Origin of the sequence: Pseudomonas sp. PS01300 (assembly GCF_029960155.1) — a bacterium.
Classification (GTDB): Bacteria; Pseudomonadota; Gammaproteobacteria; order Pseudomonadales; family Pseudomonadaceae; genus Aquipseudomonas; species Aquipseudomonas palmensis.
Genome location: NZ_JASCPN010000025.1, coordinates 1 through 57671, shown reverse-complemented (window position 1 = coordinate 57671; position 57671 = coordinate 1). Strand labels below are relative to the sequence as shown.

General features: G+C 65.7%; 44 protein-coding genes (1 of these 44 running past the window's edge). 16 read left to right on the top strand and 28 right to left on the bottom strand.

Features of this window, described 5'->3' with window-relative positions; genetic code table 11:
* The 5 genes from QMX96_RS14215 to QMX96_RS14195 all read left to right on the top strand — a co-directional run.
* Positions 1 to 702 carry the 3' portion of a FecR family protein gene (locus QMX96_RS14215; RefSeq protein WP_282361940.1) on the top strand. Its footprint begins 267 nt before the window's first position, so only the last 702 of its 969 coding nucleotides appear in the window; its start codon lies beyond the left edge, outside the window; its stop codon occupies positions 700 to 702.
* A gap of 144 nt (positions 703 to 846) precedes the next feature.
* Positions 847 to 3282 carry a TonB-dependent siderophore receptor gene (locus QMX96_RS14210; protein WP_282361939.1) on the top strand — a complete coding sequence of 812 codons (2436 nt, stop codon included), beginning with the start codon at positions 847 to 849 and terminating at the stop codon, positions 3280 to 3282.
* 8 nt (positions 3283 to 3290) lie between these two features.
* Complete coding sequence (locus QMX96_RS14205) at positions 3291 to 4394, top strand: PepSY-associated TM helix domain-containing protein (protein ID WP_282361938.1); 1104 nt, start codon at positions 3291 to 3293, stop codon at positions 4392 to 4394.
* Positions 4381 to 4563 carry a hypothetical protein gene (locus QMX96_RS14200; RefSeq protein ID WP_282361937.1) on the top strand — a complete coding sequence of 61 codons (183 nt, stop codon included), beginning with the start codon at positions 4381 to 4383 and terminating at the stop codon, positions 4561 to 4563. The genes QMX96_RS14205 and QMX96_RS14200 overlap by 14 nt, the downstream gene beginning before the upstream one ends.
* Positions 4564 to 4668: 105 nt before the next feature.
* Positions 4669 to 7431 (top strand): DUF6543 domain-containing protein, encoded by a 2763-nt coding sequence (locus tag QMX96_RS14195; RefSeq protein WP_282361936.1) that lies wholly within the window; start codon positions 4669 to 4671, stop codon positions 7429 to 7431.
* Here QMX96_RS14195 and QMX96_RS14190 read toward each other — a convergent pair.
* From QMX96_RS14190 to glnE, 8 genes are all read right to left on the bottom strand, one after another.
* Positions 7404 to 8846: a lipopolysaccharide kinase InaA family protein gene (locus QMX96_RS14190; protein ID WP_282361935.1), complete on the bottom strand. Its 1443-nt coding sequence runs from the start codon at positions 8844 to 8846 to the stop codon at positions 7404 to 7406. The two genes, QMX96_RS14195 and QMX96_RS14190, sit on opposite strands and share 28 nt — an antisense overlap.
* Positions 8846 to 9598 (bottom strand): lipopolysaccharide kinase InaA family protein, encoded by a 753-nt coding sequence (locus tag QMX96_RS14185; RefSeq protein ID WP_054915989.1) that lies wholly within the window; start codon positions 9596 to 9598, stop codon positions 8846 to 8848. Before QMX96_RS14185 ends, QMX96_RS14190 begins: the two co-directional genes overlap by 1 nt.
* Positions 9595 to 10329: a lipopolysaccharide kinase InaA family protein gene (locus tag QMX96_RS14180; protein ID WP_043863661.1), complete on the bottom strand. Its 735-nt coding sequence runs from the start codon at positions 10327 to 10329 to the stop codon at positions 9595 to 9597. Before QMX96_RS14180 ends, QMX96_RS14185 begins: the two co-directional genes overlap by 4 nt.
* A complete protein-coding gene (rfaP, locus tag QMX96_RS14175; RefSeq protein ID WP_058541815.1) occupies positions 10329 to 11135 on the bottom strand; it encodes a lipopolysaccharide core heptose(I) kinase RfaP in 807 nt (268 codons plus the stop codon). The genes QMX96_RS14180 and rfaP overlap by 1 nt, the downstream gene beginning before the upstream one ends.
* On the bottom strand, positions 11132 to 12256 hold the full coding sequence (locus QMX96_RS14170; protein WP_088514278.1) for a glycosyltransferase family 4 protein: 1125 nt from the start codon (positions 12254 to 12256) through the stop codon (positions 11132 to 11134). The genes rfaP and QMX96_RS14170 overlap by 4 nt, the downstream gene beginning before the upstream one ends.
* On the bottom strand, positions 12256 to 13314 hold the full coding sequence (gene waaC / locus QMX96_RS14165) for a lipopolysaccharide heptosyltransferase I (RefSeq protein ID WP_054915991.1): 1059 nt from the start codon (positions 13312 to 13314) through the stop codon (positions 12256 to 12258). The genes QMX96_RS14170 and waaC overlap by 1 nt, the downstream gene beginning before the upstream one ends.
* 1 nt (position 13315) lies before the next feature.
* Positions 13316 to 14365, bottom strand: a complete 1050-nt coding sequence (waaF, locus tag QMX96_RS14160) for a lipopolysaccharide heptosyltransferase II (RefSeq protein ID WP_043863657.1) — start codon at positions 14363 to 14365, stop codon at positions 13316 to 13318.
* A gap of 163 nt (positions 14366 to 14528) precedes the next feature.
* Positions 14529 to 17465: a bifunctional [glutamate--ammonia ligase]-adenylyl-L-tyrosine phosphorylase/[glutamate--ammonia-ligase] adenylyltransferase gene (glnE, locus tag QMX96_RS14155; protein WP_282361933.1), complete on the bottom strand. Its 2937-nt coding sequence runs from the start codon at positions 17463 to 17465 to the stop codon at positions 14529 to 14531.
* A 383-nt stretch (positions 17466 to 17848) separates the two neighbouring features.
* Here glnE and aceE point away from each other — a divergent pair, with 383 nt between their 5' ends.
* The 5 genes from aceE to QMX96_RS14130 all read left to right on the top strand — a co-directional run bounded on the left by aceE (position 17849) and on the right by QMX96_RS14130 (position 26533).
* Positions 17849 to 20494 carry a pyruvate dehydrogenase (acetyl-transferring), homodimeric type gene (gene aceE / locus QMX96_RS14150; protein ID WP_043863655.1) on the top strand — a complete coding sequence of 882 codons (2646 nt, stop codon included), beginning with the start codon at positions 17849 to 17851 and terminating at the stop codon, positions 20492 to 20494.
* Positions 20495 to 20507: 13 nt separating this feature from the next.
* Positions 20508 to 22145 carry a dihydrolipoyllysine-residue acetyltransferase gene (gene aceF, locus QMX96_RS14145; RefSeq protein WP_058541811.1) on the top strand — a complete coding sequence of 546 codons (1638 nt, stop codon included), beginning with the start codon at positions 20508 to 20510 and terminating at the stop codon, positions 22143 to 22145.
* Positions 22146 to 22462: 317 nt separating this feature from the next.
* On the top strand, positions 22463 to 25156 hold the full coding sequence (locus QMX96_RS14140; RefSeq protein WP_043863653.1) for a GGDEF and EAL domain-containing protein: 2694 nt from the start codon (positions 22463 to 22465) through the stop codon (positions 25154 to 25156).
* A gap of 69 nt (positions 25157 to 25225) precedes the next feature.
* Complete coding sequence (msrA, locus tag QMX96_RS14135; protein WP_043863652.1) at positions 25226 to 25891, top strand: peptide-methionine (S)-S-oxide reductase MsrA; 666 nt, start codon at positions 25226 to 25228, stop codon at positions 25889 to 25891.
* 9 nt (positions 25892 to 25900) lie between these two features.
* Positions 25901 to 26533: a glutathione S-transferase gene (locus QMX96_RS14130; RefSeq protein WP_054915994.1), complete on the top strand. Its 633-nt coding sequence runs from the start codon at positions 25901 to 25903 to the stop codon at positions 26531 to 26533.
* 179 nt (positions 26534 to 26712) lie between these two features.
* Here QMX96_RS14130 and creD read toward each other — a convergent pair whose 3' ends face one another.
* The 4 genes from creD to QMX96_RS14110 form a co-directional block, all read right to left on the bottom strand.
* Positions 26713 to 28047: a cell envelope integrity protein CreD gene (gene creD / locus QMX96_RS14125; protein ID WP_043863650.1), complete on the bottom strand. Its 1335-nt coding sequence runs from the start codon at positions 28045 to 28047 to the stop codon at positions 26713 to 26715.
* 94 nt (positions 28048 to 28141) lie between these two features.
* A complete protein-coding gene (gene creC / locus QMX96_RS14120) occupies positions 28142 to 29575 on the bottom strand; it encodes a two-component system sensor histidine kinase CreC (RefSeq protein ID WP_043863649.1) in 1434 nt (477 codons plus the stop codon).
* Positions 29575 to 30255 carry a two-component system response regulator CreB gene (gene creB / locus QMX96_RS14115; protein ID WP_123753443.1) on the bottom strand — a complete coding sequence of 227 codons (681 nt, stop codon included), beginning with the start codon at positions 30253 to 30255 and terminating at the stop codon, positions 29575 to 29577. Before creB ends, creC begins: the two co-directional genes overlap by 1 nt.
* Before the next feature lie 141 nt (positions 30256 to 30396).
* Positions 30397 to 30897 (bottom strand): ATP-dependent zinc protease, encoded by a 501-nt coding sequence (locus QMX96_RS14110; protein WP_043863647.1) that lies wholly within the window; start codon positions 30895 to 30897, stop codon positions 30397 to 30399.
* 180 nt (positions 30898 to 31077) lie between these two features.
* Between QMX96_RS14110 and QMX96_RS14105 the strand changes: the two genes are divergently transcribed.
* Positions 31078 to 31968: an acyltransferase gene (locus QMX96_RS14105; RefSeq protein WP_043863646.1), complete on the top strand. Its 891-nt coding sequence runs from the start codon at positions 31078 to 31080 to the stop codon at positions 31966 to 31968.
* Here the strand turns inward: QMX96_RS14105 and QMX96_RS14100 are convergent.
* The 12 genes from QMX96_RS14100 to glyA all read right to left on the bottom strand — a co-directional run bounded on the left by QMX96_RS14100 (position 31965) and on the right by glyA (position 46450).
* The gene (locus tag QMX96_RS14100; RefSeq protein WP_043863645.1) at positions 31965 to 33122 is read right to left on the bottom strand and encodes a glutathionylspermidine synthase family protein; all 1158 of its coding nucleotides are present in this window, start codon (positions 33120 to 33122) and stop codon (positions 31965 to 31967) included. The two genes, QMX96_RS14105 and QMX96_RS14100, sit on opposite strands and share 4 nt — an antisense overlap.
* A 9-nt stretch (positions 33123 to 33131) precedes the next feature.
* Entirely contained in the window at positions 33132 to 33827 is a 696-nt protein-coding gene (locus tag QMX96_RS14095) for a DUF1190 domain-containing protein (RefSeq protein ID WP_058541810.1), read from the bottom strand.
* Between the two features lie 15 nt (positions 33828 to 33842).
* A complete protein-coding gene (locus tag QMX96_RS14090) occupies positions 33843 to 34271 on the bottom strand; it encodes a DUF350 domain-containing protein (RefSeq protein ID WP_043863643.1) in 429 nt (142 codons plus the stop codon).
* A 71-nt stretch (positions 34272 to 34342) separates the two neighbouring features.
* On the bottom strand, positions 34343 to 34909 hold the full coding sequence (locus QMX96_RS14085) for a DUF2780 domain-containing protein (RefSeq protein WP_043863642.1): 567 nt from the start codon (positions 34907 to 34909) through the stop codon (positions 34343 to 34345).
* A gap of 173 nt (positions 34910 to 35082) precedes the next feature.
* Positions 35083 to 37437 (bottom strand): glucose/quinate/shikimate family membrane-bound PQQ-dependent dehydrogenase, encoded by a 2355-nt coding sequence (locus QMX96_RS14080; protein ID WP_116052362.1) that lies wholly within the window; start codon positions 37435 to 37437, stop codon positions 35083 to 35085.
* A 195-nt stretch (positions 37438 to 37632) separates the two neighbouring features.
* The gene (gene fdhA / locus QMX96_RS14075; RefSeq protein WP_043863640.1) at positions 37633 to 38832 is read right to left on the bottom strand and encodes a formaldehyde dehydrogenase, glutathione-independent; all 1200 of its coding nucleotides are present in this window, start codon (positions 38830 to 38832) and stop codon (positions 37633 to 37635) included.
* A 124-nt stretch (positions 38833 to 38956) separates the two neighbouring features.
* Entirely contained in the window at positions 38957 to 39814 is an 858-nt protein-coding gene (purU, locus tag QMX96_RS14070; RefSeq protein ID WP_282361932.1) for a formyltetrahydrofolate deformylase, read from the bottom strand.
* The gene (soxG, locus tag QMX96_RS14065) at positions 39811 to 40443 is read right to left on the bottom strand and encodes a sarcosine oxidase subunit gamma family protein (RefSeq protein ID WP_058541808.1); all 633 of its coding nucleotides are present in this window, start codon (positions 40441 to 40443) and stop codon (positions 39811 to 39813) included. Before soxG ends, purU begins: the two co-directional genes overlap by 4 nt.
* A gap of 130 nt (positions 40444 to 40573) precedes the next feature.
* Positions 40574 to 43591, bottom strand: a complete 3018-nt coding sequence (locus tag QMX96_RS14060; RefSeq protein WP_282361931.1) for a sarcosine oxidase subunit alpha — start codon at positions 43589 to 43591, stop codon at positions 40574 to 40576.
* Complete coding sequence (locus QMX96_RS14055; protein ID WP_196931988.1) at positions 43588 to 43917, bottom strand: sarcosine oxidase subunit delta; 330 nt, start codon at positions 43915 to 43917, stop codon at positions 43588 to 43590. The genes QMX96_RS14060 and QMX96_RS14055 overlap by 4 nt, the downstream gene beginning before the upstream one ends.
* 13 nt (positions 43918 to 43930) lie before the next feature.
* On the bottom strand, positions 43931 to 45181 hold the full coding sequence (locus QMX96_RS14050; protein ID WP_043863635.1) for a sarcosine oxidase subunit beta family protein: 1251 nt from the start codon (positions 45179 to 45181) through the stop codon (positions 43931 to 43933).
* Positions 45182 to 45196: 15 nt separating this feature from the next.
* Positions 45197 to 46450 (bottom strand): serine hydroxymethyltransferase, encoded by a 1254-nt coding sequence (gene glyA, locus QMX96_RS14045; protein ID WP_282361929.1) that lies wholly within the window; start codon positions 46448 to 46450, stop codon positions 45197 to 45199.
* 177 nt (positions 46451 to 46627) lie between these two features.
* Here glyA and QMX96_RS14040 point away from each other — a divergent pair, with 177 nt between their 5' ends.
* Positions 46628 to 47671 carry a low specificity L-threonine aldolase gene (locus tag QMX96_RS14040; RefSeq protein WP_282361928.1) on the top strand — a complete coding sequence of 348 codons (1044 nt, stop codon included), beginning with the start codon at positions 46628 to 46630 and terminating at the stop codon, positions 47669 to 47671.
* 84 nt (positions 47672 to 47755) lie between these two features.
* Here QMX96_RS14040 and QMX96_RS14035 read toward each other — a convergent pair whose 3' ends face one another.
* The 3 genes from QMX96_RS14035 to QMX96_RS14025 all read right to left on the bottom strand — a co-directional run bounded on the left by QMX96_RS14035 (position 47756) and on the right by QMX96_RS14025 (position 50382).
* Complete coding sequence (locus QMX96_RS14035; protein WP_275729329.1) at positions 47756 to 49693, bottom strand: methyl-accepting chemotaxis protein; 1938 nt, start codon at positions 49691 to 49693, stop codon at positions 47756 to 47758.
* Between the two features lie 159 nt (positions 49694 to 49852).
* Positions 49853 to 50155: a cell division protein ZapA gene (locus QMX96_RS14030; RefSeq protein ID WP_043863631.1), complete on the bottom strand. Its 303-nt coding sequence runs from the start codon at positions 50153 to 50155 to the stop codon at positions 49853 to 49855.
* Positions 50152 to 50382, bottom strand: coding sequence for a hypothetical protein (locus QMX96_RS14025; protein ID WP_043863630.1), 231 nt, complete (start codon positions 50380 to 50382; stop codon positions 50152 to 50154). Before QMX96_RS14025 ends, QMX96_RS14030 begins: the two co-directional genes overlap by 4 nt.
* 278 nt (positions 50383 to 50660) lie before the next feature.
* Between QMX96_RS14025 and QMX96_RS14020 the strand changes: the two genes are divergently transcribed.
* The 3 genes from QMX96_RS14020 to QMX96_RS14010 all read left to right on the top strand — a co-directional run bounded on the left by QMX96_RS14020 (position 50661) and on the right by QMX96_RS14010 (position 54932).
* Positions 50661 to 52286 (top strand): methyl-accepting chemotaxis protein, encoded by a 1626-nt coding sequence (locus QMX96_RS14020; protein WP_043863629.1) that lies wholly within the window; start codon positions 50661 to 50663, stop codon positions 52284 to 52286.
* A gap of 382 nt (positions 52287 to 52668) precedes the next feature.
* Complete coding sequence (locus QMX96_RS14015) at positions 52669 to 54090, top strand: cytosine permease (protein ID WP_282361926.1); 1422 nt, start codon at positions 52669 to 52671, stop codon at positions 54088 to 54090.
* The gene (locus QMX96_RS14010; protein WP_078480831.1) at positions 54087 to 54932 is read left to right on the top strand and encodes a nitrilase-related carbon-nitrogen hydrolase; all 846 of its coding nucleotides are present in this window, start codon (positions 54087 to 54089) and stop codon (positions 54930 to 54932) included. The genes QMX96_RS14015 and QMX96_RS14010 overlap by 4 nt, the downstream gene beginning before the upstream one ends.
* On the opposite strand, the gene gbcB is transcribed toward QMX96_RS14010, so the two are convergent.
* Positions 54929 to 56029, bottom strand: a complete 1101-nt coding sequence (gene gbcB / locus QMX96_RS14005; RefSeq protein ID WP_043863626.1) for a glycine-betaine demethylase subunit GbcB — start codon at positions 56027 to 56029, stop codon at positions 54929 to 54931. The genes QMX96_RS14010 and gbcB overlap by 4 nt on opposite strands.
* A gap of 282 nt (positions 56030 to 56311) precedes the next feature.
* Here gbcB and gbcA point away from each other — a divergent pair, with 282 nt between their 5' ends.
* A complete protein-coding gene (gene gbcA, locus QMX96_RS14000; RefSeq protein ID WP_043863625.1) occupies positions 56312 to 57604 on the top strand; it encodes a glycine-betaine demethylase subunit GbcA in 1293 nt (430 codons plus the stop codon).
* Positions 57605 to 57671: the final 67 nt, after the last annotated feature.

Below are 57671 nucleotides of genomic sequence, written 5' to 3'. Positions count from 1 at the left end.
AGCATCCTGCTGGTGGGCGGCCTGCTCGGCTGGCTGAGTACCCACCAGAGCCTGGACTACTGGCTGGCCGACCAGCGCACGGCCACCGGCGAGCAGCGCAGCCTGCGCCTGGAGGACGGCACCCTGCTCAGCCTCAACACCCATTCGGCGGTGGATGTTCGCTTCGATGGCCAGCAGCGCCTGATCGTGCTGCGCGAAGGCGAGATTTCCATCGAGACCGGGCACAAGGATGACCGTCCGTTCATCGTCGCCACGGCCGACGGGCGCCTGCGTGCACTGGGCACACGCTTCCTGGTGCGCCTGGAAGACCAGGGCACGCGCCTGAGCGTGTTGCAGTCGGCGGTGGCAGCCAAGCCGCAGGACAGCGGCGACGAGCAGATCGTGCGCGAAGGCCAGCAGGTGATGATGAGTCACGACCAGCTGGGCAGCATCGATCCGCTGGCCCTGGGCGCCGACGCCTGGACCCACGGCATGCTGGTGGTCGACAACGTGCGCCTGGATGCGCTGGTGCAGGAGCTGGGGCGTTACCGCAGCGGCTACCTGGGGGTGTCGCCGGAGGTGGCCGGGTTGCGCATTACCGGCAGCTTCCCGCTGCACGATACCGACCTTGCGCTGCAGTCGCTGCTGCCGACCTTGCCGGTGCAGGTGCAAAAGCGCACGCCATGGTGGGTGACGATCGTGGCCAAGGGCGAGACCCCGTAAAACGCCTTCGCCTGCAACGCCCTCCTGCAGGAGCGGGCGTTGCCGGCGAAGGCCTCAACATTATTTTTTACCCACCCCCTGACACTTTTCCCTTTTCACTCGGCATGGAAGCTAGTTAGCACTATTGCGCCGAGGAACCGCTGCATGTCCCGTCCCCTTGAAAAGCTGTTGCGTCATTGCCTGCTGACCCTGGCCCTGACCAGCACCGCCGCCATCGCCGCCGAATCGAGCGCCGCGCGCAGCTACAGCCTGCCCGCCGGGCCGTTGTCGACCACCCTCAACCTGATCGCCAGCCAGGCCGGCATTGCCCTGACCCTGGACCCGAGCCTGGCCAGCGGACGCACCTCGGCGCCGGTCAGCGGCCAGTACGACGGCCTCGGCGCCCTGCAGGCCGCCCTGCGCGGCACCGGCCTGCAACTGCAGCAGAGCAGCGCCGGCACCTACAGCCTGATCGCCGCCCCCGAAGGCAGCCTGGCCCTGCCGGAAACCAGCATCAACGCCGCCGGCGACTACGAGAGCGCCTGGGGCCCGGCCACCGGCTACGTCGCCACCCGCACCGCCGCCGGCACCAAGACCGACACTCCGATCGTCGAGGCGCCACGCTCGATGTCGGTGATCACCCGCGAACAGCTCGACCAGCGCCAGGTGCTCAACCTCAACGACGCGCTGCGTTACACCGCGGGCGTGCAAAGCAGCGGCTATGGCTCGGACTCGCGCGCCGACTGGCTGCGCGTGCGCGGCTTCGACCCCACCCAGTTTCTCGACGGCCTGCCGCTGCCCAAGGGTTCGTTCGCCAACCCCAAGGTCGAACCCTGGAACCTGGAACGCATCACCGTACTGCGCGGCCCGGCCTCTTCGGTGTATGGCCAGACCCCGCCCGGCGGCATGCTCGACATGCTCAGCCGACGCCCGCAGGCCGAAAGCGCGCACCAGATCGAAGCCCAGGTCGGCAGCAACGAACACCGGCAGATCAACTTCGACAGCACCGGCAAGATCGACGACGCCGGCCAGTTTCTGTACCGCGTCAGCGGCGTGGTACGCGACAGCAACGCACCGGTCGACCATATTCCCGACAAGCGCTACAACCTCGCCCCCAGCCTGACCTGGAACGTCGACGACGACACCAGCCTGACCTTCATCTCGCAGTTCACCCGCGACGATACCGGCATCACCGGGCAGTTCCTGCCCTTGCAGGGCACCCGGCTGGCCTCGCCTGCCGGGGCGAAGATTTCCCATCACAAGAACCTCGGTGAGCCGGGCTGGGACTTCTACGACCGCACCTACTACGCCCTGGGCTACGCCTTCGAGCACCGCCTCGACGACGTATGGCAGCTGCGCCAGAACCTGCGCTACACCAAGAGCGACCTGTCGTTCCGCGCGGTCAACGTGGCCACCTTCAATACCGTAGAACCCGACGGCACGGTCAACCGCGAGGCCGGGATCGTCAACGAAGACATCAGCCAGTTCGCCGTCGACAACAACCTGCAGGCCAACTTCAGCACCGGCGCGCTGGAGCACACCCTGCTGCTGGGCCTGGACCATCAGCGCTCCAACACCAACTACCAGTGGCTGTATGGCGGCTCGTACAACTACGACGCCAACGGCAACATCAGCGGTATCAACGTGCCGCCAATCAGCGTGATCCGGCCGGTGTATGGCGCCGACATGTCCAACGTGAACTATTTCGCGCTGCAGGACTACGGCCAGAAAACCCGCCAGACCGGCGTCTACGTGCAGGACCAGATCGCCCTGGACAACTGGCGCCTGACCCTGGGCGGGCGTGAGGACTGGATTCACACCGGCACCACCTTCCACAACAAGGGCGACGCCACCAGCACCCAGCGCGACAAGGCCTTCACCGGCAACGTGGGCCTGAGCTACGTGTTCGACAACGGCCTCACCCCGTACCTGTCCTACACCGAGTCGTTCCAGCCGACCACCGGCGCCAACGTGGATGCAGCACAGTCGTTCAAGCCCACCGAAGGCCGCCAGTACGAAGTGGGCGTCAAGTTCCAGCCGGTGGGCAGCAACACCCTGCTGACCGCAGCCGCCTACGACCTGCGCCAGAGCAACGTGAAGGTCACCGAAGGCAGCATCTCTCGCAGTGTCGGTGAATTGCAGGTGCGCGGCATCGAGCTGGAAGCCACCAGCGCCATCACCGACAACCTCAAACTGGTCGGCTCCTACACCTACACCGATACCGAGATCCGCAAGGGCGTGCCTGGCGAAGTCGGCAACCGCATGGCGCTGATCCCGCGCAACCAGGCCACCCTGTGGGCCGACTACACCTGGCACGCCGGCCCGCTGGACGGCTTCGGCATGGGCGCCGGGGTTCGCTATGTCGGCGATACCTACGGCAACACCGCCAACACCGAGGTGGCGCATGTAGGCTCCTACACCGTGTACGACGCTGCCGTGCACTACGACCTGGGTCGCCTGGACAGCAGCATGAAGGGGCTGAGCGTGGCGGTGGAAGCCAAGAACCTGTTCAACAAGGACTACCTGGCCAACTGCGACGGGTTCTGGTGCTACTACGGCGACCAGCGCAACGTGGTCGCCAGCGTGAACTACACGTTCTAGGGCCAACGATGAAGAGCCAAACCATACGTCGCTGGTCGTGGGTGCATACCTGGAGCAGCCTGGTGTGCACGCTGTTTCTGCTGTTGCTGGCGCTGACCGGGCTGCCGCTGATCTTCCACCACGAGATCGACCACCTGCTGGGCGATGCGCCCGAGCTCAAGGTAATGCCGGCCGACACACCCAGACTCGACCTGCAGGCCCTGGTGCTCAAGGCCCAGGCCCATCGCCCGGGGGAGGTGATGCAGTACTTCGGCTGGGACGAGGACGACAGCAACGGCGTGATCGCAATCATGGCCGCCACCGCCGGTACCGAGCCCAACTCGTCGCACACCTTCATGCTCGACGGGCGTACTGGCGAGGTGGTGGAGATGCCCTCGGCCAACGGCGGCTTCATGCTGACCATGCTGCGCCTGCATGTGGACATGTTCGCCGGCTTGCCGGGCAAGCTGCTGCTGGCCTTCATGGGCCTGCTGTTCGTGGTGGCGATCATCTCCGGGGTGGTGCTGTACGCGCCATTCATGCGCAGGCTGAAGTTCGCCACGGTACGCCACGACAAATCGCGGCGCCTGCGCTGGCTCGACCTGCACAACCTGATCGGCATCGTGACCCTGACCTGGGCGCTGGTGGTGGGCGTGACCGGGGTGATCAGCGCGCTGTCCGACCTGGTCATCGCCGCCTGGCGCAACGACAGCCTCAGCGCGATGATCGCACCGTACCGCGATGCACCGCCGCTGACCGCACTGGCCCCGGCCAGCCGTCTGCTGGACATTGCCGCCGAGGCGGCGCCGGGCATGCAGCCGGACTTCATCGCCTTCCCCGGCACGCGCTTTTCCAGCGAGCACCACTATGCGGTGTTCATGAAGGGCAGCACCCACCTGACCGCTCACCTGCTGACCCCGGTACTGATCGATGCCAGCACCCTGCAGGTGACGGCGATTGGCGAGCGGCCGTGGTACATGGACGCGATGGGCCTGTCGCAGCCGCTGCACTTTGGCGACTACGGCGGCCGGCCGATGCAGATTCTATGGGCGCTGCTGGATGTGCTGACGATCATCGTGCTCGGCAGCGGCGTGTATTTGTGGTGTGTACGCAGGCGACGTGATGAAGCGTGAATCGAGGTTCTGGAAGGTGTTCGGCATGCCGGGCCTGATTGCCCTGCTGGGCGCAGTGGGGCTGTTCGCGGCGCTGCTGGGGGATGGCCCGTGGGATGTGCTGGCGTGGGTGGGGCTGGCGCTGCCGGCGGGTTACAGCCTGTGGGGCTTGTGGCCGGCCTCGAAATAGCCTCGCTGGCAAGCCGGCAAATGGGCAATGCCACTCTAAAAGACTACCGCACACCGGCACTGTGTACCTCCTAGCATGGCCCGCTCCTCTTTCAGGAGCCGTGCCATGAAACCGCTAGAACGCCTCGAATCCCTGAATCTGCAGATCAAGGCCCTGCTCCAGGGCCTTCCCGACAGCCCGAACCGCACGCAGCTGCACGGCGACCTCGCCGCCTGGTGGGCCCAGACCGATACCGCCGGGGCCACCCGGCAACAGCGTCTGGTGCAGTTGCATCGCGAGCAGTTGCGGGCAGAACTGATACTGCGCCAGACCGACGAAACCCTCACGCCGACGCACGTCTCGCTGCTGCAAAACCTGCTGGATCTGCCGTACAGCTGGCAACGCCTGCACCTGCCGCTGGATACACGCCCACAGGTCTACCGTCCGTTGCTCAGCACCAGCCGACCCAATTGGCGGGCACACCTGGCCGGTGTACTGGTACTGACGCAAAACGGCCCGCAAGGTCGCGTCATCGAGGCCCACGAGCAGGTCGGGCGCGTGCTGCTGTGCAGCCTGGCCCACGGCATCGAAGCCTTCGACAGCCTGGCCGACCTGCATGTAGAACTGAGCGAACGGCTGGACGACCCGTTGCAGGCGCTGCCACTGCTGCGTCTGCTCACGCGCCCTGATGATCCGCAACAGGCCACGCAGGCCGAACGCCTGCGCTATGACTGGTTTGCCGACGACGCCGTGGAGCACCAGATCGAACGCCTGTACGACGCGCAACGTGCACGCCTGGCGAACGTCTGGCGTGCAGACCCGCCACATCAAGCCCTGCGGGCGCAGGCACTGAACGTTGAACAGCACATCCTGGGTCAGGGCGCGTTGGCCACTCGCTACGCCCTGCTGCTGGAAAAGAACCTGCCCGCCTGGATCGGCAACACCTCCCAGCAAGGCCTCAGCGAGATCACGCAGAGTCTGCAAGAACTGGCCATCGCCTTCGAACAGGCTGGCGCACCGGGAATTCCCACCCTCGAGCAGTTCCGCCAGCACAACAGCCTGCTGGCCTGGGCCGATAGGCAGATCAGGCAGCGCCTGCACCATGACCTGGGCCTGGACCTGGACCCGACACGCCTGCGCATCAGTGTCACCCAGGCACGCCAGATCGGCCCGCTGCTCAACCCACTGCTGCCCAGCAGCTATATCCCGGCAGCTAGCCGGCCTCAGGTGGGCGACACCATCGAGCTGGTAAGCACTACCTACAGCCTGCAGGAACTGGCCCTGCTCAATGTCGCCTGGCTGGATGTGGACTACTGGCTGACGGCCCGGGTGCATGACACCGGCGGCAAGCCCGTGCCGGGCGTGGACGCTGGGTACCTGAAACAGCTGGTGCGCAGCCTGAATGTGGGCAGCAGCTATGCCGACTTCCTGCGCAGCCAGTTGCTCGATTCAGCCGACGGTCGTTGGCGACAGGCCGCCTACATACGTATCAGCCACGCCCGCATGCGCGCCGAAGTGATCAAGGCGCGCTATGCCGGGCATTTCGCACCCGACCGTCGCGAGCGCGGCTACCAGTGGGCCAATACCGTTTTGCAGCATGCCGACAGCAGCCTGCGCCCCAGCGTGGAAGGCCACCGCCTGCAAGTACGCCAACTGCTTGTAAAGGGCAGCACGGTCGAGGGTGTATTGCTGATAGGTGTCGAGGATCAGAGCGTGCCGTCGTTTGTGTTATACGCGCCGGATGTGCCAGACCGACGCCCCTGGCGCGAATACCGCAATACCCGCGAACTGCTGCGCAGCTTGAGGGACACCCCGGAATTGCGCAGCTATGTGCTCAAGCGGCTGCCCCACGCCCTGGCGGACAGTGTGGGCAAAATGCTGCTCAAGGGCCGGCTCGGCCCGCACGTGCAGCGCCCGCCCATCGAGGGCCACCTGTTCAAGGCAATGTACAACGCCGAAGTACAGGCCCTGCTGGCCGAGGCCGACGCAGGCAGCCGCACCACCGGTCAGGTCGATGCAGAGCTGGCCATCGAAGGCGCCTGGCTACTGGTGGATCTGATCTGCCTGGTCCTGCCCAACCGCGTCCTGACCCCACTGGCGTTCGGTCGTATGGCACTCGCCATCTGGGAAGGGGCTCAAGCCCTGGCACAGGAAGACCGCGAGGGTGTATGGCGGCACACGTACCAGGCGCTGGGCCAGTTCGGCGATGCACTCACCAGCAGCATGGGCGGCTCTACCCGCGTACGCCGCCTGTTGCGCAACCTCCCGCATAGGCCCCCGCTGCCACTGCCCAAGCGTCTTTCGGTCAAGGTCGACAGCGCTAAACTGCGCTACCGCATCGATGACATCCACGAAGAAGGGATCTACGAAAAATCGTCTCCCTATCCCGGCGTGCCGCAGTACTACGTGGGAGACAAGGAGGGACTTTTCTACCAGGTCACTTTCGACGGCAGGCGCTGGCGAGTGATCGACCCGGACCAGCCCAATGCTTACCTGCAGTTGCCACTCAAACGCCTGGAGAACGGGGACTGGTGTATAGATTCGCCGGTGTTCTGGCACGACGGCCTGCCCGACCTGCACCAGCTGTTCGACGACTGCCGCAGCACCACGGCCCTGCATGGCACTGCCGTGCAGGGCCTGGCAGGGCTGTTCGAAGACGAGGGTCAGTTGTACCTTCACACCCAAGCCGGGCAACTGCTGCTGCGTGGCCACCTGGTGCAGGCCCACTATCACCTGCTGATCCCGCCATCACGACAGGCCGCCGTGCCGGCATGGGCCACCGTGCGCCGGGAAGCCTCGGCCTGGCAGGTACGGGTGCGACAGACGGGCCTCAGCAGCGACTGGATGGCGCTGCCGGGCGATTACTCGGTAATGCGCGGCAACAGCTGATCGAGGCGCTGGTGCAACGCACTGTCCGCCGGCCAGTTGCGCAACAACCGCGCCCGGTCACGGGCGAAGGCCTTGGCGAAACTGAGTTGGGTGGCGTGCTGGCACATCGCATCAAGGTCGATCAGCGACCATTGACCGTCCTGCCAGAACAGGTTGTGACCCTTCAGGTCGCCGTGGCTGATGCGTTCGCCCATCAGCTGCTGCAACAGGGTCTGCAGCGCTTGCAGCTGCTCCTCTGGCACCTCGGCGCTGTCGACGTAGGGCGCAAAGCTCTCGATCAGGTCCGGCCCGTCGGCATACTCGGTCACCAGGTACGCACGGCTGCGCAGCCCCAGCACACGCTGCTCCAGCACCGCCAGCGGCCTGGGCGTGGCGATGCCGAGGAACTCCAGGCGATGCCCTTCGATCCACGAATGCCAGGCCCGGCTGGGGCGCCAGAAGCGCTTGAACCAGTGGGCGGTGTTCTTGATGTTGTAGCGCTTGAGCACCAGGCTGCGACCGCCCGCCTCGACCCGTGCCACGCTCGCCGCGCCGCCAGTCTTGTACAGGTGGCCCTGGTCGATTAGCGCGTCGGCCTGCTCCAGCACCGGCAGCATGGCCGCCACCTCCGATCGACGGATCGCGCGCAGGCCCGAGGCCCCGCGCTGCACGCTGAACAGCGTGCACTCGCGACCGGCCTTGTCTAGGTAGTCCTTCAGACGCCAGCTGCGCACCTTGTCGATCTGCTTCTGCAAGGCTTCCAGCGGCAGCGCATGCTCGCCGTTGACCAGCACGTAGTGCACCAGCAGTTCCTCGACGAAGGGCTCCAGGCGCTTGGGCAACTGCGCAAAGAATACCCCCAGGTTCTGCAGCACCTGCTGACGCGACAGCGGCTGGCCCGGGGTTTCGGCCTTCACCCCCGCGCCATCGATCAGGTACAGCTCCCCGCCATGGCGCAGCAGGTTGTCCAGGTGCAGGTCGGCCTGCCACAGGCCCTTGGCATGCATCTGCGCCACGGCGCGCAGGGCTTCGCCCAGCACTTCCTGCTGGGCATCGGCAAGCACCGGCAGGCCCTCGACCGCCGCCCAGGCATCCGCCAGGCTGTGGGCGTGCTCAAGAAATTCGAACAGCAGCCAGCCGCCCTCGCCTTCACGCAGGCCGTCGGCCAGCAGCAACGGCGTGGTCAGCCCCTGGCTGGCCAGCAGGCGCGCACCGTCCAGTTCGCGCTGGAAGTGGCGGGCGGCGCTGCTGCCCACCAGCAGCTTGGCCAGCACCGGCTTGCCACGCCAGATCCCGGCACCGACATACCGCTGCCCCGGCAGCACCCGCAGCAGGCTGAGCAGTTGCAGCTCGGCCGGCCCGGCGGCGTCGGCCAGGGCAATGCTCAATGGCAGTTGCGGGCTGCGCCCGGCGTCCTTGAGTTCAGACAAACGCATCAGCGGGCCTCTTTTTCACGACGGCGATGCAGCAGGCGCTGCAGCCAGGTATCCACCAGCGTACTGTCGGCCGGTTGCTCCAGGTAGGCGGCCAGCATCAGCCGTACATCGCTCTCGCTCCATGCGCCGGCACGACGCAGCAGCGGCTCCAGGTCCTTGAGGCGATCACGCTGGCCCAGCAGCAGCGGCCGGGTTTTCTCCAGATCGATCAACTGCGCCTGCCAGCCTTCGCTGCGCTCGCGCAAAAAGATGTGCTTGGGGTAGAAGCAGCCATGCACCTGCCCCGCCGCGTGCACCGTGCGGGCCAGTTCGCCACAGGCGCGCAGGATGCCCTGGCGTTGCTCCAGGGCCAGTTGCGGCCACTGCCCGAGCAGGTGGTCAAGATCGCTCCAGTCATCCAGCGCACGGGTCATCAGGATCGCGCGGCGCTCGCCGTCGACCCTGCGCTCGGCGTAGAACACCGCCTGCAAGGCCGGGATCTGCAGCTTCTGGTAGCGCTTGATGTTGCGAAACTCGCGGGCGAAAGTCGGCTCGCCGAAGGGGCTGTGCAGGGTGCGCGTGAGGTAGTCGCTCTGGCGCTTGAGGTAGAACCCCTTGCCCTCCAGCTCCAGGCGGTACACGCGGCTCCAGCCGCCGCGCCCGGTGTTGGGCTCGTCCACGGCGTCCAGCTGCAGCGCCCACAGTGCCTCGAAGCTGTTCAGGCCGTGGCGTTCAAGCAGTGCAGCTTCGGCACTGGCCAGGAAATCACTCATTCGCGCCCCTCGAAAAACGTCACGACGTGCCGCACGCGGCGCTTGTCCGACGCGTTCAGGCGATCGCGACGGCGATATTGCAGGTAGAACCGCAGGCGCTGGGTGGCCGACAGGTGATACTTGGCCACCTTGTCCAGGCAGGCCAGGTCCTTGGTGATGCGATAGCGCAGCATGAAGCCGACCCAGAACGCACCGGTCGGGCAGTCGATGAAGAACAGCATGCCCTTGTCATCGACCAGCAGGTTGCGCCACTTGAGGTCGTTGTGGGTGAAGTGATGATCGTGCATCACCCGCGTGTGGCGGGCCAGCTGTCGGCTGACATGGTCGACCCAGCCGGCATCTGCCAGACGCGGGTCGTTGCGCTTGGCCAGCGCCGAGAGGTCCTCGGTGCGCGGCAGCTCGCGGGTGATCATGGCGCCCCGGTGGAAGGCGAAGCCTCGCCGTTCCAGGCCGCAGGCCACCACCTCGGCGGTGGGGATGTCCCACTTGGCGAACTGCTTGAGGTTCTGCCACTCGGCCTTGATCCGCGGGCGCCCCAGGTAGCGGCGCAGGCCCTTGCCGGCGCCGGTGTAGCGCTTGACGTAGTAGTTCACCCCGCCGCGCTCGACGCGAATCACTTCGCTGAGCGGGTCGTGGGTGAGGCGTTCGCCCTTGAGCGCGAACACCGCGTCGATGCTGCCGAAATCCTGTGCCAGGGCCGCGTAGGCCGGCTCCAGTGTCCAACCCGCCATCAGAGCGCGTCCCCATACCGTTGTTTACGCTCGTAGAGCTTGTTTGCCTTGCCCTCCAGCCAGCGCAGCAAGGTGGCGTGCTCGGCCAGGATCTGGCGCAGCGGCTGCTGGAAGTAGCCGCGCAGAAAGCGCAGCTTGTCGCGTCGGGTCAGGCCGATGTCCAGCGCCGAGAAGTACAGCGCGGCCAGGTCCTTGTCGCGCCAGCGTCGGGAAATGCTGGCGCGGGTCTGGGCCCGGTGCAGGTCGATCACCGACAGCCTGAAGTCGTCCGGGGTTACCGGGCGGTCGGTGTGCAGCAGAAAGTGGCAGATGTAGCAGTCGCGGTGGTTGACCCCGGCGCGGTGCATCATGCCGGTCATGCGCGCCACCTCGGCGATCAGCGCACGCTTGAGACGCGGCGCCGGCGGCGTCCTGACCCAGTCGAGGCTGAAGTCCTCGAGGCTGACGGTGGGCGCCAGCTCCTCGGTGACGATGAACGAATGCTGGGTCGCCGGGTTGCTGCCGCGTTCGCCGTAGGCCACCGCGGTCATGGTCGGCACGCCGACTTCGTGCAGGCGCTGGATGGCCTGCCATTCCTGTCCGGCACCGAGCACCGGCAGCTTGGCGGTGAACAGGTTCTTGAAGATCTCGCCCCAGCCGATGCCGCGGTGGATCTTGACGAAATAACCGTTGCCCTCGACCTCGGTGCGCAGCGTGCGCCGGCCTTCCAGCTCGCGGTACACCTCGCCTTGCAGGGCCTCGACGGCGTCGAAGGCATCGCGCCCGGCCCACAGGCGCTTGAAGGGTTCAGCCAGTATCAGTTTCATGCGCGCTCCTGCGCCAGGATCACGTCGGCCGCATGCTGCGGCATGCTGTACAGGTCGGCGGTGTCGGCGAATGCCAGGCCGTTGCGGCCCCAATCGGCACGCGCCGCATCGTCTTCGAGCATACGTTGCAGGTAGCGGTTGAGTTGCTCCTGCTCGAACGGCTCGTCGAGCACCAGGCCGGCATCGGCCTCAGCGATGTAATGGGCATAGCCGCACACTGCCGAAACCAGCACCGGCAACCCGGCCACCACGGCTTCGAGCAGCACGGTGCCGGTGTTCTCGTTGTAGGCCGGGTGGATCAGTGCGTCGGCCCCGAGCAGAAAGCGCGGGATATCGCTGCGGCCCTTGAGGAACTGCACCTGCTCGGTCAGCCCCAGCGTCGCGCTCTGCAGCTGGAACACCTTGGGGTCGTCCTGGCCGATGACCATCAGCCGGGTGCGCTTGCGCAGGCTGTTGGGCAAGGCGGCCAGCGCCTTGAGGCTGCGGTCCACGCCCTTGGTCTTGAAGCCCGAGCCGATCTGCACCAGCAGGCGCTCGTCGTCCGCCAGGTTGAACTCGCGGCGAAACTCGGCGCGGATCTCGGCGGCATTGGCCGGCGCCCGGCGGTCCTGGCTGATGCCCGGAGGCAGCAGGTGGAAGCGCTCGGCGGGGGTGTCGTAGTGCTTGACGAACAGCGGCTGCTGGACCTCGGAGATCATCAGGATCTGGGTCTTGGCGTCCTTGCCGAACACCGCACGCTCGTACTCGGCAAAGTGGCGGTAGCGGCCCCAGCGGCGGTACAGCGAGTGGCGCAGGTTCTGCGCCTTGTCCTCGAAGCAGCCGTCGGCGGCGTAGTACACGTCCAGCCCCGGCATCTTGTTGAAGCCGATCAGGCGGTCGACCGGGCGCCTGGCCAGGTCGGCCTGCATCCAGTCGGTGAGCTTCTCGTTGCGCCGATGGTTGAACAGCGCCTTGACCGGCGCCACCAGCACTTCGAAGCCCTCGGGCACGTCGCCCTCCCAGATCAGGGTATACACCCGGATCTGGTGGCCACGGCGCTGGCACTCCAGGGCGATGCGCATGAAGTCACGCTGCAGGCCGCCGAAGGGGAAATACTTGTAGAGCACAAAGGCCAGTTGCATCAACGCACATCCTCTGCCCGCAGCAACGCGCTCAACTGGCTCGCCACACGCTCGGGGTTCAGGCGAGTGAAGCACAGCGGCCACTCGCGTTTGAGATCGAACCGGCGCCGGTCGTCGGCGCTCGGCTTGTAGGTGCACTTCTTCTGCAGGCACGGGGCGCAGGGGAAGTCACTGCCCAGGTGCACCTGGGCCTTGCCGTAGGCCCCGGTCAGGCCCGGGTTGGTAGGGCCGAACAGCGACAGGGTAGGCACATCGAGTGCCGCCGCCAGGTGCCCCAGGCCGGTGTCGACGGCCACGCAGGCCTTGGCGGCAGCCAGCACCCGGGCGACCCCGGCCAGGTTCAGCCTGGGCAGCACCTGGGCGTTCTTCAGGCCTTGGGCGATGCGCTCGGCGCGGGCCTTTTCGGCCGGGTTGCCCCATGGCAGGCAGATATGCAGGCCGGCACGCCCCAGGCGTTCGGCCAACTGGCGCCAGTACAGTTCGGGCCAGTGCTTGGTGTCCCAGGTGGTGCCATGCAGGAACACCACGTAGGGCTTGGTGGGTATCTCTTCCAGGCGCGAGCGATCCAGGCCGTAGTCACCCAGCCCCGAGGGCAGGTCGTAGCCCAGCGCCAGGGCGAACAGCTGGCGCACCCGCTCCACCGCATGCTGCCCGCGGGCCACCGACAGGCGCCGGTCGTAGAAGCGGCTGGCCAGCCCCTCGCGTGCCGAGTAGCGGTCCAGCCCGGCCACCGGCGCCTTGACGTAGCGGGTCAGCCAGGCGCTTTTCACCAGGCCCTGGGCGTCGATCACCAGGTCGTACTTGCGCTCGCGCAGGCGCTTCTTGAACTGGCGCCATTCGCCGTTCTTCAAGGTTTGCCAGAGGTTCTTGCGCCAGCGACGGATGGCCACCGGGATCACGTGATCGACCGCAGGGTGCCAGGTGGGGATTTCGGCGAAGCCTTCCTCGACCACCCAGTCGAAGCGGATGCCGGGAATGGCGTGCGCCGCGTCGGTCAGTGCCGGCAGCGCGTGGATGACATCCCCCAGCGAGGAGGTCTTGATCAACAGTACCCGCAACTTAATCGACCTCGACCGTGACGTCGACCAGCGACGGACCGTTGAGCCGCTGCAACGCCGAGGCCACCGCCTCCGGTTCCAGCAGACGCAGGCAATTGTAGTGGCCGAAGCGGCAGGTGCGATCGAAGCACGGGCTGCATTCCAGCCCCAGGCGCACCACCTCGACCTGGTCGGCCAACGGTGGGGTGAAGCCCGGCGAGGTCGACCCGTACACCGCCACCAGCGGGCGATTGAGCGCTGCGGCCACGTGCATCAGCCCCGAATCGTTGGACACCACCGCATCGCTGCACGACAGCAGGTCGATCGCCTCGGCGAGCGAGGTCTCGCCGCTGAGGTTCACCGACTCTTCACGCAGGCCCGGGATCAGCCACTCGCGGATCGATTCACCTACCGCATGGTCGTTTTTGGAGCCGAACAGCCACACCTGCCAGCCTTCGCGAATCTTGATTTCCGCGACCTTGGCGTAATGCTCCGAGGGCCAGCGCTTGGCCTCGCCGAACTCGGCGCCGGGGCACAGCGCCAGCACCGGGCGGTCCAGGCTCAGGCCGAACTTGGCCAGCGCCGCATCGCGGCTGGCGGTCTCGATCTGCAGGCTGGGGCGCGGATAGGGTTTGGGCAGCTCGGCACCGGCGGGGTAGCCCAGGGCCATGAAGCGCTCGATCATCAGCGGGTAGCGCGCCTTGTCGAGGGTGCGCACATCGTTGAGCAGGCCGTAGCGCAGCTCGCCACGCCAGCCGGTGCGCTGCGCGATACCGGCAAAGAACGGCACCAGCGCAGACTTGAGCGAATTGGGCAGCAGGATCGCCTGGTCGTACTGACCGGCCAGCGACTTGCCGATGCGCCGGCGCGTGGCCAGTTCCAGCGCGCCGTGGCCGAGCGGGAAGCTCAAGGCCTGGCGCACTTCGGGCATGCGCTCGAGGATCGGGCGGCTCCATTCGGGTGCCAGCACATCGATCACGCACGCGGGGTGACGCTGCTTCAGCACATGGAACAGCGTCTGCGCCATTACCATGTCGCCCACCCAACTGGGCCCAATGATCAAAATTCTCATGCTTTATCCAGAAACGATCAGGGAGGCTACAGCCTGTTTTCCAACAGCCTGGCCTCCCCTCTTTATAATCAGGCGTGGTGCGACCAGTGTACGCCACTCAGTGTAGGACGTGGTCGCCGCCGCTTCATTGCGCCGTATCGCCTGGTGGCTGTTCAGCCCGTGTTCAGGTCAACCCCAGCTCGCCCCAGATGCGCCGTACCTGCCGGCGCTCGTCGACGAACTGCCCGGCGTCGATCACCCCGGCCTGCTTCTGCAAGGCCTGGCGGTGCGCGGCGGAGCGGAAGGCCTTGTACACTTCACGCAACAAAATTGCATCGCTGGCCGGCATCAGCCCGACCTCCTCCAGCCCTTCGAGAATGCGGATGTTGTCGGTGTAGCGCAGCAGTGCCGGGTGCGTGTGGGACCAGGCCAGGGCCGCGTATTGCACCATAAATTCAATATCGACGATACCACCGGCATCCTGCTTGATATCGAAGGCAACCCCGCTGTCGAAGGCGTTGGGCCCAAGCCCGGCCTGGGTCGCCCGGGTGCCGAGGTTGTCGCGCATCTTGGCGCGCATGTCGCTGACTTCGGCCCGCAGCTTGTCCAGGTCGCGGGCCTGTCCCAGCACTTGCGCCCGCACCCCCTCGAAGGCCGCCCCCACCTGCGGGCAGCCCACCAGCACCCGCGCACGCACCAGTGCCTGGTGTTCCCAGGTCCAGGCCTCGTTGCGCTGGTAGCGCTCGAAGGCGCCCAGCGAACTCACCAGCAAACCCGAAGCGCCGGACGGGCGCAGGCGCATGTCCACGTCATACAGCTGGCCGGAGTTGGTCTGGGTGGTCAGCAGGTGAATGATGCGCTGACCCAGGCGGGTGAAGAACTGCGCACTGTCGATGGGCTTGGCGCCATCGGTCTCGGCCTGGGGGTCACCGTCGTGGATGAACACCAGGTCCAGGTCCGAGCCGTGGCCCAGCTCGATGCCGCCGACCTTGCCATAGCCGACGATGATGAAGCCGGGGTCGCACAGGCTGCCATCGCTGCGCTTTGGCTGGCCATGACGCGCCACGGTCTGGCGCCAGGCCAGGGCCAGCACCTGGTTGAGAATGGCTTCGGCCAGCCAGGTCAGGTAGTCGCTGACCTTCATCAGCGGCAGGTTGCCGGCGATTTCCGAGGCGGCCACGCGCAAGCTGTGGGCCAGCTTGAAGTGACGCAGCGCTTCCATCTGCTGTTCAAGGTCATCCTCGGGGATGCGCGTGAGACGCTCGCGCAGCTCGGCGGCCAGCTCCGGTGCTTGGGGCGGGCTGAACAGGCGGCCTTCGTTGAGCAGTTCATCGAGCAGCAGCGGGAAGCGCGTGATCTGCTCGGCGATCCACGGGCTGGCGGCGCACAGGGTCAGCAGGCGGCGCAACGCACCGGGGTTTTCGGTCAGCAGCACCAGGTAGGCCGAGCGCCGCGCCACGGCCTCCACCAGCGGCAGCACGCGTTCGAGCACCAGGTCCGGGTCGGCATGCTCCACCGCCTGCGCCAGCAGGCGCGGTATAAAGGCATCGAGGCGTTCGCGGCCCAGGCGCTGCATGGCGCGCAACTGCGGGCTGGCGCGCAGGCTGGCCAGCTGCTTGAGCGCCCTGGCCGCATCGGCGAAGCCGGCGTCGGTCAACTGGCGGCAGGCGGCCTCTTCGTCCTGGGCTTCTTCCCACAGGGGCAGCCACTCGCCACCGACCACCACTTCGCCCTCTTCGCCTTCCTCTTCATCGGGGTCGGCGATCACCTGGCGGAAGTGCCAGTCGATGCGCCCGCGCCAGTGCATCAGTTGCGCGTGGAAGCTCGCCCAGTCGGCAAAACCGAGCATGAAGGCGATACGTGCGCGGTCCAGTTCGTCGTCGGGCAGCATCTGGGTCTGGCGGTCGGCGATGGCCTGGATGGCGTGTTCGGTATAACGCAGGAACTCATACCCTTCACGCAGCTCGCTCACCACCGCCGGCGGCAGGTAGCCCTGGCCTTCGAGCGTCGCCAGCACCTTGAGCAACGGTCGCTGCTGCAGGCTCAGGTCGCGCCCGCCGTGGATCAGCTGGAACGCCTGGGCGATGAACTCCACCTCGCGGATGCCACCGGCGCCCAGCTTGATGTTCTCGGCCATGCCCTTGCGCCGCACCTCCTGCTGGATCAGCTGCTTCATGGTGCGCAGCGCCTCGATCGCCGAGAAGTCCAGGTAGCGCCGGTACACGAACGGGCGCAGCAGGTCCTGCAGCTGCGCGCCGGCCTGCTGGTCGCCGGCCACTACGCGGGCCTTGATCATGGCGTAGCGTTCCCAGTCGCGGCCCTGGTCCTGGTAGTACTGCTCCAGTGCATTGAAGCTGAGCACCAGCGCGCCGGACGAGCCGTAGGGGCGCAGGCGCATGTCGACGCGGAACACGAAGCCGTCGACGGTGATCGGGTCCAGTGCCTTGATCAGGCGCTGGCCCAGCCGGGTGAAGAACTCCTGGTTGTCCAGCGGGCGCTTCACGCCCACGGTTTCGCCGCCCTCGGGGTAGGCGAAGATCAGGTCGATGTCCGACGACAGGTTCAGTTCCACCGCCCCCAGCTTGCCCATGCCCAGCACCACCATCTGCTGGGGCAGGCCGCTGCGATTGCCGGTGGGGGTCCCGAACTGCGCGCACAGGCGCGGGTACAGCCATTGATACGCCTGGTCGATGGCGGCATCGGCCAGGTCGGACAGGTCGCGGCAGGTCTGCACCAGGTCGGCCTGGCGGGTCAGGTCGCGCCAGATGATGCGCACCTGCTGGCGGGTGCGCTGGCGGCGCAGGTTGCGCGCCAGTTCGTCTTCGCTGCCGGCGGCCTGCGCCGCACCGGCCACCTGGGCACACAATTCGCCGGCGGCGAAGGCGCGGTCGAGCTCGCCGCTGGTGGCTAGGGCCAGCAGCATCGCCGGGTCGCGCACGCTCTGTTCAAGCACGAAATCGCTGGCTGCCGCCACGCGGGCGAACTCGGCCCAGCGCTGCTCGTTCCAGTCGTCCAGGCTCAGCCCGTCGACGGCCGCGACGGCGTTGCGCAAAGAGGTGGCATTACGGCTGACCAGCGGTTGCAGGGCAGCGGGCAGTTCGGCCAGCAGGGGCAGGCTCATGGTCTATCCTTGATCGGCGTGAAAGGGTTGGTGGCACTTGTGCAAGGGAACTCGGCGTACGGTTCGACTGTCGTACAAAGGTCATAAATAGCTGAAAAACGTAATTCTTTGATAGAAATCATCGCAAACAACCGCATGCCGACCAGTTTTTAACCACCGGTATCGTTTTATCCCACAACCCGAACAGGGGCCACGAGCCTTATCCGTGTAGTTTTACTACTGCTTTTTTACTGTCAACGCATGTAATGAGGATCGATTTGTAGTAAAACTACACGCCGCCGGTACAACGCCCGGTAATCCAAGAATTTCATGTCGTCTGCCCAAAAGGCCAGTCGCAAACTCAGGCAACCGATTCTGGAAGCCTTTCCGCCCTGGAGCAAGCCATGCAAGACCTCGATCCCGTCGAAACCCAGGAATGGCTGGACGCCCTGGAGTCGGTTCTCGACAAAGAAGGCGAAGACCGCGCTCACTATCTGATGACCCGTATGGGCGAGCTGGCCACCCGTAGTGGCTCCCAGCTGCCGTATGCCATCACCACGCCATACCGCAACACGATTCCTGTCACCCACGAAGCACGCATGCCTGGCGACCTGTTCATGGAACGCCGCATTCGCTCGTTGGTCCGCTGGAACGCGCTGGCCATGGTAATGCGCACCAACCTGAAAGACTCGGACCTGGGCGGCCACATCTCCAGCTTCGCCTCCAGCGCCACGCTGTACGACATCGGCTTCAACTACTTCTTCCAGGCCCCGACCGACGAGCACGGCGGCGACCTGATCTACTTCCAGGGCCATGCCTCGCCGGGCGTCTACGCCCGTGCCTTCATGGAAGGCCGCATCAGCGAAGACCAGATGAACAACTTCCGTCAGGAAGTCGATGGTCAAGGCCTGTCGTCCTACCCGCACCCGTGGCTGATGCCTGACTTCTGGCAGTTCCCGACCGTGTCGATGGGCCTGGGCCCGATCCAGGCGATCTACCAGGCACGTTTCATGAAGTACATGGAAAGCCGCGGCTACATCCCTGCCGGCAAGCAGAAGATCTGGTGCTTCATGGGCGACGGCGAGTGCGACGAGCCGGAATCCCTGGGCGCGATCTCCCTGGCAGGCCGCGAGAAGCTGGACAACCTGATCTTCGTCATCAACTGCAACCTGCAGCGCCTCGACGGCCCGGTTCGCGGCAACGGCAAGATCATCCAGGAACTCGAAGGCGTGTTCCGTGGTGGTGGCTGGAACGTCAACAAGGTGGTCTGGGGCCGTTTCTGGGACCCACTGCTGGCCAAGGACGTCGACGGCATCCTGCAGCGCCGCATGGACGAAGTCATCGACGGCGAGTACCAGAACTACAAGGCCAAGGACGGCGCGTTCGTCCGTGAGCACTTCTTCAACACCCCGGAACTCAAGGCCATGGTCGCCGACCTGTCCGACGACGAGATCTGGAAGCTCAACCGTGGTGGCCACGACCCGTACAAGGTCTATGCAGCCTACCACCAGGCGGTCAACCACAAGGACCAGCCTACGGTCATCCTGGCCAAGACCATCAAGGGTTACGGCACCGGTGCTGGCGAAGCCAAGAACACCGCGCACAACACCAAGAAGGTCGACGTCGACAGCCTGCGTCACTTCCGCGATCGTTTCGACATCCCGGTCAAGGACGAAGACCTGGAGAACCTGCCGTTCTTCAAGCCTGAAGAAGGCAGCGCCGAAGCCCGTTACCTGAGCGAGCGCCGTTCTGCCCTGGGCGGTTTCGTGCCACAGCGCCGGGCCAAGAGCTTCAGCATCCCGACCCCGCCACTGGAAACCCTCAAGGCGATCCTGGACGGCTCGGGCGACCGTGAGATCTCCACCACCATGGCCTTCGTGCGCATCCTCGCGCAGCTGGTCAAGGACAAGGAAATCGGCCAGCGCATCGTCCCGATCATCCCGGACGAAGCACGTACCTTCGGTATGGAAGGCATGTTCCGCCAGCTGGGCATCTACTCGTCCGTCGGTCAGCTCTACGAGCCCGTCGACAAGGACCAGGTGATGTTCTACCGCGAGGACAAGAAGGGCCAGATCCTCGAGGAAGGCATCAACGAAGCCGGCGCCATGTCGTCGTTCATCGCCGCCGGTACCTCGTACTCGAACCACAACCAGCCGATGCTGCCGTTCTACATCTTCTACTCGATGTTCGGCTTCCAGCGTATCGGCGACCTGGCCTGGGCCGCTGGCGACAGCCGCACCCGTGGCTTCCTGATCGGCGGTACTGCCGGGCGTACCACCCTCAACGGTGAAGGCCTGCAGCACGAAGACGGTCACAGCCACATGCTGGCCGCGACCATCCCGAACTGCCGCACCTATGATCCGACCTACGGCTACGAGCTGGCGGTGATCATCCAGGACGGCATGAAGAAGATGACCGAAGAGCAACAGGACGTCTTCTACTACATCACCGTGATGAACGAGTCCTACCAGCAGCCTGCCATTCCGGCCGGTGTCGAGGAAGGCATCATCAAGGGCATGTACCTGCTCGAGGAAGATACCAAGGACGCAGCGCACCACGTCCAGCTGATGGGCTCCGGCACCATCCTGCGCGAAGTGCGTGAAGCGGCGAAGATCCTGCGTGAAGAGTTCAACGTCGGTGCCGACGTGTGGAGCGTCACCAGCTTCAACGAACTGCGTCGCGACGGCCTGGCCGTGGAGCGCAGCAACCGCCTGCACCCTGGCCAGAAGCCCAAGCAGACCTACATCGAGGAGTGCCTGGGCGGCCGCAAGGGCCCGGTCATCGCCTCTACCGACTACATGAAGCTGTTCGCCGAGCAGATTCGTCAGTGGGTACCGAGCAAGGAATTCAAGGTCCTGGGTACCGATGGCTTCGGTCGCAGCGACAGCCGCAAGAAGCTGCGTCACTTCTTCGAAGTCGACCGTCACTTCGTGGTGCTGGCTGCCCTGGAAGCCCTGGCTGACCGTGGCGAGATCGAACCGAAGGTCGTGGCCGATGCCATCACCAAGTTCGGCATCGACCCGGACAAGCGCAACCCACTGGACTGCTGAGGAGTATTTTTAAGTGAGCGAACTCATTCGCGTACCTGACATCGGCAGCGGTGAAGGTGAAATCATCGAGCTGTTCGTCAAAGTCGGCGACCGTATCGAAGCCGACCAGAGCCTGCTGACCCTGGAGTCGGACAAGGCCTCCATGGAGATCCCGGCCCCCAAGGCCGGTGTGATCAAGGCCCTGAAGGTCAAGCTGGGCGACCGCCTGAAAGAAGGCGACGAACTGCTGGAACTGGAAGTCGAGGGCGCCGCTGCGGCGCCCGAGGCACCGGCTGACGCTGCGCCTGCCGCCGAACAAAAGCCTGCTGCCGCCCCGGCTGCAGAGGCTGCCCCGGCACCGGCCGCTGCACCTGCGGCTGCCACTGTGCAGGACATCCACGTGCCGGACATCGGCTCGTCGGGCAAGGCCAAGATCATCGAGCTGCTGGTCAAGGTCGGCGACAGCGTCGAAGCCGACCAGTCGCTGATTACCCTGGAGTCCGACAAGGCCTCGATGGAAATCCCGTCGCCGGCTGCCGGCGTGGTGGAAAGCATCGGCGTCAAGCTCGAAGACGAAGTCGGCACTGGCGACTTCATCCTCAAGCTCAAGGTCCAGGGCGCCGCCGCGCCAGCAGCGCCTGCCGCTGCTGCACCGGCTGCCAAGGCTGAAGCGGCCCCGGCTGCTGCGCCTGCCGCCGCACCGGCTGCCAAGGCCGAAGCCGCACCGGCCCCGGCCGCTGCGCCAGCGCCAAGCGGTGCCAAGGTTCACGCCGGCCCTGCCGTGCGTCAGCTGGCCCGCGAGTTCGGCGTCGAGCTGAGCGCCGTGGCTGCCAGCGGCCCGCACGGCCGCGTGCTCAAGGAAGACGTGCAGGTGTACGTCAAGGCCATGATGCAGAAGGCCAAGGAAGCACCGGCTGCCGGCGCGACCGGTGGTGCGGGCATCCCGCCGATTCCGGCCGTCGACTTCAGCCGCTTCGGTGAAACCGAAGAAGTGCCGATGACCCGCCTGATGCAGGCTGGCGCCACCAACCTGCACCGCAGCTGGCTGAACGTGCCGCACGTGACCCAGTTCGACAGCGCCGACATCACCGAGCTGGAAGCCTTCCGCGTTGCGCAGAAGGCCGTGGCCGAGAAAGCCGGCGTCAAGCTGACCGTGCTGCCCTTGCTGCTCAAGGCCTGTGCGCACCTGCTCAAGGAACTGCCGGACTTCAACGCGTCGCTGGCCCCTAGTGGCAAGGCGATCATTCGCAAGAAGTACGTCAACGTCGGTTTCGCCGTGGATACGCCAGACGGCCTGCTGGTTCCCGTGATCAAGAACGTCGACCAGAAGAGCCTGCTGCAGCTGGCTGCAGAAGCGGCGGCCCTGGCTGAAAAGGCCCGCACCAAGAAGCTTTCTGCCGACGACATGCAGGGCGCCTGCTTCACCATCTCCAGCCTCGGTCACATTGGCGGCACCGGCTTCACGCCGATCGTCAACGCGCCGGAAGTGGCGATCCTGGGTGTGTCCAAGGCCACCATCCAGCCGGTGTGGGATGGCAAGGCGTTCCAGCCCAAGCTGATGCTGCCGCTGTCGCTGTCGTACGATCACCGCGTGATCAACGGTGCCGCTGCCGCGCGCTTCACCAAGCGCCTGGGCGAGCTGCTGACCGACATCCGCACCATGCTGCTGTAACTGCTGCACGCCGTGCTCCCCTGCCGGGGAGCACGGACACTGTTTTCGAGCTGCCACGCTCGTACCTCAACCCCGCCATCTGGCGGGGCTTTTTTTGCCTGCGATTCATGCCGTGCCGCTCAACGTCCCACCTTGAGCGGCACCGCCAGACGCAATCCGTCTCGGCATTACTGAAGAATTTGTACCTGTCAGCCGATACAGATCAAGCCAGGCCACTCTATTGCTTGTCAGCCTCAAGCACATGATGCAACCTTGCTCAAACGCGTAGCAGCACTTCGCCCAGCCCGCGCCAACAGCCTTCTTGAAGCGAGCTTCCCATGAAAAGCCAACCTGATGCCGCCAGCCGTACGGTGGCCGAGGTAGTGACGCAGTTGCCGGTGCCTTCGCGGCTCGGCATGCTGCGTTTCGAGCGGCTGAATGAGGCCAGCTGGGCCATGCTGTTCCTCGACCCGGGCTGCGAGCGTCAGTTCGGCCAGGCGGCCGTCGACCTGTGTGCGCTGATCGGCTCGCCCTATGCCAGCCTGATGGAGCCCGAGGCACGCTACAAGCTGCACGACACCATCGAGCTGCAACTGGCGCAGCGTCCGTACTACCTGGTGCGTTATACCCTGCACACCAGCCTGGGCCCGCTCAATATGCTGGAGCTGGGCGAAGCCTACCGGCAGCACAACCGCCAGTTGCTGCGCGGCTATCTGCTGGTGCTCGATGCCCAGCCCAACGACACACCCGACCTTTCGGCGGCAGAACTCGAAACCCGCAACAACCGCCTGCAGATCGCCCTGCAGCTCAACCAGCAGGCGCAGCAGGAACAGCTCGAGCACCTGGAGCGTGTACGCGCCCAGCAAGACCTGATCCTGCGCCTGGCGCGCCAGCGCTACAGCGCCGACAACTCGCTGCAGGAAGCCGCCGAGCTGATCACCCGCAGTGCCTGCGAAATCTACAGCATCGACTGCGCCAGCATCTGGTACCTGGAAGGCCAGCAACTGGAACCGATCTCGGCGTTCTACCGCGCCACCCAGGAGTACCGCCTGCCCGAGGCGATCGATGCCGGGCGATTTCCCGACTACCTCGAGGCGCTGCACACCAGCCGCGCCATCGATGCGCACAACGCGGCGCGCGACCCACGCACCCGCGAAATCTCCGAGAGCCTGCGCCAGCGCGGTATCCACGCCATGCTCGATGCCAGCATCCGCATCGACGGCCAGGTGGTCGGCGTGCTCTGCCTGGAACACAGCGGCTCGACCCGGGCCTGGCAATCGGATGAAATCGCCTTTGCCGGTGAGCTGGCCGACCAGTTCGCCCAGGTCATCAACAACCACAACCGGCGCACCGCCACCAGCGCCCTGCACCTGTTCCAGCGCGCGGTGGAACAAAGCGCCAACGCCTTTCTGCTGGTCAACCGCGATGGCGTGGTGGAATACGTCAACCCCAGCTTCACCGAGATCACCCAGTACACACCCGAAGAGGTGCATGGCCACCGCCTGTCCGAGCTCACCGCACTGGAGAACCTCAGCGAGCTGCTGTTCGACTCGCCGTCGAGCCTGGCCATGGGCAACAGCTGGCAGGGCGAATTCAAGAGCCGGCGCAAGAACCTCGAGCCCTACTGGGGCCAACTGTCGATCTCCAAGGTGTATGGCGACAACCGCGAGTTGACCCACTACATCGGCATCTACGAAGACATCACCCAGAGCAAGCTGGCCCAGCAGCGCATCGAACGCCTGGCCTACACCGACAACCTCACCAGCCTGGGCAACCGCCCGGCGTTCATCCGCAGCCTCGACGAGCGCTTCGAGCGCGACAGCGACAGCCCCATCTGCCTGCTGCTGGTGGACATCGACAACTTCAAGCGTATCAACGACAGCCTCGGGCACCAGACCGGCGACAAGCTGCTGATCAGCCTGGCCCGGCGCCTGCGCAACAGCCTGAGCCCCGGTGGCAGCCTGGCGCGCTTTGCCAGCAACGAGTTCGCCGTGCTGCTGGAGGACAGCAGCCTGGATGCCGGCCAGCAGGTGGCCCAGCAGTTGCTCAACACCCTCGACAAGCCGATGTTCGTCGACAACCAGCTGATCAGCGTGACCGGCTCGGTGGGCCTGGCGTGTGCGCCGCTGCACGGGCGCGACCCGCAGACCCTGATGAAGAACGCCGGCCTGGCCCTGCACAAGGCCAAGGCCAACGGCAAGCACCAGGTGCAGGTGTTCACCGAGGCGCTCAACGCCGAGGCCAGCTACAAGCTGTTCGTGGAAAACAACCTGCGCCGCGCCCTGACCCAGAACGAACTGGACGTGTTCTACCAGCCCAAGCTGTGCCTGCGCAGCGGTCGCCTGCTCGGCCTGGAGGCCCTGCTACGCTGGAACCACCCGGAGCGGGGCATGATCCGCCCCGACCAGTTCATCAGCGTGGCCGAGGAAACCGGGCTGATCATCCCCATCGGCAAGTGGATCGCGCGCCAGGCCTGCCGCATGAGCCAGCTGCTGAGCACCGAGGGCATGGGCAACCTGCAGGTGGCGATCAACCTGTCGCCCAAGCAGTTCTCCGACCCGGAGCTGGTCAGCTCGATCGCCAACATCCTCAAGGAAGAAGCCCTGCCGCCACACCTGCTGGAACTGGAACTGACCGAGGGCCTGCTGCTCGAAGCCACCGAGGATACCCACCGCCAGCTCGACGAGCTCAAGCAACTGGGCCTGACCCTGGCCATGGACGACTTCGGCACCGGCTACTCCTCGCTCAGCTACCTGAAGAAATTCCCGATCGACATCATCAAGATCGACCGCAGCTTCATCCACGAGATCCCGGACAACCAAGACGATATGGAAATCACCTCGGCAGTGGTGGCCATGGCTCACAACCTCAAGCTCAAGGTGGTGGCCGAAGGCATCGAGACCGCCGAACAGCTGGCGTTCCTGCGCCGCCACCGCTGCGACGTCGGCCAGGGCTACCTGTTCGACCGGCCGATCCCCGGCAGCGAGCTGATCGAAAAACTCAAGCGCTATCCGCGTGGCCCAATCGCCTGACAGCGGCGAAACACTCGGGCACACTACGGGTCTACCCCCTACACATCCTGCCTTGAAGAGGAACCGCCCATGGTCCTGCGCTCGGAGATTCTGGTGAACAAAAACGTACTGCCTGCCGCCGAACAGGCGCTGCCGGGTCGCGAGACCCCGATGACGCTGCCCGAGAAGCATTTCGTGTTCGAAGACACCCCGCTGCTGGGCCCGTTCTTCGAAGACGTCGATTTCGCGATCTTTGGCCTGGGCTGCTTCTGGGGTGCCGAGCGACGCTTCTGGCAGCGTGAAGGTGTGGTCAGCACCGTGGTCGGCTACGCCGGCGGTTTCACCCCCAACCCCACCTACGAAGAAGTCTGCTCGGGCCTGACCGGCCACACCGAAGTGGTGCTGGTGGTGTTCGACAAGGCCAAGGTCAGCTACCAGGACCTGCTGACCATGTTCTGGGAGCTGCACAACCCCACCCAGGGCATGCGCCAGGGCAACGACGTCGGCACCCAGTACCGTTCGGCCATCTACTGCACCAGCCCCGAACAGCTGGAACTGGCCGAGGCCAGCAGGCAGGCCTACCAGGCCGAGCTGAACAAGGCCGGTTTCGGCCAGATCACCACCGAGATCGCCCAGGCACCGACCGTGTACTTCGCCGAGGCCTATCACCAGCAGTACCTGGCCAAGAACCCGAATGGCTACTGCGGCATCGGCGGCACTGGCGTGTGCCTGCCACCCAGCCTGCAAGGCAACTGAGGCCACGCCATGAGCACACCGAGCATGACCCTGTTCCATGCCGCCGCCTCGCCGTTCGTGCGCAAGGTTCGCGTGCTGCTGCACGAAACCGGGCAGGCCGAGCGGGTAGCCCTGCATCCCGTCGACCTGAGCCCGATCAAGACCGATGCCGAGCTGAACCTGGGCAACCCGGCGGGCAAGATCCCGGCGTTGCGCCTGGAGGACGGCACGGTGCTGCATGACAGCCGCGTGATCGTCGAGTTTCTCGACCATCAGCATGTGGGCAACCCGCTGATCCCGCGCGAGGGCCCGGCGCGCTGGCGGCGCCTGACCCTGGCGTCGCTGGCCGATGCGATCATGGACGCGGCGGTGGTGGCGCGCTACGAGACCTTCCTGCGCCCTGAGGACAAGCGCTGGACGCCGTGGGTCGACGCCCAGCAGGACAAGATCCGGCGCGCGCTGGCGCACCTGGAAGACGAGCACCTGGCCGAACTGGCCTCGGTGTTCGACGTAGCGGCAATCGGGGTGGCCTGCGCGCTGGGCTACATCGACCTGCGCCTGCCGGACCTTGGCTGGCGCGAGCGCCAGCCGAACCTGGCAGCCTGGTATGCCGAGGTGAGTCAGCGCGAATCGATGCTAAAGACCGCCCCTTCTGTGGCCTGATCGGGCCTCATCACGGGTCAAGCTCACCCCCACAGATCTGCTGCTGCCCTTGAGGCTTGTACCGGACCTGTGGGAGCGGGCTTGACCCGCGATGAAGTCGACGCTGATCTCGGCAGCCCAGATCAACCTGATTTCCCCCACCATCACAGCCCCCAGCGTGCGTTCCTCTCTCAATCCGCTCATTTCAAGATCCCCTGCCCAACCTGATACCAGTCCAGGCGGCGTGTCAGCACCATGAACACCCCAAGCAGGCCGAACAGCAGCAACGAGCCCATCAGCAGCGCGTAGTCCTCGGCGCCCAGCAGCCCGTACAGCATCGCGTACAGCACCAGCAAGCCCGCCGCAAACCCCAGCCCGCGCGCCAGGCTGCGCAGCACGTGGCACAGGTAGAAGCCGATCAGCAGCACGCAGCCGCCCGCCGACAGCGCATACGCCAACCCGAACCCCAGGTGCTCCGACAACGACAGCAACAGCAGGTAGAAGAACGCCAGGGCCACACCCACCAGCGCATACTGGATCGGGTGCACGCTGAGGTTCTTGAGAATCTCGAACAGGAAGAACCCGGCAAAGGTCAGCGCAATGAACAACAGCGCATACTTGATCGCCCGCTCGCTCTTGAGGTACTGGTCCACCGGGTCGACGAAGCTCACGCCGAAACTGCGCCCGTGAAAGTCGTCGCAGGCGTTGTTGACCACACACTGGGTCAGCGCATCCTCCAGGTTGGTGGAGAAGAACGAGGTCTGCCAGCGCGCGCTGAAGCCGTGGGCGTCGATCTCGCGGCTGATGGGCAGGTAGTTGCCGATGAAGCTTGGATGCGGCCAGTTCGCCGCCATGTTCACCGTGGTGCTGCGCCCTACCGGCAGCACATGCAGGCGCCCGGTGCCCTGCAGGCTCAGGTCGAAGGCGTAGTCCAGGCGGGTCTCGGCGCGGCCGTCGAGGTCGGGCAGCGTCACGTGCACACCGCCGCCCAGCCAGCCCAGCCCCGTGCCCGCGGCGAAGGCCAGCGACTGGCCATTCACGTTCAGTTCCAGGCTCTTCTCGATACCGCGGATATCGCTGATGCCCACGGCCAGAAACGCCGGGTCGAAGCGGTAATCGTCGAAGTCTTCGGTGATGCCCCACTGCGCCGGCACCTTGAATTGCCCGCTGATGCGGTTGTCGGCGTGGAACAGGCGCGCCTGGTAGATGCCCCGCGAACGCAGCTCGGTGTCGACCTTGGCGTCGACCTCCAGGGTTTCGGGCAGAAAGTACAGATGCCCGGCCACCGTGCTGGTCTGCTGCTGGGTGCTGCCATCCACGGTTTTCCAGGTGCGCTGGATCTTGCGGTACGGCACCACCAGCAGCGGCCCGCTGATCTGCTGGCTGTAGCTGGAGCTCTGGGCGATGTCCTCGACCACACTGTCGCGCTGCTGCTGGCGGTCCTGGATCAGGCCGCCGATCATCAGCAGGGGTATCAGCAGCAACACGATCAGAAAGGCGATGGCGCCCAGTTTGATGCTCAGGGTTCGGTTCATGGGCAATGGCTCCGGTTTCGATGGAGCCAGTCTGCCCGCCGTGCATGGAGCGGGTTGGGCGCTTGTGTGGAGTTATGTGGAGAGTGCGTGGAGCTCAGCCCAGCCGCTCGTTGGGCAGCCACAGGCGCACCCGCACGCCGTCCTCGACGTTGGCCACCTCCAGCGAGCCGCCATGCAGCTGCATCACTTCCTCGACGAAGTTCAGCCCAAGGCCTGTGCTCTTGCGCCCCGTGCCCGGGCGCGGCAGCGAGTAGAAGCGCTCGCTGAGCCGGCCCAGGGCATAGTCCGGGATCGCCGCCCCCTGGTTGTACAGGCTCAGCGCCAGCCGTGGGCCCCGTGTCTCCAAATCGACCACCAGCAGGCCGCCTGGCGGGGTGAAGTCCAGAGCGTTCTCCAGCAGGTTGCCGATGGCCTGGCGCAGCAGAAACGGTTCGCACAGCAGCCGCACGCTGGCCGGTACCCGCTGGCGCACCTGCAGGCCGGCGCTTTCGATGCGCGCGCTCTGGGCCAGCAGCACCTCGTCCACCAGCGCCGCCAGCGGCACCTGCTGCTGGTCTTCCAGGCCCTGGCGCTGCTCGACCTGAGCCAGGTCCAGCAGCCGCTCGATCAACTGCTGCATGCGCGCGCTCTCGCTTTCGATATTGCTGGCAAAGCGTTGGCGCTGCTCGTCGCTCATCGGCCCCTGCAGCAGCTCGCTGGCCCCGCGAATCGCCGCCAGCGGGCTTTTCAGCTCGTGGGTCAGGGTGTGAACGTAGCGCTCCACATACGCCCTGCCCTCCAGCTGCGTGCGCATGCGCTCCACCGCACCGGCCAGTTGCGCCAGCTCGCCGCCGCGGTAATGCGGCAAGGCCACGCGTTCACCCTCGCTGACCGCCTGTGCATAGCGCGTCAGCCGACGTAGCGAGCGCGCCAGCCACCACGACAGCCCGGCGCCCACCAGCAGGCCCAGCACGATCAGGCCAAGGCCCAGGTTGAACAGGCGCCGCTCGGAGCGATCGATGTACGGCTGCAACGACTTGTTCGGCTTGGCCACGGTGACCACGCCGATGATCTTGCCGGCATCGATGATCGGCGCCGCCACGTGCATCACCGACGACTCCGGGTCGTCCGGATCGCTGCGGGTGGAGCGGGCGCCGTACTCGCCGCGCAGGGTCAGGTACACGTCGTTCCAGCGCGAATAGTCCTGGCCCAGGGCTTCGCCGCTGGAGTCGAGCAACACCTTGCCGTTGGCGTCGGTGACGTAGATGCGGTGGTTGACCTCGTTCTTGGCCAGGCCCCAGATATCGGCCCTGGGCTGGCGCTTGCCGTAAGCCTTGAGCAGCTCGGGCAGCCGGCCCTGGCCGAGGGTGCCGGCCTTGACCTCGTCGCGCAGAATCTCGGCCAGCAGGTTGGCGGTGTCCACCAGGGTTTCCTCGGTGGACTGGCGCACACCCGGGCGCACCTGTTCGCGCACGGTGTTGAGGATGAAGTAGCCGGTCAGCCCGACGAACAGGAAGTACACCAGGAAGATGCGGATGCCCAGGCGCATCAGCTGTGCCCGGGGCTGTAGCTGTAGCCCAGGCCGCGGTGGGTCTGGATAGGTTCGGCGTCGGCCTGCACGGTGCGCAGCTTGGCGCGCAGGCTCTTGATGTGGCTGTCGACGTTGCGCTCGTAGCCGGCCTCGGCCGGCACGCCGGTGGCATCCAGCAGTTGTTCGCGGCTGAACACCCGTTCGGGTTGTTCGAGCAGGCATTGCAGCAGGCGAAATTCGTGCCGGGTGAGGTTGAGCGATTGACCGCGATAGCTGATCTGCAGGCGCTGGGAGTCGATGCTGAAGGGCGTTTCGGGGGCCTCGGGTTCGCTGCGCGGGGTCATGCGCTTGAGGATGGCGCGTACCCGCGCCGCCACTTCACGCGGGCTGAAGGGTTTGACCACATAGTCGTCGGCACCGATCTCCAGGCCCACCACGCGGTCGATCTCCCCATCGCGGGCGCTGAGGAACATCACCGGCACCTCGCTGAAGCGGCGCAGCTGGCGGCAGGTTTCGAAGCCGTTGATATCCGGCAGGCCGATATCGAGAATGATCAGGTCAGCCGGGCGCTGACGCTGCTGTTCCAGCGCGGCGCTGCCCAGGGTCACCCATTCGGTGCTGTGACCGTCTCCTTGCAGGGCAAAGATCAGGGTGTCGGCGATGGCCGCTTCGTCTTCGACAATCAGTATGTGGGGCATGAGCGGTGCAGGCCTGGCAGGTTTGGGTGCACTTGTAGGGGATTATCCCTCGACTGACAAGGCCCTGTCGCGGCTCAAGCCCGCTCCCACGGGAGAACGACGGCCCTTGTGGGAGCGGGCTTGAGCCGCGATGGATTCAACTCAGCATTCAGGCTTGCCCGCCGTGAACCGGCGCGCCGGGTTCACCGCCGCGCCGAACTCGCGCAGCGCCTTGGCCCCGATCAGCAGCGGGTAGTTGAAGCTGCTGCGGTCGGTCAGGTTGACCTCCACCGTGCGCTTGACGTCGCCCAGGCACAACTCCAGCTCCACCACCGGACGCTTGGCCGGGTCGGGTGCTTCGCCGTCCTCGTCTTCATCGGCGCGGCTCTTGATCTTGCTGATGCGCGCCACCTTGTGTTCATACACCTTGCCGTCGGCATCCTTGGTCGCCAGGCGGAACCGCACCCAGTCCTCACCATCACGCTTGAAGCGCTCGATGTCCTTGGCCGACAGCGACGCGGTCAGCGCGCCGGTGTCCATCTTGGCCTTGAACGTCTGGTCGAGGTCCGCCACGCCAATGTATTCATAACGGCCATACAGGGTCGGCTCGGCGGCCATCACCGGCAAGGCCAGCAGGGAAAGCAGTGCAAGTACGGATTTCACCGGGTCAGCTTCCTTGAGAAAAGTCTGTGTTTAGACTGCCGCAGCAGCATAGGTTCGTCGCCACAGGGTATTCAACACAATGTGAAACATTTGTCCGCGCCGTGGGCTGCCCAGAATTTGGCCTGAACCGAATCCCTGCTTATCATGGCCGACCGCCTAACCGAAAATCAGAGTTTTCTTATGCGCCGCCTGCTTACCGGCAGTCTTGTGACCCTGCTGCTCTTGCTCAACACCCTGGTGCTGATCGGCCCGTTGCTGGTCTTCGCCCTGCTCAAGCTGGTACTGCCCGGCCGCTACCGCGACTACGCCTCGTGGGCGGTGATGTGGATCGCCGAGACCTGGGCCGAGATCGACAAGCTGATCTTCGCCCTGTGCATCCCCACCCGCTGGGACGTGCGCGGCGCCGCCGACCTGCGCCTGGACACCTCCTACCTGATGGTCAGCAACCACCAGAGCTGGGTGGATATTCCCGCGCTGATCCAGGTGTTCAACCGGCGCATTCCGTTCTTCAAGTTCTTCCTGAAAAAGGAACTGATCTGGGTGCCGTTCCTGGGCCTGGCCTGGTGGGCGCTGGACTACCCGTTCATGAAGCGCTACAGCAAGGCCTTTCTCGAACGCCACCCGCACCTCAAGGGCCAGGACCTGGAGATCACCAAGGCCGCCTGCGAGCTGTTCAAGCGCCAGCCGGTGACCGTGGTCAACTACCTCGAAGGCACCCGCTTCACCCCGGCCAAGCGCGATGCCCAGGGCTCGCCGTTCCGCCACCTGCTCAAGCCCAAGGCCGGCGGCGTGGCGTTCGTGCTCGCCGCGCTGGGCGAACAGCTCGACGCCCTGCTCGACGTGACCCTGGTGTACCCCGGCGACACCGCGCCGGGGTTCTGGGACCTGGTCAGCGGTGCAGTGCCGCGAGTGATCGTGGACATCCAGGTACGCGCACTGGACCCGGCCCTGTGGCGCGGCGACTACGAGAACGACCCGCAATTCCGGCGCAGCGTACAGGACTGGGTCAACCAGCTGTGGCACGACAAGGACGCGCGCATCGAGCAACTGCGCCAGGAGCTGCGCCGCTAGCCGATGATCGCGTGGGGCACGAAGCGGCTGCTGTCCTTGGTGATCAGCGAGTTGTCCTCGCGAATGCCGATGCCTGCCGGCTGATCGCCAACCACCCAGCTGCCGATCACCGTGTGGCTGCCGGCAAACCGTGGCAAGGCATGAAACTGCTGGATCACGTGGGGGCCACTGCCATACGGCCCCTCCTCCTTCACCCGCTGCCCGTCAGGGGTATGAATCTCCACATTCGCCCCCTCCCGCGAGAAGAACGGCTTGCGCACCCACCCCGGCGCCAGCGGCCGTTCGGGCGTGGCGTCGATGAATGCGGGCAGCAGGTTCGGGTGCCCTTCGTGCTGCTCCCACAGCAGCGCCAGCATGCCCTTGTTCGACAGCAGCGCCTTCCAGGGCGGCTCGACGAACAGCGTGCCGCTGCCGGCAATCGCCGGGCCATAGCGGTCGTGGAACATGTCTTCCCACGGGTAGAGCTTGAACAGGCTGGGGATCGGCGCCCCACTGCGGTCGATGAAACGCCCGGCCGGGTTCAGGCCGATGTCTTCCACATCGATCAGGCGTGTATCGAGCCCGGCGGCGGTGGCAATGTCGCACAGGTACTGCACCGTGCCACGATCCTCCAGCGAGTCCCTGACCGAGGCAAAGTAGAACGGCGTGGCAAAGGTGTTGGCGCCGAACACCTGGCCGAGCTTCTCTTCAAGGCTGTTGAACTGGTCGGCATCGGCCGGCAGTACGCCGCGCTGCATCTGCTGCTCAAGCCACAGGTACTGGAAGAAGCCGGCCTCGTACAGCGAGGTGGGTGTGTCGTAGTTGGCTTCCAGCAGCTTGGCCGGGCCATGGCCGTCGTAGCTCAGGTCCATGCGCCCGTAGAAATGCGGGTGCCCGTCGCGCCATGAGCGGCGGATCAGGTCGCGGTAGTCACGCGGGATGGCCAGGCGGTCGAGCAGCTCTTCGCTGTCCACTGCCCGCGCCACCAGGTCCATGCACAGCTCGTGCAACTGGCGGGTGGGTTCTTCGAGGTCGTCCTCGATCTGGCGCAGGGTGAACTGGTAGCACGCCGACTCGTCCCAGTACGGCTCGTCGCCGAAGGTGTGGAACCTGAAGCCGTAGTGTTCGGCGGTGGCTTTCCAGTCCGCGCGCGGGGTGCAGGCAATACGTTTCATCGCCCGCCCTCAGGAACCGAAACCGAAGCCGCCACGGCCTGGTACATGGGCCGCGAAGCCGGGGTGGCTGCCCACCGTCCAGGGCCGTGCCGAGGCCATGAAGCGCGCCGGCAGCACCGACGCATGGGCATCGGCACCAGCCCCGCCGTTGAAACGGCTGGACGGCGCGTGGTCCTCGACCAGCCCGGCATACTGGTTGCCGCTGTTGACCTGGTCGGTCAGCGAGCTGGCCCTGAACCCTTCGCGCCCTTCACGCTCGTGGTAGATCGCCTCCGACAGGTAGCGCGGCTCGACATTGACGTAGTCGTAGCGGCCACCGCCGCCGCCATACACGGCCGACGAGGTGGTGCTGGAGGTCTGGTTCAGCCCGTCGTCATACACCTGGCGCTCGGTGGTCAGGGCGAAGCCTTGCATGCGCGGCATGTGAAAGCTCGCGCCCTGACCTGGCTCGCACTGCTCGAAGCTGGCCAGGCAGTCTTCCAGGCGGGTGAAGCGTGGGGCGTTGGCATCGTGGTGCTGGCGGGCGACGTTCCAGGCGTTGTCGCACACCGAACGGCTTACCCCGGCCAGGGCGCAGCTGTCGACGTCCTGGTAACGCTTGACCTCGCTGACCACGCGGGTGGCGCTGCGATCACTGTCACAGGCGGCCAGCGCCAGCGGCAGGCTGCCCAGGGCAATCAGCCGAATGCTCGTGCTGCGTTTCATGGCTGTGCTCCGCTGTCAGGCCGCTGGGGTCATGCACGCGGCATTGAGCATGCCGATGCCGATGGCCACGGCGGCCAGCAGGATGGCGGCCGCGTTTTCCTGACGGCGGATACGCTCGTCCATGCCCTTGACCACCACGCTGACCACCACGAACGCGAGCAACTGCACGGCGCCGGCGATCACCGACCACAGCAGGAAGTCGAGCAGCGAGATCGAATGGGAGATGGCCCCGGACACGGGGATGGCGAAACCCAGCAGCGCACCGCCCAGGGCGATGGCGGCAGCGCTGTTGCCTTCGCGGATCAGGGCAAATTCGTTGTAGGGGGTCAGGCGGGTATAGATGAACGCATAGAGCGCGAACAGCACGGCGGCGCCGGCCATGTAGAACAGAAAACCCAGCACGGCATCGGCCGGCAGGGACATCTTCAGGGCATCCATGAACATCGGGGTCGCACTTCCTTGCTTGAACGGGGCGGGACGTATACCACACCGCCCCGCCTCGGCAAACCGCCGGCTTACACCGAAGGCACGGCGGCCGGGGTGCCCCAGATGCCGCCCAGGCTCTGCAGCAGCGAACCGGCCACGCCCTGCTGGCCCAGGTACTGCAGGATCAGCGGGGCGAACTGGGCGATCATGCCGGTGTTCATGCCCAGGGCGCCGAAGGCGTTGTTCAGGTCGTCGGTGTCCTTGACGTTGCCCAGTGCGTTGCTCAGGGCCGAGGAATTGCCGCTCTTGCCGAGCAACTCGCCCAGGCCGCTGAGGCCGCCCAGGGCATTGTCGCCGGACAGCAGGTCAAGGCCGGGCACGGCCTTGCTCAGTTGCGAGTAGTCGCTGCTGCTGAGCTGATGCCTGGCCAGGCCCAGCAGCGCGCCGGTGCCGCCAATGGCCTGTTCGGGGGTGATATCGAGTTGGTCGCCCAGGGTATTGAGCAGGTTGGCCGAGGGGGCCGGGGCTTGAACGGCAGCGTCCTGCTGTTTGTTGCCTTGCATGGCAGACACGGCGTTGGCGGCATCGTTGAGATTGAAGGCCAGGGCCGAGGTGGTGGCGAGTGCCAGCAGGGAGAGCAGTGCGAAACGTTTCATGGGGCGGACCTCGTAGGAAAGCGAGGTTTCGACCCGTATCTGCGGCGAATGTTCCGCCGTCATCGCCTGTAGGAGCCGGCCTTGCCGGCGAAAGCAGCACCGCGATATCCAGGGGTACGCGGTGGCCGCTTTCGCCAGCAAGGCTGGCTCCTGCAACAGAATGGCAACCCGCCCTAGGGCAAGGCGTACGCAATCACGTAATCACCCCGATCCGGCGACTGACGCGCACCGCCAGCACTGATCAGGATGTATTGCTTGCCGGTCTTGGGCGACACGTAGGTCATCGGCCCCGACTGGCTGCCCACCGGCAGACGCGCCTTCCAGATCTCGTTGCCGTTGCCCGAGTCGAACGCACGCAGGTAGAAGTCCTGGGTGCCGGCAAAGAACAGCAGGCCCGACTGGGTCGACAGCGAAGCGCCCAGGGTCGGCATGCCGATCGGGATCGGCAGGTGCATGCGGATACCCAGCGGCCCGGTGTCCTGCACGGTACCGACCGGCACCTGCCACATCAGTTTTCTGGTCTTCAGGTCGATGGCCGACATAGTGCCGAACGGCGGCTTCTGGCACGGAATACCGGCCGCGGACAGGAAGCGCTGGCGCATCGCGCCATACGGCGTACCGTCCTGCGGCACCACACCCATCTCAATGCCGCTGGCACCTTTGGGAATGTCTGCACGCGGGATCATGTAGTTGGCCAGGCCCAGACGCATGTCGTTGACGAACATGTAGTTGCTGGTCGGGTCGACCGACACGCTACCCCAGTTCATGCCACCCAGCGACCCGGGGAACTGCAACGCCGGGTCCAGCCCTGGCGGGGTGTACACACCCTCGTGGCGCATGCCCTTGAACGAGATGCGGCACAGCAGCTGGTCGAACGGGGTCGCGCCCCACATGTCCGACTCTTTCAGGGTCTGGTTGCCGATCGACGGCATCTCTACCGAGAACGGCTGGGTCGGCGAATAACGCTCGCCCGGCACGTTGCCCTGGGGCACCGGCTTCTCTTCGACCTTGGCAATCGGCACGCCGGTTTCACGGTTGATCACGAAGATCTCGCCCTGCTTGGTCACCTGGGCCAGCGCCGGTTGCACGCCACCCTTGTCATCCGGGATGTCGTACAGCAGCGGCTGGGCCGGCAGGTCGAAGTCCCACAGGTCGTGGTGGGTGGTCTGGAAGTGCCAGCGCACCTGGCCGTTCTTCACGTCCAGCGCCACGATCGAGGAGCTGTACTTGTCGTCCAGTTCGGTACGGGTGCCGGCGAAGAAGTCCGGGGTGGCGTTGCCGGTCGGCAGGTACACCAGGCCCAGCTTGGCGTCATAGGACATCGCCGACCACACGTTGGGCGTGCCACGGGTGTAGGTCTGGCCTTCGGGCGGACGCTTGGTGATGTTCGGGTTGCCCGGGTCCCAGGCCCAGGCCAGCTCGCCGGTACGCACGTCATAGGCACGCACCACGCCCGGCGGTTCGCCGGTGGAGAAGTTGTCGGCCACGCGGCCACCGACGATCACCACATCGCCGGCCACCAGCGGGGTGGAGGTCTGCTGGTAGTAGCCCGGCTTGATCTCGCCCATGTCGACGCTCAGGTCGACCACGCCGTTATCGCCAAAGTCGGCACATGCTTCGCCGTTTTCGGCGTTGATCGCGATCAGGCGGGCATCGCCGGTGGGCAGGAACAGGCGCTTGGCGCAGGCCTGCGGGCCGGCGTCGGCGGCCAGCGGGGTTTCGGAGTAGCCCAGGCCACGGCAACGCTGCCAGTTCGGCGCGCTGCCCTTGGGGTCGAACATCCAGCGCTGCTTGCCGGTGTCCACGTCCAGGGCGAAGACCTTGCCGTAGGCGGTGCAGGAATACAGGGTGTCGCCGATCTGCAGCGGCGTGTTCTGGTCTTCGGCACCGGCGCCGGTGCTTTGCGGCACGTCACCGGTATGGAAGGTCCAGGCCACCTGCAGCTTGTCGACGTTGCCCTTGTTGATCTGGTCCAGCGCGGCAAAGCGGTTGCCGGCGGTGGTGTTGCCCCAGTGCGCCCAGTCCTTCTGCTCGGTGCCCGGCTTGACCGGCTGCACCGCAGGCTCGCTGCTGGCGGTGACCACGTGGGTGGGTACGAACATGTAGCCCAGGGTGGCGACCACGCCAACGGCCAGCACACCGGCCACCGCGAACGCGCCACGCCCGGCCGCACGACCGTCGGCGCGTTGCAGGCTCGGGAACACCAGCGCGATGACCAGGCCGATCACGGCAAAGGTCAGTACCCGCGAGACCAGCGGCCAGAAGTCCAGGCCGGCATCCCACACCGCCCAGATCGCGGTGAGTACCAGGGCCACCGCGTACAGCCAGGCGCCCAACGGCTTGCGCCGCGCGATCAGCACACCGCTGACCAGCATCGCCAGGCCCATCAGAAGGAAGTACCAGCTACCACCGAGGCTGCTCAGGTACGCACCGCCCCCTGCCAGCACCAGGCCGATCAGGGCGATCAGGATGCCCAGACCTCCCAGCAGCCACTTTGCGGTGCCCGGAGCACCTGCCTGTTCGTTCATGTGATTACCGTCCTAAACGTAGTGAAAAACCACCGTCAACAGTTGGCCGACCCAATCCCGAGCATAGTCGGCGCATTTAGGTAGCTTGCTTGTTAACCAGTTAGTACGTTTAAGGGTAACAAAAAATTGCGGGCTACTGCGACAATTTGTCTGTCAGCCCGGCTTCAGGGGCCTGAAACCGGGTAGACATTGGTCTTACGCTGCGCTGAACAGCGTGTGCGGGTCGATCACGAATTTCTTCGGCACGCCGGCATCGAACTCGCCGTAGCCCTCGGGCGCCTGATCCAGGCTGATGACCTGCACGCCGACCACCTCGGCGATGTTGATGCGGTCCCACATGATGGCCTGCATCAGGGCGCGGTTGTACTTCATCACCGGGGTCTGCCCGGTGTGGAAGCTGTGGGACTTGGCCCAGCCCAGGCCGAAACGGATGCTCAGGCTGCCCATCTTGGCTGCGGCATCCACCGCGCCCGGGTCTTCGGTCACGTACAGGCCGGGGATGCCGATCTTGCCGGCGACCCGCACCACCCCCATCAGCGAGTTGAGCACCGTGGCCGGCGCCTCGTGCTGGGCCCCGGCATGCCCGTGGCCACGGGCCTCGAAGCCCACCGCATCGACCGCGCAGTCCACCTCCGGCTCGCCCAGCAGGTTGGCGATCTGTTCGTGCAGCGGGGTGTCCTGGGACAGGTCGGCGACCTCGAAGCCCTGGGCCTTGGCATGGGCCAGACGTACCGGGTTCACATCACCGATGATCACCACCGCCGCGCCCAGCAGCCGCGCCGAGGCGGCAGCGGCCAGGCCGACCGGGCCGGCACCGGCCACGTACACCGTGCTGCCGGGGCCGACACCTGCGGTGACCGCACCGTGGTAGCCGGTGGGCAGGATGTCGGAGAGGCAGGTCAGGTCGCGGATCTTCTCCATGGCCTTGTCGCGGTCGGGCAGCTTGAGCAGGTTGAAGTCGGCGTAGGGCACCAGCACATACTCGGCCTGCCCGCCGGTCCAGTCGCCCATGTCGACATAGCCGTAGGCGCCGCCGGCGCGGGCCGGGTTGACGCTCAGGCACACGCCGGTGTGTTGTTCCTTGCACGAGCGGCAGCGCCCGCAGGCCACGTTGAACGGCACCGAGACCAGGTCGCCCAGTTGCAGGTTCTCGACGTCACGGCCTTTCTCGATGACCTCGCCGGTGATTTCGTGCCCCAGCACCAGGCCGGTCTGGGCGGTGGTACGACCGCGCACCATGTGCTGGTCGGAGCCGCAGATATTGGTGGAGACCACCCGCAGGATCACGCCGTGTTCGATCTTGCGCCCACGTGGGTCCTGCATTTTGGGATAGGGGATTGTTTGCACCTCGACCTTGCCTGCGCCCAGGTACACCACACCACGATTGCCAGACATGCTTTCACCTCGCTCGATTGTTGTTATGTCGCGCTGAATGTTCTGTCCGTCTTTCGGGCCTCATCGCGGGTCAAGCCCGCTCCCACGGTCCCTGTGGGAGCGGGCTTGACCCGCGATGCACCCGCTACAGCACCACCGTGCGATTGGCGTTCAAAAACACCCGCCGCTCGATGTGATACCCCACCGCCCGCGCCAACGTCAGGCATTCGATATCGCGCCCGCGGGCAATCAGGTCTTCAGGGTAGTGGCTGTGATCCACGGCTTCCACGCCCTGGGCAATGATCGGGCCCTCGTCCAGGTCGTTGTTGATGTAATGCGCCGTGGCCCCCACCAGCTTCACGCCCTTGCTGTAGGCCTGGTGATACGGCTTGGCGCCCTTGAACCCCGGCAGCAGCGAGTGATGGATGTTGATCGCCCAGCCATCCAGGCGTCGGCACAGCTCCGGCGACAGCACCTGCATGTAGCGCGCAAGGATCACCAGCTCGGCGCCGGACGCCTCGATCACCTGCAGCACCTTGCGCTCCTGCGCCGGCTTGTCCTGCGGGTCGAGGGCGAAGTGGTAATAGGGGATGCGGTGCCAGTGCGCCAGCGGCTCCAGGTCCGGGTGGTTGGAAATCACCGCCACCACGTCCATCGCCAACTGGCCGATGCGCTGGCGGTACAGCAGGTCGTTGAGGCAATGATCGGCCTTGGACACCATGATCACCACCTTGGGCCGGTGCCTGGGCGCAGTCAGCTCGAAGGTCATGCCGAACGCTTCGCCACGGGCGGCCAGGCCTGCGCGAAAGGCCTGCTCGTCGAATGCCTCGGGCTGGCGAAACTCCACCCGTATGAAGAACCGCGCCGACAGCCGGTCATCGAACGAATGATGCTCGGTGACGTAGCACTGCTGCTCGTACAGGTAGCGCGTCACCGCGTCCACCGTACCCAGCAGGCTGGGGCAGTCGGCGGTAAGGATCCAGGTGTCCGGCGCACGGCTCATGAGGCGATGCTCAGGCCATGTTCGGCGCAGGCATCCTGCAGCCACAGCCACCAGTAGTCGCTGAAGCTGCGCCGGATCAGCAGCTCCCAGGTGTCCTCGCCGGTGCGCCGGATCACCAGCTGGGACTTGGCGAACACCGTGCCCACCGCCTTGCCCACCGGGAAGTTGTTGGGGTGCACGTCGTAGCTGGTGGACTTCATCAGCACCTCGCGCACCCTGGGCCCGCTCAGTTCGAGCAGGGTCTGTCCGCCGCTGACGTTGACCACCTGGATGTGTTGCCCGTCGAGGGCTTCGCGCAGCTTCTGCTCGGCGGCCAGCTCCTCGCCACCGGGCACGATCAGCAGCCACTCGTCGGGGCCCATCCACTGCAGCGAGGTCTCGCCGCTGGCGACCACGGTGAGTGCGACCGGCAGTTCCAGGCCCAGCGCATGTTGCACGCCGCTGACGAAAGCCGGGTCGTGAGCGTTGCCGCGCAGGGTCAGGTGGCCGAGGAACTTCTTCTCGCGCAGGGTCACGCCGGGGTTCTTGCGGCCCTTGCCGACCAGGCTGGGCAGGTCGGCGTGATGCAGGGGTGATTCGGCCCTGGCATCAGTCTCGGGGCGTTGCGGGTAGACGTTGATTGCGCTCATTACATACCTGCCTTGAATTCAGTAGTGCTGTGATCTCTTTGTAGGAGCCGGCCTTGCCGGCGAAGCCCGCGACCCGGTTGCAACCCGGTGCGCGGTGGTCGCTTCGCCAGCAAGGCTGCTCCTGCAACCATCAGATGTTCTGCCGCTCACCCTTCGGATCAAAGAACACCGAGGCGCAGATCTCGGCCTCGATCACGCTGCCATCGGCCTGCGGCGAAAACACCCGCTCGCCCATGCGTTTGAGCCCGCCCTTGACCACCCCCATGGCAAACGAATAGCCCAGCGAGTTGCTCGTGTAGCTCGAGGTCACGTGCCCCACCATGTCCATCGGAATCGGCTGTTTGGGGTCCAGCACCAGCTGCGCGCCCTCGGGCAACCATTGGCTCGGGTCCACCGGCTTGAGCCCCACCAGTTGCTTGCGGTTCTCGCGCACGCAGTCTTCCCGGTTCATGCCGCGCCAGCCGATCCACGAGAACGGCTTGGTGCGCCCCACGCACCAACCCATGTTCAGGTCGTCCGGGGTCATCGAGCCGTCGGTGTCCTGGCCGACAATGATGAAACCCTTCTCGGCGCGCAGCACGTGCATGGTCTCGGTGCCATAGGGGGTGAGGTTGTACGGCTTGCCGGCGGCGACGATCTGCTCCAGCACGCCCATCGCGTAATTGGCCTGCACGTTCACTTCATACGACAGCTCGCCGGTGAACGAGATGCGGAACACCCGCGCCGGCACCCCGCCCACCAGGCCCTCCTTCCAGCTCATGAACGGGAAGGCGTCCCTGTCCAGGTCGATGTCGGTCACTTCAGCCAGCAGCTTGCGGCTGTTGGGCCCCGACAGGGTCAGCGTGGCCCAGTGGTCGGTGACGGAGGTGAAGTACACCTTCAGCTCTGGCCATTCGGTCTGCTGGTAGATCTCCAGCCATTGCAGCACCCGCGCCGCGCCGCCGGTGGTGGTGGTCATCAGGAAGTGGTTGTCGCCCAGGCACGCGGTCACGCCATCGTCGAAGACCATGCCGTCTTCCTTGCACATCAGGCCGTAGCGCGCCTTGCCCACGTCGAGCTTGGTCCAGGCGTTGGTGTAGATGCGGTTGAGGAACTCGCGGGCGTCCGGGCCCTGGATGTCGATCTTGCCCAGGGTCGAGGCATCCAGCAGGCCGACGCTGTCGCGCACCGCCTTGCATTCGCGGGCCACCGCCGCCTGCAGGTCTTCGCCGCCGCGGGGGAAATACCACGGGCGCTTCCACTGGCCGACGTCCTCGAACTCGGCGCCGTTCTTCACATGCCAGGCATGCAGGGCGGTGAAGCGCACCGGCTCGAACAGGTGGCCGCAATGGCGCCCGGCCACCGCGCCGAAGGTCACCGGCGTGTAGTTGGGGCGAAACATGGTGGTGCCCATCTGCGCAATGCCGATGCCCAGCGAGCGTGCGGCGATCGCCAGCCCGTTGATGTTGCCCAGCTTGCCCTGGTCGGTGCCGAACCCCAGCGCGGTGTAGCGCTTGACGTGCTCCACCGACTCGAAGCCTTCGCGGGTGGCCAGTTCGATGGCGGCCGCAGTCACATCGTTCTGCTGGTCGACGAACTGCTTGGGTGCCCGCGCGGTGTTGCGGTCATGGGGTACCTGGAACAGCGCCACGGTGGGCTCCTCCGGACGCACCAGCACCTTGGGCAGAACGCCCTCCACTGCCTTGAAACCGGCCTCGGTGGCCGCACGCACGCCGCCTTCGAAACCGTCGGCCAGCGCATCGCCCAGGGCGAACACGCCATTGACGCCCCCCACGCACACGCGCTTCTGCGGCGCGTCGCCGGGCACGAAGCCGAGAATGTCGTCGCGCCACAGCGGCTTGCCGCCCAGGTGCGAAGCCAGGTGCACCACCGGGCTGTAGCCGCCCGATGTCGCCACCAGGTCGCAGTCCAGCCATTCGCCGGGGCTGGTGACCTGGTGTGCGGCCACGTCGATGGCCGCCACCCGCGCTGCCGTCACATGCTTGCTGCCGCGCGCCTCGATCACCGCGCTGGAGGTGAGGATGCGAATGCCCTTGGCACGTGCCTCCTCCACCAGCGAGCCACGCGGGTTGTGCCGCGCATCGGCGACCGCGACCACCTTGAGCCCGGCGTCGTGCCAGTCCAGCGCCACGCGATAGGCGTGGTCGTTGTTGGTCGACAGCACCAGCTTGCGCCCCGGCGCCACGCCATAACGGCGCACGTAGGTAGATACCGCGCCGGCGAGCATGTTGCCCGGCACATCGTTGTTGCCGTACACCAGCGGCCGCTCGTGGGCACCGGTGGCCAGCACCACACGCCCGGCGCGCACACGGTGCATGCGCTGGCGCACCTGGCCGATGGGTGCGCGGTCGCCCAGGTGATCGGTGAGGCGCTGGTGGATCGTGAGGAAGTTGTGGTCGTGGTAGCCGTTGACCGTGGCCCGCGCCAGCAAGGTGACCTCGGGCATGCCCTGCAGCTCGTCGATCACCTTGGCCACCCACTCGGCGGCGGGCTGGCCGTCGAGGGTTTCGCGGGTATCGAGCAGGCTGCCGCCGAACTCCTCCTGCTCGTCGGCCAGGATCACTCGCGCCCCGCTGCGCCCGGCTGCCAGTGCCGCGGCCAGCCCGGCGGGGCCTGCGCCCACCACCAGCACATCGCAGTGGTGGTTCATGTAGTCGTAGCTGTCCGGGTCGTTTTCCAGCGGCGAACGGCCCAGGCCCGCGGCCTTGCGGATGTACTTCTCGTAGGTCATCCAGAACGACTGCGGGTACATGAACGTCTTGTAGTAGAACCCCGGCGGCATCAGCTTGCCGCCGACCTTGCCGAGGATGCCCATCACGTCGGTGTTCACGCTGGGCCAGCCGTTGGTGCTGGTGGCCACCAGCCCGGCGTACAGCGCCTGCTGGGTAGCGCGCACGTTGGGTACCTGGGTGGCCTCGCTGGCACCGATCTGCAGGATCGCGTTGGGCTCTTCGCTGCCGGCGGCGATGATGCCGCGTGGGCGCGAGTACTTGAAGCTGCGCCCCACGATGTCGACGCCATTGGCCAGCAGCGCGGCGGCCAGGGTGTCGCCCTGGTAGCCCTGGTAGCGCTGGCCGTTGAAGGTGAAGTCGAGGACCTGGCTGCGGTCGATACGACCGCCGTTGGGCAGACGATAGCGCTGGCTCATACCTTTTCTCCCTGGCCGGTGACAGCCAGCTGCGGGGCGTTTTCCTGGGCGCGCGCCTGGGGCCTGGCACCAATCGGATAGGTTTCGAGAATCTCGTAGGTCACGGTGTCGCGGGTGGCGTTGAAGTACTGGCGGCAGCCCGCGGCATGGATCCACAGCTCGTGGTGCAGGCCGCGCGGGTTGTCACGAAAGAACAGGTAGTCGCCCCACTGCTCGTCGGTGCAGGCATTCGGGTCCAGCGGGCGCGGAATGTGCGCCTGGCCGGCGGCATGGAATTCTTCCTCGGAGCGCAGCTCGCCGCAGTGGGGACAGAAGATGTGCAACATGGAGTGTCTCCTGTTAGTGGGCGACAGCGGCAGCGCCGTGCTCGTCGATCAGGGCGCCGTTATGGAAACGGTCGATGGAAAACGGCTTGGCCAGTGCATGCATCTCGCCGGTGGCCAGGCTCGCGGCGAACACGTGGCCCGAGCCCGGCGTGGCCTTGAAACCGCCAGTGCCCCAGCCGCAGTTGAAGAACATGTTCGCCACCGGGGTCTTGGAGATGATCGGGCAGGCGTCCGGGGTGGTGTCGACGATGCCGCCCCACTGGCGGTTCATGCGCACCCGCGACAGGATCGGGAACATCTCGACGATGGCCTGCAGGGTATGTTCGATCACCGGGTACGAACCGCGCTGGCCGTAACCCACCCAGCCGTCGATGCCGGCGCCGATCACCAGGTCGCCCTTGTCCGACTGGCTGATGTAGCCGTGCACCGCGTTGGACATGATCACGCTGTCGATGATCGGCTTGAGCGGCTCGGACACCAGTGCCTGCAGCGGGTGCGACTCGATGGGCAGGCGAAAGCCGGCCAGCCTGGCCATGTGCCCGGAGTTGCCGGCGGTGACCACGCCCACGCGCCGCGCACCGATGAAGCCCTTGTTGGTCTCGACGCCGACCACCGCGCCGTTTTCCTTGCGAAAGCCGATCACCTCGGTCTGCTGGATCAGGTCCACGCCCAGGGCATCGGCGGCACGCGCATAGCCCCAGGCCACGGCATCGTGACGCGCCACGCCGCCGCGGCGCTGCACGGTGGCGCCGAGAACCGGATAACGGGTGTTTCTGGAGCAGTCCAGGTGCGGAATCTCGTCGGCCACCTGCTTGCTGTTCAGCAGTTCGCCGTCCACGCCGTTGAGCCGGTTGGCGCTGACCCGGCGCTCGGAGTCGCGCATGTCCTGCAGCGTGTGGCACAGGTTGTAGACCCCGCGCTGGGAGAACATGACGTTGTAGTTGATGTCCTGGGACAACCCCTCCCAGAGCTTCATCGCGTGCTCATAGAGGTGCGCCGACTCGTCCCACAGGTAGTTGGAGCGCACGATGGTGGTGTTGCGCGCGGTGTTGCCGCCGCCCAGCCAGCCCTTCTCGACCACCGCCACATTGGTGATGCCGTGCACCTTGGCCAGGTAGTAGGCGGTGGCCAGGCCGTGCCCGCCGCCGCCGACGATGACCACGTCGTAGACCTTCTTCGGGGTGGGCGTGCGCCACATGCGCTGCCAGTTCTCGTGGTGGCTGAGCGAGTGCTTGAAAAGGCCGAAGCCCGAATAGCGTTGCATGGTCTGTTACTCCACTCAGCGGTAAACCGGAAAATCCGCACACAGTGCCGACACGCTCCTGGCCACGTCGGCCTCGACATCGGCATCGCCCAGGTGGTCGAGGATGTCGCAGATCCAGCCGGCCAGCTCCGTGCACTGGGCCACCTTGAAGCCACGGCTGGTGACGGCCGGGGTGCCGATGCGCAGGCCCGAGGTGACGAACGGCGACTGCGGGTCGTTGGGCACGGCGTTCTTGTTGACGGTGATGTGGGCGCGCCCCAGGGCGGCATCGGCGTCCTTGCCGGTCAGGCCCTGGCGGATCAGGCTGACCAGGAACAGGTGGTTGTCGGTGCCACCGGACACCACGTCGAAACCACGCTCGATGAACACCGCAGCCATCGCCCGGGCGTTGTCGATCACCTGTTGCTGGTAAGCCTTGAAGCCGGGCTCCAGGGCCTCCTTGAAGCACACCGCCTTGGCCGCGATCACATGCATCAGCGGGCCGCCCTGCCCGCCGGGGAACACCGCGGCGTTGAGTTTCTTTTCCAGCGCTTCGTTGGCCCTGGCCAGGATCAGCCCGCCACGCGGGCCACGCAGGGTCTTGTGGGTGGTGGTGGTGACCACGTCGGCATAGGGCAGCGGGTTGGGATACAGGCCCGCCGCGACCAGCCCGGCGACGTGGGCCATGTCGACGAACAGGTAGGCGCCGACCTTGTCGGCGATCTGGCGAAAGCGTGGGAAATCGAGGGTTTTGCTGTAGGCCGAAAACCCGGCAATGATCATCTTCGGCTGGTGCTCGACGGCCAGGCGCTCGACCTCGTCGTAGTCGATCAGGCCGGTGCGGGTGTCGATGCCGTATTGCACGGCGTTGTACAGCTTGCCGCTGAAACTGACCTTGGCACCGTGGGTGAGGTGGCCGCCGTGGGCCAGGCTCATGCCCAGCACGGTGTCGCCGGTCTGCAGCAGGGCCAGGTACACCGCGGCGTTGGCCTGGCTGCCGGAGTGCGGCTGGACGTTGGCATAGTCGGCGCCGAACAGCTGCCTGGCACGATCGATGGCCAGTTGCTCGACCTTGTCCACGTGCTCGCAGCCGCCGTAGTAGCGCTTGCCCGGGTAGCCTTCGGCGTACTTGTTGGTCAGGCCGCTGCCCTGGGCCTGCATCACGCGCTTGCTGGTGTAGTTTTCCGAGGCGATCAGTTCGATGTGGTCTTCCTGGCGCTGTTCCTCGGCGTTGATCGCCGCCAGCAGTGCATCGTCGTAACCCTGGATCTGGTCGTGCTTGGTGAACATCGCATCTCTCCCGGCAGTGGCATGGACAGCGCCCTTTGGCTGCGATGGTAGGGCTGGCGCGGGCCGTCCAGATGCCTGCGCACGCCACGCAAAGGTGCGTTTACGACATGGCCCTTGTAGTCGGCGATTTGATAGTTGGTTTAGAGTGCTTGCCTGCGTCGACCACAGGACAGTGCAATGACAGAACAAAGCCAGCAATTTGCCAGCGACAACTATTCCGGCATCTGCCCCGAAGCCTGGGCGGCGATGGACAAGGCCAACCAGGGCCACGAACGCGCCTACGGCGACGACCAGTGGACCGCCAAGGCCTCCGACCACTTTCGCAAACTGTTCGAGACCGACTGCGAGGTGTTCTTCGCCTTCAACGGCACCGCCGCCAACTCCCTGGCCCTGTCGTCCCTGTGCCAGAGCTACCACAGCGTGATCTGCTCCGAGGCCGCCCACGTCGAGACCGACGAATGCGGCGCGCCGGAGTTCTTCTCCAACGGCTCCAAACTGCTCACCGCCCGCAGCGAAAACGGCAAGCTCACGCCCGAGTCCATCCGCGAAGTGGCGCTCAAGCGCCAGGACATCCACTACCCCAAGCCACGCGTGGTGACCATCACCCAGGCCACCGAAGTGGGCAACGTGTATCGGCCCGAAGAGCTCAAGGCGATCAGCGCCACCTGCAAGGAGCTGGGCCTGAACCTGCACATGGACGGCGCGCGCTTCAGCAATGCCTGCGCGTTCCTGGGCTGCTCGCCGGCCGAACTGACCTGGAAGGCCGGCATCGACGTGCTGTGCTTTGGCGGCACCAAGAACGGCATGGCGGTGGGCGAGGCGATCCTGTTCTTCAACCGCAAGCTGGCCGAAGACTTCGACTACCGCTGCAAGCAGGCCGGGCAGCTGGCGTCGAAGATGCGCTTTCTGTCGGCGCCGTGGGTGGGGTTGCTCGAAGACGGTGCGTGGCTGCGCCATGCGCAGCACGCCAACCACTGCGCGCAGTTGCTCAGCGGGCTGGTGGCGGACATCCCGGCGGTGCAGTTGATGTTCCCGGTAGAAGCCAACGGAGTGTTTCTGCAGATGCCGGAGCCGGCACTGGAAGCGCTGCGCGCCAAGGGCTGGCGGTTCTACACCTTCATCGGCAGCGGCGGCGCACGGTTCATGTGCTCGTGGGACACCGACGAGGCACGGGTGCGCGAGCTGGCGGCGGATATTCGTGCGGTAACGCTGGGTCGCTGATGGCCCCTTCGCCGGCAAGGCCGGCTCCTACAGACACCGCCAACCTGTAGGAGCCGGCCTTGCCGACGAAGCAATCACCCTGATCTAGAGCCTGAACCCACCCATCTGCCGCGCCAGGTCATCAGCCAGCCCGCGCAACGCCTGGCAATCCACCCGACACGCCTCCACCTGCGCCACCGTCTGGCGCGCCAGGTCGGAAATCCCCTGCACGTTGCGGTTGATCTCCTCGGTCACCGCCGACTGCTCCTCGGTGGCCGTGGCCACCTGCAGGTTCATGTCGGTGATGTGTTCCACCTGCCCGGTAATGGTGGTCAACGACGCTCCGGTCTGCTGGCTCGACGCCACGCCGGTGCCGGTCGCCGCCTGCCCCGCCTGCATCGACGCCACCGCGCTGCCCGCCCCCTGCTTGAGGCGCTGGATCATCTGCTGCACCTCGTCGGTGGACACCTGGGTTCGCTGGGCCAGGGTACGTACCTCGTCGGCCACCACAGCGAAGCCACGGCCCATCTCCCCGGCCCGCGCCGCCTCGATCGCCGCGTTCAACGCCAGCAGGTTGGTCTGCTCGGAAATGCTGCGGATCACCGCCAGCACCTCGTCGATGGACGCCACCTCCTGTGCCAGTTGGCCAACCGCACTGGCCGCCACGCCGATCTCGCCCGACATGCCTTCGATGTGCGCAATCGAGCGCTGCACCACCTCGCGCGCCTGCAACGCTTCGGTGCGCGCGGTCTGCGAGGCGTGCGCGGCCTGGCCGGCATTCTGCGCGATGTCCTGCACGGTGAGGCCCATCTGGTGCACGGCAGTGGCCACCATCTCGGTCATCTCCTGCTGGCGATGGGAGCGCGCGGCGGTGTCCTCCACCACCGCGCTCACCTGCCCCACGGCGCTGCGCAGGTGCTCGGTGGTGCGCAGCACCTCGCCGATCAGGTCGCGCTGGCTGTCCAGAAAACGGTTGAAACCCCGGGCCAGGTCGCCCAGTTCATCGGCCCGCGACTCGTCCAGGCGCTGGGTCAGGTCGCCACCGCCCTGGGCAATCGCGGTCAGCGCACCGGTCACCCGGCGCAGCGGGCGCACGATGCCGCGCGCCAGCCATACCACCAGCAGCAGCGACAGCAACGCCACCGCCGCGCCGATCAGGCTGGTGAGCCACACGGCCTGGTTCACCTGGGCGTAGATCTGCGCCTCGGGCACCTCGGCCACCAGGGTCCAGTTCAGGTCGCGCAGCGGCAGGCTCAGGGCCAGGTAGGTCTCGCCATCGCGCTCGAAGCGGCTCTGCTGCAGGCCCTCGTGCGGGGTCAACGCACGCTGGGCGGCGCCTTCGCCGATCTGCTCGGCCAACTGGCGCTTGCCGCTGAACTCGGACTGCGGGTGCACCTGGATCAGTCCATCGCCGCGCACCAGGAACACCCGGCCGCGCTCACCGAAACTGAAGTCGTGGATCAGTTGGGACAACTCGGTCATGCGCAGGCCCAGCCCGGCAATGCCCACCAGCTGGCCGGCTTTTTCCACCCGAAAGTCGATGAACAGCGCCAGGTCGCCACTGCTGATGTCCGTGTCGATATTGAGCAGGCGCGGCTTGCCACTGTCGATGAACCCGAAGAACCACGAGTCCTTCGGGTTGTCGCGGCTCAAGGTGCGGTCCAGCCCGCCCTGGTTGTAGTAGTGATTGCTGCCCGTGGCGGCGAACAGCGCGGTGAACGCCTGGTTGTGCACACGCACCGACTCCAGGTACTCGACGAACGCACCGGCCTGTTCGGGGGGCTCCCCCGCTGCCAGCCAGTCGCGCAACAAGGTGTTGTTGGCAATGTCGGCCGCCGCCGTCAGAGGCCGGCCCAACATGCGCTCGATATCGTTGCGCATGGCCTCGATGCTCGCCGGCAGCGCCGTCTCCACCAGGTAGCGCTCGGTCAGTCGATTGACCGCCACGGTGTAGATACCAACCACGATCAGAATGCTCGCCACCAGGGCCGCGCCCATGCTTGCGATCAATTGCCACTGGATACTGCGCCGCCAGAACTGCATGAATTTCCCCTGAGTTAAACCAGCCGTGTACCGCGAACACCAGGCCAATTGTATACAACAGAAAATACAATGCTAGCAGTCAGCCACACTCGGGCCGCTCACTGCCCCCAGGGGTCAGTGAGCCAGCACAGTAAAGAGGGAATGCACGCGAGGGGGAAATCAGCTGTTGCCGATTGTCCGGGCAATGACGTCGACCGTGGCGCTGACTTGCTCTTGATAACGGTCGAGGGCTTCCTGATGTGCCTGTTGCAGTTCGATCTGCTGCGAGCACAGGTTCAGGGCGGCCAGCACCAGCAACTTGTCGCCGATCAGCGACGGGTACTTGCGCTTGGTATCGGCCAGGGAGGCCTTGAGCATCTGCACCGCCTGCGCCAGGGTCTGCTCCTGACCTTCAGGGGCCTTGATCGAATAGTCATTGCCCATTATCGACACGACATTGATCGACTGCGCGGTGGTCTTCATGCGGTAACGGCGCCGCCACCGGCACGTTCAACCAGCGCCTGGATACGCGCGGCGGTTGCACCTTGCTTCTCTTCCTGCTCCATCAGGCTCAGTTGCAGGCTTTCGTTCTCGTCCTTGGCCTGGGCCAGTTCGTCGCTCAGCTGCGCGTTGCGCTCGGCCAGGTCGAGGTTCTTCTGCACCAGGTCGTTGACCAGTTGCTCCAGTTGACTCAGGGATGTTTCCAGCATGATTGCGTTCTCACGGTTTTTCAGGGGGCGCACACGATAAAGAAATCTCACCGCACTCGCCAGGGATATCGGGGCCAGAGCCTCGACCGGGTGCAGATTGACCCGTCGATCGGCAACCGGTTCCAGCGCTTGGTCGGATGCCGGGGTAAAAAAAATGACCGGTGGTTCACATTTAGTTACATGCCCCCTCAAGTCTGCCCTGCTTTGACCGATAGGCAATAAGAGTTGCCCCACGACGCATGGACCGCGCGCATTCCTATTCCCTGCCGGATAAAACCATGTCATTACGTAACATGAACATCGCCCCGCGCGCACTTCTGGGGTTTTCGCTGATCGGCGCCCTGATGCTTGCATTGGGCATCTTTGCCCTCAACCAGATGGGGCAGATACGCAAGGCCGGCGAAGCCATCGAACAGATCAGCGTGCCCAGCATCACCAACCTCGACCAGCTCACCCAACTCACCCTGCGCCTGCGCACGTTGTCCTACCGCCTGCTGCTCAACCGCGAAGCCGCCACCCTGCAGGACACCGTGCAACTGCTGGCCAAGCGCAATGCCCAGATCGACGAAGCGCGCCGGGCCTACGAGCCACTGATCGAAGGCGACGAGGAACGGGGCGCGTACAACCAGTACGTGCAGCTGCTCAACCAGTACCGCCAGCTCGAAAACCGCATGGTAAGCCTGTCGCAGGCCGGTGATGTGGAAGCACTGCGCAGCCTGATCAACCACGACCTGCTCGACAACTCCGAGCAGATCAGCGCAGTCACCGATCGCCTGGTCAAGATCAACACCGATCAGACCCGTGTGACCAACCAGACCGCCGCCACGCAATACGACACGGCCTTCACCCTGGTGATCGTGCTGCTGGTGGCCGCCACCGCACTGACCCTGCTGTGCGCGCTGCTGCTCACCCGCAGCATCGTCAAGCCGATCGACGAAGCGCTGCAGGCGGCCGAGCTGATCGCCGATGGCAACCTGACCAAACCGATCAACACCACCGGTACCGACGAAGCGGCGCGCCTGCTGCACGCCATGGGCAAGATGCAGCACAAGCTGCGCGACACCCTGCAGCAGATTGCCGGCTCCGCCACCCAGCTGGCCTCGGCTGCCGAAGAGCTGAATGCAGTCACCGACGAAAGCGCGCGCGGCCTGCAGCAGCAGAACAACGAGATCCAGCAGGCCGCCACTGCCGTCACCGAGATGACCAGCGCGGTGGAAGAAGTGGCACGCAACGCGGTGAGCACATCCGAGGCGTCCAAGCAGGCCACCCGCTCGGCCGGCGACGGTCGCGACCTGGTCATGGAGACCGTCAGCGCCATCGAGCGCATGAGTGCCGACGTGCAAGGTACTGCCGAGCTGATCGGCAACCTGGCCGGCGAGTCGCGTGACATCGGCAAGGTGCTCGATGTGATCCGCGGCCTGGCCGACCAGACCAACCTGCTGGCCCTCAACGCCGCCATCGAGGCGGCGCGTGCCGGTGAAGCCGGGCGCGGCTTCGCCGTGGTCGCCGACGAAGTGCGCGCCCTGGCCCACCGGACCCAGCAGTCGACCAGCGAAATCGAGCGCATGATCGGCAGCATCCAGGGCGGTACCGAACAGGCGGTGAACTCGATGCGCCACAGCACCGAACGCGCCGAGTCGACCCTGAGCATCGCCCGCGGCGCCGGCCTGTCGCTGGAGACCATCACCACCGCGGTGGCCGAAATCAACGAACGCAACCTGGTGATCGCCAGCGCCGCCGAAGAGCAGGCCCAGGTGGCCCGCGAAGTGGACCGCAACCTAGTGAACATCAACGACCTGTCGGTGCAGTCGGCCACCGGGGCGCACCAGACCAGCGCCGCGAGTGCCGAACTGTCTCGCCTGGCGGTGGGCCTGAACGGCCTGGTCGCACGCTTCAGCGTGTAGGTCGCCACCGGGCCCCGGCGCAGTGCGCGCCGGGCGCCCGGTTTTTTTCGATCGGCCCCCGCTCGCCGTCGAAAACACTATCTCGTCAGGCTTATCTAAAGTTGCTCACAAACTATTCCTAATATTAAGTAGGAATATTCACTGCACTTTAACTTCGGCATCAAAAACCTCACGCCGCACGATAACTTTTCGCAATAACCTCCCCGCATTGCAGACTGGCATAAATACCAGTTTACAAATCAGAATGGCTCTACATCGGACATCACAGACACTTTCAGGCAAGTACCTGCGCGCTCGCTGAAAGTGTGTCGTTGTTCCGTTAGTTGCAGCTTCATCTAACCTCATCAGCATTGAAACTTTCGCCCGAATGCCTGGGAACGCCATGAACAATGCGGCACCTGCACCTGAAACGTCAGGCCTGAAGATAGAAACCCGTACCATCCACCCGGTGCCCCTCGACGAGCGTCACGGCAAGGCCTGGCATCTGGGCCCCTTCTGGTTCACCGGCAACTTCGTACTCACCACCATGGTCACCGGCTTCGTCGGGCCCGCCCTGGGTCTGGCCGCCTGGCAGGCGGTGCTGGCGATCCTGCTCGGGGTGGCCCTGGGCACCCTGTGCATGGCCCTGCATGCCAACCAGGGCCCGCGCCTTGGCCTGCCACAGATGATCCAGTCCCGTGCCCAATTCGGCCTGCGAGGCGCCGTGCTGCCGTTCATGGCGGTGGTGTGCGTGTACATCGGCTTCAACGTGTTCAACGTGATCCTGGCCACCGATGCACTGACCACTGTGCTGCCGGGTAGCGATGCCTTCTGGTACGCACTGCTGATCGCGGTGGCCGTGGTGATCGCCGTGGTCGGGCACGACCTGCTGCACACCGTGCAGCGCTGGCTCACCTACCTGCTGATCGGCGTGTTCGGCCTGCTCACCCTGGCAGCGCTGCTGTTGCTGGAGGCCGACACCGTTCAGCGCCAGCTGCAGTTTTCGTGGTCGGGCTTTCTCATCCAGCTGTCGGCCGCCGCCGGCTACCAGATCAGCTACTCGGTGTATGTCTCGGACTACTCGCGCTACCTGCCGCCCAGCACCTCGGCGCGCAAGGTGGTGCTATGGACCTATCTGGGCGCCGCAGGCTCTGCGGTGTGGCTGATGTCGCTGGGCGCACTGGTAGCCTCGGCAGTGGTGGCGCCCGAAGCCATCAGCAGCCTGCAACACCTGGGCAACCGCTTCCTGCCCGGCTTCGGCACCTTCGCGATCCTGATGGCGGTGCCGGCGCTGGTGGGCATCATGGCCGTCAACTGCTACGGCGCGCTGCTGACCGGCATCAGCGCGATCACCGCGTTTCGCCCGCTGGCGCCGGGGCTGGCCGGGCGTGCCCTGGGCCTGGGCGGCATTGGCGCGGTGGTGTACCTCACCGCCATCGCGTTGCCCGACAGCTACCTCGACAGCTTCAACCTGTTCCTGCAACTGATGCTGTATGTGCTGGTGCCCTGGAGCGCAATCAATCTCACCGACTACTACCTGTTGCGCAAAGGCAACTACGTGATCCCGGCCATGTTCGACCCGGCGGGCGAATACGGCCAGTGGGCCTGGGCCGGCATCCTGGCCTACCTGGGGGGGCTGCTGGCGATGCTGCCCTTCGTGTCGCTGGCCGGCGTGCAAGGGCCGGTGGCGGTGGCGTTGTCCGGCGCCGACCTGGCCTTCGTTCCCGGCTTCATCATTTCGGCCCTGCTGTACTGGCTCCTGATGCGCCACCTGCCCGGCACCCCGCCGCCCCCGGTCGCCGACCCCAAGGCGCCGCAGCCATGACCCCATCCCCGCAAACCGTGCGTGTCGGGTGCTACCAGTTGGCGCCCACCATTGCCAATCCAAGCTACAACCTCGACCGTACCCGGGTGGCCATCGCCGAGGCCGCCGAGCGCGGCGCGCAACTGCTGGTACTGCCCGAGCTGGCGCAGAGCGGCTACGCGTTCTACGACCGCGAAGAGGCCCACGCGCTGTCCGAGCCCCGTGACGGGCCGACCCTCGAGGCCTGGGCCCGGCAGGCCGCCAAGTACCAGATCATCGTGGTGGGCGGCTTCTGCGAGCGCCTGCCCGACGGCCAGGTGGCCAACAGCTCGGTGCTGATCGAGCCCGACGGCCGACGCACCTTCTACCGCAAGGCCCACCTGTGGGACCGCGAAACGCAGATCTTCACCCCCGGCAGCGAGCCGCCGCCGGTGGTGGACACCCACCTGGGGCGCATCGGCATGATGATCTGCTACGACCTGGAGTTTCCCGAATGGGTGCGCCTGGCGGCGCTGCGCGGTGCCCAGCTGCTGTGCGCACCGGTGAACTGGCCGGACACCTCCCGGCCCGGCTTCCAGCGCCCGGCCGAGGTCATCCGGGTTCAGGCCAGCGCCTCGGTCAACCGGCTGTTCGTCATCGCCTGCGACCGCTGTGGCGAGGAGCGCGGGGTTGGCTGGGTGGGCGGTTCGACCCTCACCGATGCCGACGGCTATGTGCTCAAGGGCGGCAAGCGTGTCGGCAAGAAGCAGCTGCTGCTGGCCGACATCAGGCTGGGCCAGGCACTGGACAAGCAGATCAGCGACCACAACCACGTGCTGGCCGACCGGCGCCCTGCGCTGTACCACGAGCTGCTGCGCGACTAGAACTCGATGCGCACGTCACCACGCGGCACGCTGCAGCACGACAGGATATAGCCTTCGGCCTCGTCGTCCTCGGTGATGCCGCCGTTGTGCTCCATGTCCACCTCGCCACCCAGCTTGAGCACCTTGCAGGTGCCGCAGATACCCATGCCGCAGGCCTTGGGGATCATCAGCCCGAGCTTGGCGGCTGCCGCATGCACCGTCTCGCCCGGCGCCACGCGGATGCTCTTGCCGCTGGCGGTGAACTCCACCTGGTGCTGGTCGGCCACGTCCACCTCGGCGGCCTCGGCGGCCTGCTCGGCGTTCTCTACCGCATCGGCCTTGGCCTCGGGCGGCGTGGCGCCGAACGACTCCTCATGGTAGCGCTGCATGTCATAGCCGCTGGCTTCGAGCATGCGCTTGACCGCGTTCATGTAGGGCGTAGGCCCGCAGCAGAAGATCTCGCGTTCCAGGTAATCGGGCGCGATCAGCTCCATCAGCTTCTGGTTCAGGTAGCCGCGATAACCGGCCCATGCCTCGCCCAGGCCATGCTTCTCGCAGATGATGTGCAGGCTGAAGTTGTCGATCCGCGAGGCCATGTGCTCCAGCTCGCGGTGGTAGATGATGTCCTTGGGCGAACGCGCGCTGTGCACGAACACCATGTCGACATTGGCATTGGTGTCATAGAACCAGCGCGCCATGGACATCACCGGGGTGATGCCCACCCCGCCGCTCAGGTACAGCACCCTGGGGCTGGGGAAGTCCATCGCGTTGAACAACCCCACCGGCCCGTGCACGGCCAGCTCCTGGCCTTCATGCAGGGTGTCGTGCAGCCAGTTGGAAACCTTGCCGCCGGGTACGCGCTTGATGGTCACCGAAAAGCTGTAGGGCACCGAGGGCGAGCTGGAGATGGTGTACGAGCGCATGATCGGCTGACCGTCGATTTCCAGCTCCAGGGTCACGAACTGTCCGGGCTTGAAGAAGAACAGGATCGGCTGGTCGGCCATGAAGCAGAAGGTGCGCACATCCCAGGTTTCCTGAATGACCTTGACGCAGCGCACGGTATGCCGGCCGTTGGCCCAGGTCTGAGTGGTCACCGGGTTGAGGAAGTTGTTCGACATGCTCGTCTCCGCGGCCGATCGGGGCCTGTTATGGCGACGATGATGCGCAAGGTACCGGCGGCGCACATTCCTGTTCGCGACATCGGCGTACTTATCGCGACCAGCCCCCGCCCACAAGGGCTCGCGCGTCGGGAACGGATCTGGCCATGTCGCCCATGGGCATGGTTGCCGGCGCGGGCGAACGCACACTCCATCGCACATCAACCTGCTGTCTGAGCCCTGCGTCGCCACACGAACGATTAGCCACTTTCGCGGCCCGCACGGGCCATGAGGACCTGAACGATGGACGTCACCGCAACCTTGAGCCTGGGCGACCCACTGGACGCTGCACGCAAGGCCACCGCCGACATGCTGCAGACCCGCGAGCGCACCTTCTCGCTGCCGCAACCCTTCTACACCGATGAGCGGCTGTTCCAGATCGACATGCAGGAGATTTTCCACAAGGAATGGCTGATTGCAGGCATGACCTGCGAGATCCCGGCCAAGGGCAACTACCTGACCCTGCAGATCGGCAAGAACCCGATCATCGTGATCCGCGGTGCCGAGGGCAAGGTGCATGCCTTCCACAACGTGTGCCGCCACCGTGGCTCGCGCCTGTGCACCAGCGACAAGGGCAAGGTGGCCAAGCTGGTGTGCCACTACCACCAGTGGACCTACGAGCTGGACGGGCGGCTGCTGTTCGCCGGCACCGAGATGGGCGACGACTTCGACATGCAGCAGTACGGTCTCAAGCCGGTGAACGTAAAGACCGCCGGTGGCTACATCTTCGTCAGCCTGGCCGACAACCCGCCGGCCATCGATGACTTCCTCGCCACCCTGGCCCATTACATGGAGCCCTACGACATGGAGAACACCAAGGTGGCGGTGCAGACCACCCTGATGGAGAAGGCCAACTGGAAGCTGGTGCTGGAGAACAATCGCGAGTGCTACCACTGCAACGCCTCGCACCCGGAACTGCTCAAGACCCTGCTCGAATGGGACGACGTCACCGACCCGCGCGCCGACCAGGCGTTCAAGGATCACGTGGCGGCCAGCGCTGCGGCGTGGGACGCGGAGAAGATCCCCTATGCGCATGCCAGCTTCGGCCTGCGCAACCGTATCGTGCGCATGCCCCTGCTCAAGGGCACGCTGTCGATGACCCTGGACGGCAAGCTGGGCTGCCAGAAACTGATGGGGCGCATCCAGAACCCCGACCTGGGCTCGATGCGCATCCTGCACCTGCCGCATTCGTGGAACCACTGCATGGGTGATCACATCATCGTGTTCACGGTATGGCCGATCAGTGCCCAGGAGAGCATGGTCACCACCAAGTGGCTGGTGCACAAGGATGCGGTTGAGGGCGTGGACTACGACCCGGCACGCATGCGCCAGGTGTGGGACGCGACCAACGACCAGGACCGGCGCCTGGCCGAAGAGAACCAGCGCGGCATCAACTCGACGGCGTATCAGCCGGGGCCGTATTCGAAAACCTACGAGTTTGGCGTGGTGAATTTCGTGGACTGGTACAGCGAGCGGATGCTGAGCAACCTGGGCGCGGCGCCGGCGCCGTATCTCAAAGGTGTGGCGGCGCAGTAATACTGGGGCCGCTTTGCGGCCCATCGCGGGTCAAGCCCGCTCCCACAAGGGCCGCGTAGATCTTGTG

Coding starts and splice junctions, on each gene's coding strand:
- QMX96_RS14210 (WP_282361939.1), top strand. CDS start 847: ATGTCCCGTCCCCTTGAAAAGCTGTTGCGTCATTGCCTGCTGACCCTG.
- QMX96_RS14205 (WP_282361938.1), top strand. CDS start 3,291: ATGAAGAGCCAAACCATACGTCGCTGGTCGTGGGTGCATACCTGGAGC.
- QMX96_RS14195 (WP_282361936.1), top strand. CDS start 4,669: ATGAAACCGCTAGAACGCCTCGAATCCCTGAATCTGCAGATCAAGGCC.
- QMX96_RS14190 (WP_282361935.1), bottom strand. CDS start 8,846: ATGCGTTTGTCTGAACTCAAGGACGCCGGGCGCAGCCCGCAACTGCCA.
- QMX96_RS14185 (WP_054915989.1), bottom strand. CDS start 9,598: ATGAGTGATTTCCTGGCCAGTGCCGAAGCTGCACTGCTTGAACGCCAC.
- QMX96_RS14180 (WP_043863661.1), bottom strand. CDS start 10,329: ATGGCGGGTTGGACACTGGAGCCGGCCTACGCGGCCCTGGCACAGGAT.
- rfaP (WP_058541815.1), bottom strand. CDS start 11,135: ATGAAACTGATACTGGCTGAACCCTTCAAGCGCCTGTGGGCCGGGCGC.
- QMX96_RS14170 (WP_088514278.1), bottom strand. CDS start 12,256: ATGCAACTGGCCTTTGTGCTCTACAAGTATTTCCCCTTCGGCGGCCTG.
- waaF (WP_043863657.1), bottom strand. CDS start 14,365: ATGAGAATTTTGATCATTGGGCCCAGTTGGGTGGGCGACATGGTAATG.
- glnE (WP_282361933.1), bottom strand. CDS start 17,465: ATGAGCCTGCCCCTGCTGGCCGAACTGCCCGCTGCCCTGCAACCGCTG.
- aceE (WP_043863655.1), top strand. CDS start 17,849: ATGCAAGACCTCGATCCCGTCGAAACCCAGGAATGGCTGGACGCCCTG.
- QMX96_RS14140 (WP_043863653.1), top strand. CDS start 22,463: ATGAAAAGCCAACCTGATGCCGCCAGCCGTACGGTGGCCGAGGTAGTG.
- msrA (WP_043863652.1), top strand. CDS start 25,226: ATGGTCCTGCGCTCGGAGATTCTGGTGAACAAAAACGTACTGCCTGCC.
- QMX96_RS14130 (WP_054915994.1), top strand. CDS start 25,901: ATGAGCACACCGAGCATGACCCTGTTCCATGCCGCCGCCTCGCCGTTC.
- creD (WP_043863650.1), bottom strand. CDS start 28,047: ATGAACCGAACCCTGAGCATCAAACTGGGCGCCATCGCCTTTCTGATC.
- creC (WP_043863649.1), bottom strand. CDS start 29,575: ATGCGCCTGGGCATCCGCATCTTCCTGGTGTACTTCCTGTTCGTCGGG.
- creB (WP_123753443.1), bottom strand. CDS start 30,255: ATGCCCCACATACTGATTGTCGAAGACGAAGCGGCCATCGCCGACACC.
- QMX96_RS14105 (WP_043863646.1), top strand. CDS start 31,078: ATGCGCCGCCTGCTTACCGGCAGTCTTGTGACCCTGCTGCTCTTGCTC.
- QMX96_RS14100 (WP_043863645.1), bottom strand. CDS start 33,122: ATGAAACGTATTGCCTGCACCCCGCGCGCGGACTGGAAAGCCACCGCC.
- QMX96_RS14095 (WP_058541810.1), bottom strand. CDS start 33,827: ATGAAACGCAGCACGAGCATTCGGCTGATTGCCCTGGGCAGCCTGCCG.
- QMX96_RS14090 (WP_043863643.1), bottom strand. CDS start 34,271: ATGTTCATGGATGCCCTGAAGATGTCCCTGCCGGCCGATGCCGTGCTG.
- QMX96_RS14085 (WP_043863642.1), bottom strand. CDS start 34,909: ATGAAACGTTTCGCACTGCTCTCCCTGCTGGCACTCGCCACCACCTCG.
- QMX96_RS14080 (WP_116052362.1), bottom strand. CDS start 37,437: ATGAACGAACAGGCAGGTGCTCCGGGCACCGCAAAGTGGCTGCTGGGA.
- fdhA (WP_043863640.1), bottom strand. CDS start 38,832: ATGTCTGGCAATCGTGGTGTGGTGTACCTGGGCGCAGGCAAGGTCGAG.
- purU (WP_282361932.1), bottom strand. CDS start 39,814: ATGAGCCGTGCGCCGGACACCTGGATCCTTACCGCCGACTGCCCCAGC.
- soxG (WP_058541808.1), bottom strand. CDS start 40,443: ATGAGCGCAATCAACGTCTACCCGCAACGCCCCGAGACTGATGCCAGG.
- QMX96_RS14060 (WP_282361931.1), bottom strand. CDS start 43,591: ATGAGCCAGCGCTATCGTCTGCCCAACGGCGGTCGTATCGACCGCAGC.
- QMX96_RS14055 (WP_196931988.1), bottom strand. CDS start 43,917: ATGTTGCACATCTTCTGTCCCCACTGCGGCGAGCTGCGCTCCGAGGAA.
- QMX96_RS14050 (WP_043863635.1), bottom strand. CDS start 45,181: ATGCAACGCTATTCGGGCTTCGGCCTTTTCAAGCACTCGCTCAGCCAC.
- glyA (WP_282361929.1), bottom strand. CDS start 46,450: ATGTTCACCAAGCACGACCAGATCCAGGGTTACGACGATGCACTGCTG.
- QMX96_RS14040 (WP_282361928.1), top strand. CDS start 46,628: ATGACAGAACAAAGCCAGCAATTTGCCAGCGACAACTATTCCGGCATC.
- QMX96_RS14035 (WP_275729329.1), bottom strand. CDS start 49,693: ATGCAGTTCTGGCGGCGCAGTATCCAGTGGCAATTGATCGCAAGCATG.
- QMX96_RS14030 (WP_043863631.1), bottom strand. CDS start 50,155: ATGAAGACCACCGCGCAGTCGATCAATGTCGTGTCGATAATGGGCAAT.
- QMX96_RS14025 (WP_043863630.1), bottom strand. CDS start 50,382: ATGCTGGAAACATCCCTGAGTCAACTGGAGCAACTGGTCAACGACCTG.
- QMX96_RS14020 (WP_043863629.1), top strand. CDS start 50,661: ATGTCATTACGTAACATGAACATCGCCCCGCGCGCACTTCTGGGGTTT.
- QMX96_RS14015 (WP_282361926.1), top strand. CDS start 52,669: ATGAACAATGCGGCACCTGCACCTGAAACGTCAGGCCTGAAGATAGAA.
- QMX96_RS14010 (WP_078480831.1), top strand. CDS start 54,087: ATGACCCCATCCCCGCAAACCGTGCGTGTCGGGTGCTACCAGTTGGCG.
- gbcB (WP_043863626.1), bottom strand. CDS start 56,029: ATGTCGAACAACTTCCTCAACCCGGTGACCACTCAGACCTGGGCCAAC.
- gbcA (WP_043863625.1), top strand. CDS start 56,312: ATGGACGTCACCGCAACCTTGAGCCTGGGCGACCCACTGGACGCTGCA.